We start from the raw sequence: 57671 nt of genomic DNA on the forward strand, positions 1-57671 counted from the left end.
GGTTCGTCTTGGTAAACAAACCATCTACCGGAGACCTCACCCATTCCCAGCCAACGACACACCATGCCCAACAACAAGTTTCACACCGCCGCAACCAGCACCGACCTACTTCTTAAACACGACCTAGGTCGCTGATCCTCGGCTGTTGTCCGATGATCTCGAGCGGAGGTCGAGTGTCTCCCAGCCGCCACCGAGAAACCCGGTCGCGGCCGGGTTGATGGCATTTGTCGTGAGGTCAGCGAAATGTGTGGCGCGACACCCATGGCATGGCGGATTCGAGTTGGGCGGAGATGGCGAGAAGCGTTGCGTCGCAACCCCATCGGGCCGAGAGTCCGATCCCGATCGGAATTCCCTGCGCCGTCCAGCCGAGCGGGAGGCTGATCGAGGGGTAACCCGTGGTTGGCGATGATGGTGTTGCCTGTGTATGTGGTCATCGCGGCGGGATCCTCGTCGTTGCGCAGTGCTCCGATCCACACGGGCGGTGTGGTGACGGTCGATGTCACCACGATGTCGGCGTCGGCGTAGGTCATCGCCCAGTGGCGGGCGCGGGCCCGTACGACGCCGACCTTCGCCGCGAGCGCACAGTCGGTCGGAGTCGATGCTCACGGAACGCACCCTGTCCTTTCGTTACGCGTATCAATACAGTCGGGGAATGGTTGTCGAATCGGGTGGCAATGCAAGGGCGGGCCGCCCCAGGGCGGCGAGCGCCGCGCAGATTCTCGAGGTCGCCGCACAGATCGCCGACGACGACGGACTCGAGGCGGTTTCGTTTCGCGCCATTGCCGATCGGCTCGGCACCTCACCGATGTCGGTGCACAGAACCACCGGCGGCATCGATGCGCTGCGCCGCGAATTGGTCGCGGCGCTGGTGGGCGACGCCATCAAGGCCATCGACTGGCCGACAGGCTGGCGGGAGATGTGCCGGACCTTCGCCTACGCGTTGCGCGATCTGCTGATGCGTCATCCACTCGTGCTGGAAGCGCACCGACAGTCCGCTCTCGAGGCGCCGGGCGCCGATGACATCGCGCACCGGGTGGTCCGGGCACTGCGGGATGCGGGGCTCTGCGCGGAAGAGGCCGCGTACGCGTACGCCACACTGCACGACTTCGTCACCGGCCACGTCTCGATCAGACTCGGACGCGGCGACTTCGAATCGACCACCGCACCCGCCGAGCGCCGCGGCGCCTCGGTGTTCGTTGACCATCACGACTACGACCGCCGTTTCGAGACCGGAATCTCCTTGCTGATGAGCGGAATCGGCGCGACACTCGCCCCGCGGATCCGCTCATGACGACGCGCCCCGAGGGCGGGGCGATCGTCGATGGCGCAGGCGGTCGTATCGGCCGGTGCGACTACGGCGACCCGAACGGACGGATCGTGATCGCCGCCCACGGGACGCCCGGTGCGGACATGGACGCGAAGTATCGGGAGACTCGCGCGCCGGTGACAGTGGCGCATCGCTGAGCCGAGCACTGCTTCCTGCTTGGGCTTGGTGCGTGGCCCGAGTGAAATGTAACTATTTTGCTCTGAAATGTAACTCCCTGTGGTTACATTTCGCGTGTGATCGATGTCAGTGAGCTTGTCTCCGACCTTCGCGCCTCGGGCGGCGACCGTATCGATGTCGAGGTGAAGTCCGCGGCGGGCGGGCTGCCGCAGTCCTTGACCAGCACGTTGAGTGCGCTGGCGAACCTGCCGGGCGGTGGCGCCATCATCCTCGGGCTCGATGAACGAACCGGGTTCCGGCCGGTACCCCTCGGTGATCCGCATTGCCTGAAACAGGGACTCGGAACAAAGGCGCGCGCGTTCACGCCGCCGATCCGGATGGCCGTCGAAGATGCCACGGTCGATGGTGAACCTGTCATCGTCGTTCGCGTCCACGAATGCGACCGTTCGGCGAAGCCGTGTCGGGTGTCCGCGACGGGGACCGCGTACCTGCGCAGCTATGACGGCGACTTCCCGATGTCGGAGTTGGAGGAGCAGGCGTTTCTGACGTCGAGATGCCCACCGCTGTTCGATCGGGCGCCGGTGGTGGGCGCGAACCAGACGGACCTGGATTCCGATCTGGTCCGAGAGTTCCTGCGCTCGGTGCGGGAGCGTGATCCTCGTGGACTCGGGAGATTCGCCGACGACGGAGAGTTGTTGCTGCGTGCGGGCGTCCTCGATTCGGATCATCGCCCCACCGTGGCCGGAATTCTGGCGATGGGTGTCCATCCACAGCAATGGTTTCCGCGGTTCGTGATTCAGATATCGGCGGAGCCGCAGCCGGGTGATCCCGCGGAAATCCGGGCACGCAATCAGGCGACGATCACGGGTCCCATACCCCGGATGCTCGATGAAGCGCTGTCTTGGGCGCGACGCACCTTCGCGACATCGATCGCGACTGCCGCCGACGGCACGGTTCACGACCGAATGGAGTATCCACTGGTCGCATTTCGCGAGTTGATCGGCAACGCGTTGGTCCATCGGGATCTGGATCACTGGTCGACGGGAATGGCCATAGAAGTCCGCCTACGACGGGACCGCTTGGTGATAACCAATCCCGGTGGCCTGTATGGCATTACGGTGGATCGGCTCGGCCGCGACGCGGTGACTTCGGCGCGCAACGCCCGACTGGTCGCGATCTGTCAACACGTTCGTTCGCCGGATACCGGCGCACGGGTCATCGAGGCATTGGCAACCGGTCTACCCATCGTGGCCGAGTCGCTGGAACGAGCAACTCTGCCGCCCGCCCACTATGTCGACGCCGGAATCAGATTCACCGCCGTGCTCTACCATTCTGCGCGCGAGCCGGTCCGAACACCGAAACTCAATGTGACCGAGCAGAAGATCTACGACGCATTGGCTGCCGGGTCGATTACTGTCCAGGAACTCGAATCAAGTCTCGACTTGTCGGCACCGAACATCCGGAAGGCACTGCGGGCATTGCGCGCGTCGAACCTCGTTGTGCAGGAAGGTGGTCGCGGAAAACCGACAACCTACCGTCACGTCCCATCCTGATGGTGAGCGGGTAATCCACCTGGCCACGGGTTGGTATCGCCGAATGGCGCCGAGACAATGGGCGGCTCGGGGAGCCGTGACCTGACGGTCAGCGCGGTCGACGTAGTCCTGCGACGAGGAGTTCGACCAGGTGGCGTGCGTCGTAGCGTGGGTCGTTGTCGGCGCCTATGCAGAGGTTTCCGACGCCGCGCATGAGTTGGTAGGCGTTGAGGTCGGGGCGGATCTCACCGGAGGCGGTGGCGGCGTCGAGGAGTTGGGTGCACACCGGTAGGAGACGGTCCAGGAAATAGTCGTGCAGGGTTTCGAAGCCGGGGTTGTCGGTTTGCAGTGCGGCCGCGAGACCATGCTTGGTGACCAGGAAGTCGACGAAGAGGTCGACCCATCGTCCCAGGGCGATATGCGGTGTGGGGCTGGTCGCCAGCAGGGCCGGGCCTGCCTCGGCGCAGGCGTCGACCTGGTGTCGGTAGACGGCGATGATCAGATCCGCCCGTGTGGGGAAGTGGCGGTAGATGGTGGCCGTTCCGACACCGGCCTTGGCCGCGATGTCGCGTACCGGCGCTTCCACTCCTGATTTCACGAAGATCGCGGCGGCCGCGTCGAGCAGTGTTTCCGCGTTGCGGCGAGCGTCCGCTCGCTTGGGTCGAGTCGCGTGCCCTGTGTCTCGGTCGCTGTTGTTCACCGCGTCCGCCACCTCCGTTGCCGAGATTGATAAGCGGGACAATGTTCCGTATCGTAAATGGGACATGGTTCCGCTTGCTCATGATGTCAGAGCAGGGGTCGATAACCAATCCATGTGCTGCTCTCCCGCTTTATTCGCAATGGAGGAACACGGTCATGCAGTACCGCACCTTGGGCCGCACCGGTGTACAGGTCAGTTCCCTAGCGCTCGGCGCGATGAACTTCGGCAAGATCGGGCGCACCACACAGGACGACGTCACCGCCATCGTCGATGCCGCTCTCGAGGCAGGCATCAACCTCATCGACACCGCCGACGCGTACAGCGGCGGCGAGTCCGAGCAGATGGTCGGCAAGGCCATCGCAGGCCGCCGCGAAGACATAGTGCTGGCCACGAAGGCGAGCCTGCCGATGGGCGAGAACCGTAACCATCAGGGCAGTTCGCGCCGCTGGCTGGTCACCGAACTCGACAACAGTCTGCGCCGCCTCGGTGTCGATCACGTCGATCTCTACCAGATTCACCGATGGGACCCGAACACCAGCGACGAGGAGACCCTGTCGGCATTGACCGACCTGCAGCGCGCGGGAAAGATTCGATACTTCGGCTCCTCGACGTTCCCCGCATACCGCATCGTGCAGGCCCAGTGGGCCGCCCGCGAATACCACCTGAGCCGTTACGTCACCGAGCAGCCCAGCTACTCGATCCTGCAGCGCGGGATCGAAACCCACGTTCTGCCGGTAGCCGAGCAATACGGACTCGGCGTGCTGGTGTGGAGCCCGCTGGCTTCGGGCTGGCTGTCGGGCGCGATCCGCGCGGGCCGAGACATCACCACCAGCCGCTCCACATTCATGCCGCAACGCTTCGACACCGCCATCCCCGCGAACAGGGCCAAGCTGGATGCCGTCGAGCAACTGGCTGAGCTCGCCGACGAAGCGGGCCTGACCATGATCCAGTTGGCGCTCGGATTCGTGACCGCGCATCCGGCCGTGACCAGCGCCCTCATCGGCCCCCGCACACTGAACCACCTGCACTCGCAACTAGCCGCCGCCGACACCGTGCTCTCCGCCGACGTACTCGACGCGATCGACGCGATCGTCACCCCCGGCACCGACCTGGCCCCACAAGAAAAGAACGACACCCCACCCGCACTACTCGACCGGGCACTACGTCGCCGCTGACCACCCCTTGCCGCGGAACGTCAACGCCGCTTTCTCGATGTTCAGGTATTCGGTCGCGTCATGCGGTCCATCACCGTGAGCATCTGGCGGCGGGTGGTGAGCCGGCGCGACAGCGCGACAGTGATGCGGTTGCCGCGGCCCGATACGACGCTCGGTGGCGGGTTTCTGCGGTCGAGCGCGGCGAGTGCTGCCGCGACGACCTGCGCCGGTGATGCGGTGCGGGTACCGCCCGCCGCGGCCCGAGTGCCCGCGACGTCGAAGAACTCGGTCTCGGTGGCTCCAGGGGAGACTGCCAGCACACGCAGGCCGGTGCCGCGCGATTCGGCCCACAGGGCTTCGGTGAAGCTGAGCACGAATGCCTTCGACGCTCCGTAGACCGCCATGCGCGGTGTGGGCTGGTAGGCGGCCATGCTGGCGACATTGACCAGCACGCCGGTCTCCGCCGCGCGCAACTGTGGGAGGAAGGCGTGGCTGATGTCGACGACGGCCGTGATGTCGAGGGCGATCTCCTGACGCAACCGGGTTGGGTCTTCGGCGTGGAACGGGCCGAAGGTGCCGAACCCGGCGTTGTTGATCACTCCGGTGACGTGCAGCCCGCGGGTCGCGACGGCCGCGGCGAGTTCGGGGCCGACATCGGGTTCGGACAGGTCGAACGGCAGCGGGTGCGCGGTGACGCCGTGCGTGGTTTCGAGTTCTGCGGCAAGGGATTTCAGCCGCTCTGCGCGGCGTGCCACCAGGACCAGGTCGGACCCGCGTGCGGCGAGTTGGCGCGCGAACTGGGTGCCGATGCCTGCGCTGGCTCCGGTGATCAGGGTGGTGCGTCCGTGGTAGTCGATTGCGGTCATCGAATCCTCCTGTGCCGAAAGGTCTGCTGTCAGACTATGTCAATCTGTCAGACACTGCCAGATATTGCCTAACTGCCAAATGGGCGGTGTCCGACTATCCTGAGGGCGTGAACAAGCGGATCAAGGAGCCGACCCTGTGGGAGCGCTCGCGGCAGCTGGCGGTGCGGGAGATCCTCGACACGGCGATCCGCCTGTTCGAGGAGCAGGGCTACGAGGCCACTACGATCGCGCAGATCGCCAGGGCCGCAGGTGTTTCCGAGCGCTCGCTGTTCCGGTATTTCGGTGCCAAGGAGGACCTGGTCTGCGGCGACCAGGAGGCGCTCGGCCGGTTGCTGCGGGCCGCTGTCGAATCCCAACCCGGTGATGTCTCGCCACAGAGTGCGCTGGAAGCCGGGTTCGCCGTCATTCTGACCGCCAACCACTCGGCTGCGGAGGCCCTGCGGCTGTCGCGGCTGATCTTCGCGACACCCTCGCTGTATGCCGCATACGTGACGAAAAGGCTCCGCTGGCAGGAAGATCTGGTACCGGTGATCGCGGAGCGGATGGCCGCGTCCGACCCCGCCGACCCGCGCCCCCGCGCCCTCATCGCCACCGTCTTCGCCTGTGTCGACGCGGCCACTCGCGCCTGGGTGGTCGCGGACGGCCGCGCGGACATCGCCGACCTCTACGCTCGTGCGCTGACCGCGATCACGACCTGACTCGGCGGGCGGCCACGGCATCCATTGGGGTCAGTGTCCGGAGATCTCACGCAGGCCGAAGCGTTGCTGGACAAAACTCTCGCCTCCGAACAGGCCAAGCAGGATGCCAATCCGACGACGGGAGTCCCGTGTCGCACCTGGCGAAGCGCGGCATGGAACATGTTGTGCTGCTGCCCTATTCGACGATGAGATACACCCCTCCACAAGCTTCGGCCAGGGGGGAGCCGAACTGCCTCCATCCCAATAAGTGCGCTGTGCTGGCGTGCTAGCTGACAGCAACATCCACGCCGCCAGTGGGTTGGGGGTCCGGGGGCGAAGCCCGCCGGGCGGGCGCTGGGGGTTGCACCTCCACGACAAATGATGAACCGAGCCCAACGAGCGCCCTCCGCGAACAGGACCCGCGCGGCCGGGCCGGGTTGGGGGTCCGGGGGCGAAGCCCGCCGGGCGGGCGCTGGGGGTTGCACCTCCACGACAAATGATGAACCGAGCCCAACGAACGCCCTCCGCGAACAGGACCCGCGCGGCCGAGCCGGGTTGGGGGTCCGGGGGCGAAGCCCGCCGGGCAGGGTGTGGGGGTTGCACCCCCACAAGAAATGACGAAACGAGCCCGGCGAGCGCCCCCCGCGAGCATGGGTCGCCTACGAGTGGAGTGCCCTCGGCAGGAATCGAACCTGCGACCTACCCTTTAGGAGAGGGTTGCTCTATCCCCTGAGCTACGAAGGCTGGTGGGTGCTGGGCACCTACCTTGGGACGTTGTGGAGTCTACCGGGTGTCGGGCGGTTGAGCCGCATTGGTGGGCGGCCGATTGGAATCAGAAGTCGCCGCCGCCGTCGAAACCGCCGGAGTCGAAACCGCCCGAGTCGTAGCTGCCGCCGTCGTATCCGCCGGAGTCGTAGCCGCCCGAGTCGAAACCGCCGGAGTCGTAGGAGCCCTGGTCGTAGCCGGGGTCGGTGGCGGCGGCCAGGCCGTCCTGGTAACCGTCGCCGTAGCCGCTTTCGAAACCTTGGGCGCCGTAGTGGACACCTTCCATGCCGGAGAAGAGGGAGGAGAACAGGAGGGCGGAGCCGAGGCCCCAGGCTCCGCCGATGAGGGCGGGTTTCCACCAGGGTTCGGAGTACCAGCCCGCCGGGACGGGACGGCCTGCGACGCGGCCGCCGGGGTAGTAGTTGGGGGTGCCCGCGGAGGGGTTGGGGGAGGCGGCGATCTGGCGGCCGTCGTAGTCGATGGTGCGGTCTTCGGTGACATTGCCCGCGGTGTTTTGGCCGTCCAGTGCCGGGATCTCGGGACCGGGGTCCATGCCCATGGCGGTGCGGGCGGCGCGAATGTAATAGAGCCCTTCGAGCGCGGTCTGCTTGGCGAGTTTGGCCTGGGCGGGGGTGCGGGCCTGCTCGAGTTGGGAGCCTGCGGCGATATTGCGTTCGGAGGCGTCGGCCAGCGCCTGTTTGGCGGCGTCGTTGCTGCCGGTGAGGCCGTAGATCTGGCCGCCGAGCCGCTCGTTGACCTGGCGGGCGTCGGCCAGCGCGTCGGCCAGCGCGAGTTCCGCGCGTTTCTTGGTCTGGCGTGACTGCACCACGATGAGCGCGGCCACCACCACGACCACCACGATGAGGAGTGTGATCAACACCGTTCGCACCTCTTCCCGGTCGTTCGAACGGTGTCCAGCGTACTGGGATCGGACGAAATGGGTGGTCAGCGTGTTGCGTGCTGCCGCGCCGCGGCCTGCGTCGGCACGTAGTCGCCCGCGGTGAAAGCTCTTGTCTTCCACCGGTAGAGGACCGTCGCACCCGGCCAGTTGTTGGTGATTCGACCGGCCGCGTCGCGGTACCAACTGGTGCAGAAATTCCACGGGGTGTCCTCGAGCCTGCTGCGCAGCCAGTGGTCCCAGCGCTGTTCGGCGTCGGGTCGGGCGGCCAAGGCCCGGCCGGGTCGGTCGGTCAGGTGTTCGACGACCTGTCGGATGTAGCGGGCCTGCGATTCGAGCATGTAGACGATGGATCCGGAGCCGACATTGGTGTTCGGCCCGTACATGAGGAACAGATTGGGAAATTCGGGGACCGAGAGCCCGAGGTAGGCGCGGGCTCCGGAGTCGGCCCAGATATCGGCCAGTTTCCGTCCGCCCCGGCCGTAGATGTTCATGGGTGCGAGGAATTCGGCGCCTTTGAATCCGGTGCCGTAGATGATGACGTCGACGGGGTGTTCGACACCGTCCGCGGTCCGGATGCCGTGCGGGGTGACGGCCGCGATGGGAGTGGTCTCGACGTCGACGTTGGGTTGGGTCAGCGCCGGGAAGTAGTCGTTGGAGAACAGTGCCCGTTTGCAGCCTGCCGCATAGTCGGGTGTCAGCTTGGCGCGCAGCGTCGGATCGGATACCTGTCGGGCGCGATGCCAGTCGGCGAGGGCCACGACGGGTGCCTTGATGGCGGGAATGTCGGTGAGCCCCAACGCCATTACCTCGAAGAAGGCCCATACGGCGAAGCGCTCGGCCAGTCGGCTCGGCGGGAAGTGTTTGAACAGTGTGTGGTGGACGGCCGTGTATTCGGTGTCGGGTTTGGGCAGCACCCAGGCGGCGGTGCGCTGAAACAGCGTCAGGTGGGCCACTTTCGGCTGGATGCGCGGAAGGTATTGGATCGCACTGGCTCCGGTGCCGATGCACGCGACTCGTTTGCCGGTCAGGTCGATTTCGTGGTTCCAGCGGGCGGAGTGGAAGGCCGCGCCGGTGAAGGTCTCGATACCGGGCAGATTCGGCATGGCGGGCCGCGACAGCTGGCCGACGGCCGGAATCAGCAGGTCCGCACCGAGATTCGCGCCGTCGGCGGTGGTGACCCGCCAGCGTCCGGTGTTCTCGTCGAATTCGGCGTCGGTGACCTCGGTGTCGAAGCGTATGAAGCGCGTCAGCTCGTACCGGTCCGCCACTTCGCGCAGGTACGCGTGGATATCGGCCTGTTCGGAGAATCGGCGCGGCCAATCGGATTTCGGTTCGAACGACCACGAGTACAGCGGTGAGGGCACATCGCAGGCCGCGCCGGGGTAGGTGTTGTCGCGCCACACGCCGCCGAGGTCGGCGGCGCGCTCCAGGATGATGAAGTTGTCGAACCCGTTGCGGCGCAATTCCAGCGCCAACCCGAGCCCGGCGAATCCGGCTCCGATGATCAGTAGCGACGGCGAGGTCATCGGCCAAGACTACGGCGAACATACGCAGGTCAGGAGAGGTAACCGGCCACCGGATCAATATTTTCGGCCAGGTTGGTCGGAGTCGGATTCGTCGGGAAGCCCGCCTGCGGGTCGGCGTGCGAGGTGACGCGGCGGCTCATCGCCGTCCACGACCGACGGTGCGCGGATCCGGATCGTCCGAACGATCCGGATCCGCTGAAGTTCAGTCCAGCTTGGTGACCGTCAGCTCACCTTCGGCGTACGCGGAGCGCAGCCGCTTCTTGTCGAATTTGCCGACGCTGGTCTTGGGGACCTCTTCGATGAAGGTCCAGCGTTCGGGCAGTTGCCATTTCGCGAAGCTGCTCGCGAGGTATTCGCGCAGGTCCTCGGGTTTGGCCGTCGCGCCTTCGGCCAGCACGATGGCCACCAGCGGGCGCTCGTCCCATTTCTCGTCGGGCACGCCGATGACGGCGGCCTCGGCCACCGCCGGATGCCCCATGACCGCGTTCTCGAGATCCACCGAGGAGATCCACTCGCCGCCGGACTTGATCACATCCTTGGAGCGATCGACCAGGGTGAGATAGCCATTGGGGCTGATCTTGCCGACATCGCCGGTGCGCAGCCAGCCGTCGTCGAATTTGTCCGGGTCGACCTGCGTGCCGTCGGGGGAGTAGTAGGAGCCGGTGATCCACGGGCCGCGAACTTCCAACTCGCCCAAGCCGACTCCGTCATTGGCGACGACGCTGCCGTCGTCGGCGACCAGCCTGGCCTGCACGCCTGCCGGGAAGCGGCCCTGCGTGAACCGGTAGGCCCACTCGTCATCCTCGGAAAGTCCGGCGGGCGGATGCGAGACGCTGCCGAGCGGGGAGGTTTCGGTCATACCCCAGGCGTGCACGACGCGCACACCGTGCTCCTCCTGGAAGGCGCGCATCATGGCGGGCGGTACGGCGGCACCGCCGACGACCACCATCCGCAGATGGGTGAGATCCTGGGGCTTCGCGGCGAGGGCGGCCAGCACGCCGCCCCAGATGGTGGGCACGGCGGCGGCGAAGGTGGGTTTCTGGTCGGCCATGGCCGCGAGCAGCGGGTCCGGCTGCAGGAAGCGGTCGGGCATCAGCAGATTCGCGCCCGCCATGAGCGCCGCGTAGGGCAGGCCCCAGGCATTGGCGTGGAAGAGGGGGACGATGGTCAGGATGGTGTCGCTGTTGTAGAGGCCCATGCCGTTGGGGCTGGTGACCTGCATGGCGTGCAGCCAGTTGGAGCGGTGCGAGTAGACGACGCCTTTGGGGTCGCCGGTGGTGCCGGAGGTGTAGCACATGGCGGCGGCGGACTTCTCGTCGATGACGGGGAAGTCGAAGTTGTCGGACTCGGCGGCGATCAGGTCGGCGTAGGCATGCACCTGGACGCCTTCCGGCGCGGTGAGCGCGGCGGGGTCGCCATTGACCACGATCACATGGCGCACGGTCGTCATGCGCGGCAGTTGCGGGGCGAGCAGCGGGAGCAGCGATCCGTCGACCAGGATCACCTGGTCCTCGGCGTGGTTGGCGACGTAGACGAGCTGATCCGGGAACAGGCGGATATTGAGCGCGTGCAGGACCGCGCCCATCGCGGGCACGGCGATGTAGGCGACGAGGTGCTCGTTGTTGTTCCACATGAAGGTGGCCACTCGGTCGCCGATGCCGATGTCGAGGCGGCGCAGGGCGTTGGCCAGCCTGCCCGCGTCGGCTCCGACCTCGCGGTAGGTCATGGTGCGCACGCCGTCACCGGTCCAGGTCGAGACGGTGGCATCGCCGACGAACGTGGATGCGTAGCGCAGCAATGTGGCGAGCGATAGCTGCTCGTCCTGCATGGTGCTCAACATCGCCAAACTCCTTTGTTAAACGGTGGCTTTCGCGGAGGAGGCCGCGCCGGGCACGCGGCCCGGCGCGGCGGCCGCTTGTGCTCTGTGCCGCGAGGCGATGCGGGCATCGACCAACTGGGAGTGCGGCGCGGAGGCGAGGAGCGGAATGGACGGCATCGTTCACCACGTGTCGATCGTCGGCGGGATCGGTGTCGGTGTGGTGCGCGTCGCGCATGACAAACCCGCATATGGGCCGGGTCGTAGCATGGTCCGCATCACATCGGCGATGCTACCCAACGGTGGCGGGTAGGGATATTCCTACGGCGAATCCGCCTTAACTTTGCCGGTGTCGCCCGGCCGGCGGGCGGGTGCCATCAGTTGGCTGTCCGATCGGGGCGAATCGGTCGTGTACATGCGAAAACCCGGCGCGGCCGAGGCGGCGCGCGCCGGGTGCGGGACCGACTCAGCAGTTGCGCAATTCCGGGCTCTGATTCAGCAACTGCGCGCGGGTGCCGATGAAGGTGCTGTAGGTATCCCCGCCGACGGCCGCGAGCGGGAAGGCCGCCACCCGGTGGCAGTTCTGGAAGGCCAGCTTCACCCCGAAGTGGCGCTCCAGTCCGCCGCGGATGGCGTCGGAGGCCATGGCCCGCAGCAGTTGTCCGCGGGCCACCTCGTCCGGCGGCGGCACCACATTGTCGGCGAATTCGGCCGTGCCGGATCGCAGGTCGCCTGCTACCCGGCTGACCACCTCGTAGGCGTAGGGCAGCGAGTTGCGGACGCACTCGACGAATTCGGCGTCGTCCACCTCACCGCGCTCGGCGCGTTCCAATAGTGCGGCGGGAACATCGAGGGACATATGCGCGCTCCTCTGATCAGGGTCGGTGACAGATGGTCGATTACTGAAACGAAGCCCCTCAATCTTAAACGATATTCGTTGTCAACAACCCTGAATCGGCCCCGAAAGTGCGGTGCCCAGTGCGGTTTTCGCGGCGGCGGCCAGTGCGGCGACCAGTTCGCCTGCCGGTAGCTCGCAGGTCACCGAATGTGCTTGACCTGCCCATAGATTCACCGCGTCCGGATTGCCCGCCGCGCGTGCGGCGGCCCGCAGCGGCGCTGTCGCGTAATGGATTTCGGGATAGGCGGCGGGCGCGTCGGCGCTGTGGTCGTCCATGAATCGATTCCGCAATCCGCGCGCGCGCCTGCCGGTGAAGGCGCGGGTCAACATGGTCGGGGTCGCCGCGCCGAGCGCGGCGCGGTGCACCGGGTTGGTGCCGGCCTCCGGACAGCGCAGGAAGGCGGTGCCCACCTGGGCGGCCCGCGCGCCGAGTGCGAGCGCGGCGGCGATGGCCGCTCCGGTGCTGAGTCCACCCGCCGCCACCAGCGGCAGATCCGTTGCGGCGCGCAGGAGTTGGAGCAGGGTGAGCAGGGTCGGCGGATCGACCGCATCGTCGGCGCCGCGGTCGACGAAGCTCGCGCGATGCCCGCCCGCCTCCGCGCCCTGGGCGATCAGTGCGTCCGCGCCCGCCGCCGCGGCCCGGCGCGCCTCGTCGACGGAGGTGACCGTCACCCAGAATTCGGTGCCGACCGCGTGCAGTCGCGCCACCTCCTCGGCGGTCGGACAGCCGAAGGCGCAGGTCACCACCGCGACCGGCGCGGCGACCAGCAGATCCAGTTTGGCGGCCCAGTCGTCGGTGTCGAATTTCGGTGTGCCGACTTCGAATTCGCGGCTCAATCGAGCCACGTAGGGGGTGTAGTCGGCCGGGTCGGTCGGGGTGCCGGGTGCGAAGAGATTGACGCCGAACGGGCCGTCGGTCAGCGTGCGGGTGGCCGCGATCCGGGTGGCGGTGGCCTCGGCGGAGAGATATCCGGCGGCGAGCGTGCCGAATCCGCCCGCCGCGGTCACGGCGGCGGTGAGTTCGGGTGTGGAAGGGCCGCCCGCCATCGGGGCGAGAACGATCGGGACGCGCAAATGGTCGAGGAGCATGGGTTCAGTCTCGTCCGAACGGGCCTGTGATCCCGCTCTCACCTGCGTCGTTTTCCTCGAAGGTTGCGGAATGGTCACGGCGGGGTAGAGTTCCCGTCACGACGGATGCCGAATCGTTATATCGACCGACATCGCAGCCTGTTACCCGACGCTAGGACAGAGCTTTGCCGCAGCACCGAGTAGGACCCAGTTCCGTGACCGTCGCGAGCCTTCTCGGCGAGGGCGCGGCGGGTTGCCAGGCCGCAGCGCCGCGCCCGACGCGGCACCGCGCCGAGGTCGCCACCGCGGGCCGGGTGCGCTTGGTCGCCAGTGTCGCGGTCGCCACCGGCGCGCTGGTCGGCACCGCCACTCAAATGGCCGCCGCCGCTCCGACGCTGCCGGGCGCGCAGCATGTCGACAAGGCGGGCGCCATCAAACTCCAGACCAAGGTCGACCAGGTGGTGCAAACCACCCCCGCCGCCGCGCCGGTCGCCCAGGTCGCCGAAGAGGTGTCGCAGGCGCCCGCCCCGGCCCCGGTGGCCGCGCCGTTCGGCTTGCAGAATCTGCCGCCCGAGGTGGCCGGTCCGCTCGCGCAGGCCGAAGAGGTCATCAAGGGGCTGCAGCGTCAGATGGCTCCGCAGCAGGCGGTGCGCCCGGTCGCGGGGGAGATCAGCTCCGGATTCGGTTCGCGCTGGGGCGAATTCCACTACGGCCTGGATTTCGCCGATCAGATCGGCGCCCCGATTCACTCCGTCAGCGGTGGCACGGTCATCGAGGCGGGTCCGGCTTCCGGCTTCGGTCTTTGGGTGCGTATCGCCCAAGATGACGGCACCACAGCGGTTTACGGCCATGTGAACGAGTTCTTCGTCCATCAGGGTCAGCGGGTCAATACCGGCGATGTCATTGCGACGGTGGGTAATCGGGGCAATTCCACGGGTCCGCACTTGCACCTGGAGATCTGGGATGCCGCCGGCGCCAAGATCGACCCCTATCCGTGGCTGGCCGCGAAGGGTGTTCCGATGCAATGGGGTCCGTCGCAGCACTGATCCCCCACGCAACGACCTATCGGTCGTTAGGCTCAGGCAGGTGACCGAGCTGGGCGATATATTCGAGGCTGGATCACCGCACGGGCGTGCCTATGCCGTGCTGGTGCACCATCCGCGATCGAGTTTGACCGAAATCGCGCAGTATCTGGGCGTTTCCACCGAGACGGCTGCGGCGAGTCTCGACGTGCTCGTCGAGCTGCAAGCGGCCGTGCGCATCGGCACCCCCGAGGGCGCGGCGGTATGGGATGCGCATGCACCGGAATCGCTGTCCGAAGCCGAGGCCCGGCGCAGACAGTATGAGATCAACCAAATGCACACGGCGGCAGCACGTCTCAGCGAGACGTTCCGCTCGGTGCGGCGGTCTCCGCGCAGCAGTGGCGCGGTGGTTCCGGTCTTCGAACGCCTCGAGATGCTGGCCGATTTCGAAGAGATGCAGACGGCTGCGCGCAGCACCGTCAAGCTGATCGAACGGGGACCCTATCTGAGCGATCTGGAGCGGGAGCGACAACTGTTCCTGCTCAAGCGATCTCGGCTCGGATCGGGTATCAGGTACCAAACCCTCTACCAGGACACGATTTATCAGGACGCCGAGCGATTGCGGCACGCGTTGGCGACCAATGCCAGTGGGGCGCAGGCGCGTACGTTGCCGGAGCCGCCGTTCAAACTGATCATCAGCGATGACGAGCGGGCCAGTCTGGTGCTGCACGTGGACGAACGTCGTCCCGATCCCATGGGTCTGCGCATCATGGGTTCCTCGGCGTTGGATCTGCTGGTGAAGACCTTCGATGTGCTGTGGTCGCTGGCCGCGCCGATTTCGGTGAATCCCACCGCCGAGGCGCTCGACGAGCGGGATCGGGCCATCCTCACCCTGATGGGTTTGGGGGCCACCGACGACACCATCGCGCGTCGGCTGGGTATGTCGCGGCGCACTGTGGTGCGGCGCACTGCGCGGCTGTTGGAGCGGTTGGGGGCCAGCACCCGTTTTCAGGCGGGGGTGCAGGCGACGCGGCGCGGTTGGCTGTAGTCCGCGGCGAGAACCGAAACCGAAGCGAGGACCGAACGGACTGTTGCTGGGCGGAACCACTATTCGACCTTGTCATAGCCTCTCGGCATGAAAGGTGATGCGGCGCAGCGGGCGCCCGCGTAACATACCGTCGACACTGTTCGATGCACCTGAAGCCGGGTGGCATGCGCGCGGGGGGCCTCCCCTACCGATTAGTAGGAAGGATGTGGATGCGTCGCGCCGCCCACCTACACTGTGTAATTGCTCGGACCGCGCGGCCACTTCGGCACGACAGAACGCCGATGCCCTTTTCGGAGCTTTGGAGGGGGTCTGACGTTGCGTTGGCCGTGCATCCCGGTTCGATGCGAGAGGTGAATGTTTTCGAATGGATACCGCCCGCCGGTCTGCTCGTGGTACCCGTCGTCGCCGGTCGAGCAGTCTCCTGTTCGGCCAGTTGCTCACCGCGGCCGTGGAGGCGATGGCCGAGCGACCCGCCATCCGCTTCAATCCCACCGGCGCGCCGGAGGATCAGCGCGAGCTGAGCTATCAGGAACTGGACGAGGCATCGTCCAGGGTTGCCCGTGAACTGATCGAACGCGGCGTCGGCCCCGGCGATGTGGTGGCCATCGGCATCGCGCGTTCGATCGAGTCGGTGCTGGCGGTGTGGTCGATCGCGAAGACCGGCGCGGCCTATGTGCCGGTGGATCCGAGCTATCCGGCGGACCGGATCGCGCATATGGTGACCGATTCCGGCGCGGTGCTCGGCCTGACCACCTCGGCGCATCGCGCCGCGCTCGGCAGCGCGCTGTACTGGATGGAATTGGACGATCCGGTGCAGGCGGCGCGGATCGAGGCGCACCCGGCCCATCCCATTTCCTACACCGACCGGGTGCGTCCGCTCGACGAGCGCCATCCGGCCTATGTGATCTACACCTCCGGGTCCACCGGGCGCCCGAAGGGTGTCGTGGTCCCGCATTCCGGTCTGGCGGCGCTGGTCGGTTCGGAGCGCGAGCGCTACGACGTGACGGCCGACTCGCGCTTCATGCACATCTGCTCCCCGAACTTCGATGTGTCGGTGCTGGAGTTGATGCTGTGCTTCTCCACCGGTGCGACGCTGGTGGTCGCGCCCGCGAAGGTGTTCGGCGGTTATGAGCTGGCGGAGTTGCTCGGGCGCGAGCGGGTCACCCACATGATCATCACCCCCGGCGCGCTGGAGTCGGTGGATCCGACGGGTTTGACCGAACTCGAGGTGGTCGCGGTGATCGGCGACCGCTTCGGTCCGGAACTGGTCGCCCGTTGGGGCGGCGAGCGGCGCTTCTACAACACCTACGGTCCCACCGAGGCCACGATCGCGGCCACCACGAGTGTGCCGCTGCGGCCGGGCGCCGCGATCGATATCGGTACGGCCATCACGGGTATCGGTGCGTTCGTGTTGGATTCGCGGCTGCGTCCGGTGCCCGCGGGTGTGGTGGGCGAGTTGTATCTCGCGGGTGTCGCGCTGGCGCAGGGCTATTTGAATCGTCCGAGCCTCACCTCGGGTCGATTCGTGGCCAGCCCGTTCGGCGCGGATGCGGGCAACCCGGCGGGCGGGCGGCTCTACCGCACCGGTGACCTGGTGCGCCGCAACGAATCCGACGGCACCATCGAGTATCTGGGCCGCTCCGACTTCCAGGTCAAGATCCGCGGTTTCCGCATCGAGCTGGGCGAGATCGATAACGCGCTGACCAATCACCCGGATATCGACTACGCCGCGACGCTGGGCAAGGCCATGCCTTCGGGTGCGACGGCCCTGGTCTCGTATGTGCTGCCGCGCGCGGGCGCGACGGTGGATACCGGCGAGCTGGCCGATTTCATCGGGGAATCGCTGCCCGCGTACATGATTCCGGCCGTGATCATGGTCCTGGACGAGATTCCGCTGACCCCGGTGGGCAAGCTGGATCGTCCGGCGCTGCCCGAACCCGTCTTCGCCGCCAAGCAGTTCCGCGCGCCGTCCACTCCGGTGGAGGAGATCGTCGCCGACGTGTTCGCGGCGCTGCTGCTGGTCGGTGTCGAGGACGCGCGGGTCGGCGCGGACGACGATTTCTTCGAGCTGGGCGGTAATTCGCTGTTGGCCGCGCAGGCGGCCGCGCGCATCGGTTCGGCGCTGGAGGTCCGGGTGCCGGTGCAGTTGCTCTTCGATGCCACCACGGTGGCATCGCTGGCCGAGCGGGTGGAGCAGCACGCGGGTTCGGCGGCCGGGCAGGCGCTGCGGCCGCAGGTGCGGCCCGAGCGCATCCCGCTGTCCTATGCCCAGCAGCGCATGTGGTTCCTCAACCGCTTCGATCCGGCCAGCGGTGTCAACAACATTCCGGTGGCCGTGCGGCTGTCGGGCAAGCTGGATCTGCCCGCGCTGCGGGCGGCGGTGCGCGATCTGGCCGAGCGCCACGAGGTGCTGCGCACCATCTACCCGGATCTCGATGGCGCGGGCTACCAGCAGGTGCTGCCGATCTCCGAGGGCAGGGCGGTCCCTGAGTTCGTCCTGGAGCAGGTCGAAGAGGCGCGGGTGCCGGAGTTGGTGGCCGACACCGTCCTCGCAGGTTTCGATGTCACGATCGCGCCCCCGGTGCGGGTGCGGCTGCTCGAACTCGGACCCACCGAACATGTGCTGATCTGCGTGGTGCACCACATCGCGGGCGACGGCTTCTCGATGGGTCCGCTCACCCGCGACCTGATGGCCTCCTATATGGAGCGCATTCACGGCAATGCGCCGGAGTGGCCGCCGCTGGCGGTGCAGTACGCCGATTACGCGCTGTGGCAGCGCGAGGTGCTCGGCGCCGAGGACGATGCGGATTCGGTGCTGTCCCAGCAGATCTCGTTCTGGCGTGCGCAATTGGCCGCGCTGCCGGAACAATTGGAGCTGCCCACCGATCGGCCGCGTCCCGCTGCGGCCTCCTATCGAGGTGCGACGCATGATTTCCGCATCGACACCAGGGTGCATGCCGCGCTGAACAAGCTGGCGCACCGGCATAATTCGACGCTGTTCATGGTCGTGCACGCCGCACTGGCGGTGCTGCTGGCCCGGCTGTCGGGCACCCGCGATATCGCCGTCGGCACTCCGGTGGCAGGCCGCGGCGAAGAGGCGTTGGACGATCTGGTCGGCATGTTCGTCAATACCCTGGTGCTGCGCGAGGATATCGATCCCGGCGTGAGCTTCGACGAGCTGCTGCGCCGGGTGCGCAAGACCGATATCGACGCCTTCGGTCATGCCGACGTGCCATTCGAGCGCCTGGTGGAGCTGCTGGATCCGGCGCGTTCGGCGGCCCGGCATCCGCTGTTCCAGGTGATGCTGACCTTCCAGAATCTGGCTCGCGCCGAGATCGAGCTGCCCGGACTGTCGGTGGCGGGTGTGGAGTTGGCCGTGCCGCTGGCCAAGTTCGATCTCCAGTTGGCGCTGGTCGAGGATATCGATGTGCACGGCGCGCCGCAGGGCATCGCCGCCGCCTTCACCTATGCCACCGATCTGTTCGACGAGCCGACGGTGCGCGATTTCGCCGACCGTTTCGGCCGGGTGCTGGCGGCGGTGGCCGCCGATTCCGCCGTGGTCGTCGGCGAGATCGATGTGCTCGCGCCCGGCGAGCGCGACCTGGTGCTGCACGAGTGGAACAGCGCCGGTGCGCAGATTCCGCCCGTCACCCTGGTCGACCTGCTGGCCACGCAGGCGCGTCGGCGGCCCGCCGCGGTAGCGGTGCGGGCCGGGGAGACCGAGTTGAGTTTCGCCGAACTGCACAGCAGGGCGAGCCGGGTGGCGCGGGCGCTGATCTCGCAGGGTGCTGGTCCGGAATCGTTGGTGGCGGTGTCGGTTTCGCGGACGGAGGAGTTGCCGGTCGCGTTGTTGGCGGTGTTGCTCAGTGGTGCGGCGTATTTGCCGATCGATGCGACGTATCCGGTGCGGCGTTTGGAGTTCATGCTCGCCGATGCCGCCCCCATCTGCCTGCTCACCACGGCGGCGGAGCGGGATGCGGTGCCTTCGGGCGATATTCCGGTGGTGCTGCTGGAGGAGACGGACGGATTCTCCGACGCACGGGTCACCGATCGGGAGCGGCTCGCCCCGCTGCGCCCGGACAATCTTGCCTACGTCATCTACACCTCCGGTTCGACGGGCGTGCCCAAGGGCGTCGGCGTCGCGCACCGCAATGTGGTGGAGCTGTTCGGAAATACCCAGCTGCTCTTCGAATTCGACGAGACCGATGTGTGGACGCTGTTCCACTCCTTCGCCTTCGATTTCTCGGTGTGGGAGCTGTGGTGCGCGCTGGCCAACGGCGGCACCGTGGTGGTGGTCGACTATCTGACCTCCCGTTCGCCGGAGCAGTTGCGCGAGTTGCTGATTCGCGAACAGGTCACGGTGCTCAACCAAACGCCGTCGGCGTTCTACCAATTGGCCGAGGCGGATCGCGCCGCCTCGGATCAGGGCAAGTTCGCGCTGCGCTACGTGGTCTTCGGCGGTGAGGCGCTGGATCTGCGGCAGTTGGGTCGCTGGTATGAACGGCACGCCGTGGACGCGCCGTGGCTGGTGAATATGTACGGCATCACCGAGACCACGGTGCATGTGTCGTTCCTGTCGCTGGATCAGCAGATGGTCGACAATGCCGCGAGCGTCATCGGTCGCGCGCTGCCGGGTCTGGAGTCCTATGTCCTCGACGCGCGCCTGAATCCGGCTCCGGTCGGCGTCGCGGGCGAGATTCATGTGGCGGGCGCGCAACTTTCGCGCGGTTATCTGGGCAGGCCGGGGTTGACCGCCACCCGCTTCGTGGCCAATCCGCACGGTGCGCCGGGTGCGCGGATGTACCGCAGCGGCGATATCGGGCGCTGGGCGGGCGTCGGCGGTCGCGCCAATCTGGAGTACGCGGGTCGCGGCGATCAGCAGGTGCAGTTGCGCGGTTTCCGGATCGAGCTCGGCGAGGTCGAGTCGGCCCTGCTGCGTTGCGCGGGTGTGGCGCGGGCCGTGGTCACCGTTCGCGCCGACGAGCAGGCGGGCGACCGTCTCATCGGCTATGTGGTGCCCGAGGCGGGCGCGGTGCTCGACCCGAACGCGCTGCGCGATCAGGTCGGCGAATTCCTGACCGGCTACATGGTGCCCGACGCGATCGTCGCGTTGGCGGCGCTGCCGTTGACGCCGAACGGCAAACTGGACCGAAAGGCCCTGCCCGCACCGGAATTCGCTTCCGGGGTGGCCTATCGCGCGCCGGAGACGTCGGTGCAGCGGGCGGTGGCCGAGGTCTACTCCGGGCTGCTCGGCGGCGCGCGGATCGGTCTCGACGACGATTTCTTCGCCCTCGGCGGCAATTCGCTGCTGGCCACCCGCATCGTGGCGCGCATCAATGAGGCGCTGCAGGCGAATCTGGCGGTGCGCGAGCTGTTCGAGGCCCCCACGGTGGTCGCGTTGTCGGCGCGCGTGGTGCCGGGATCGGGCGGTGCGGCGCGGGCGCCGCTGGAGCGCGCGATCCGGCCCGAGCGGGTGCCGCTGTCGCTGGCCCAGCAGCGCATGTGGGTGCTCAACCAATTCGATCCGGCCTCACCGGCCTACAACATCCCGCTGGCCATCCGGTTGACGGGCGCGCTGGATGTCTCCGCGCTGCGCACGGCCGTCGCCGATGTGGTGGAGCGGCACGAATCGCTGCGCACCCGCTACCCGTCCGACGGTCCCGGCGGGCTGCCGTACCAGGAGATCCTGTCGGTGTCGGAGGCGATGCCCGGCGGGCTCGAGGTCGCCACCGAGGCCGATCCGGTAGTCAGGGTCACCACCATGATGGGTGCCGGATTCGATGTGACCCAGCAGGTTCCGGTGCGCGCACTGCTGCTGGAGGTGTCTCCCGACGAACATCTGCTCGCCATGGTGGTGCACCACATCGGCGGCGACGGCGCCTCCGTCGCCCCGCTCGCGCGCGATCTGATGACGGCGTATCTGGCTCGCGTCGGCGGCAATTCGCCGCGCTGGTCGCCGCTTCAGGTGCAGTACGCCGATTTCGCGCTGTGGCAGCGGGCCGTGATCGGCACCGATGACGAGCCGGATTCGATAGCGGCCAAGCAGCTTTCGTACTGGCGCGAGCAATTGGCCGGACTGTCGGGCGAATTGGAGCTGCCGACGGATCGGCCGCGTCCCGCCGCTCCGTCCATGCGCGGCGCGGTGACCGAGCTGCCGATTCCGGCCGAGGTGCACGAGGCGCTGATCCGCCTGGCCCGCCAACACAACTCGACGCTGTTCATGGTGGTGCACGCGGCGCTGGCGGTGCTGTTGGCGCGGTTGTCGGGTCGCGCCGATATCGCCGTCGGCACACCGATCGCGGGTCGCGGCGAGCGCGCGCTCGACGATCTGGTCGGCATGTTCGTCAATACGCTGGTGCTGCGCACCAGGGTCGAGGGCGCGGCGAGCTTCAGCGAATTGGTGGACAGGGCGCGCGAGGCGGACCTGAATGCCTTCGCCAATGCCGATATTCCGTTCGAGCGGGTGGTGGAGGTCCTCGCGCCGGGTCGCGCCACCGCGCACAATCCGCTGTTCGCGGTGGTGCTGTCCTTCCAGAACAATGAGCAGCCCGAGTTGGAGCTGCCCGGACTCACGGTCGCCGGACTCGACGCGGGCGCGATCGCGGCCAAGTTCGACCTGCAGGTCAATGTGTTGCCGCAGGTGGCGGCCGATGGTTCGGTGGGGGAGTTGCGCACCGCTTTCACCTATGCCACCGATCTTTTCGACGAGGCGACGGTGCAGGCGTTCGGTCGCCGGTTCCTGCGGGTGCTTATGGCGGTGGCCGCCGATCCGCTGGTGCGCGTCGGCGATATCGATATCCTCGACGCCGCCGAGCGCGAGCGGGTGAGCGGCGCCTCGGCGGTGGATACGGAGGCGGCGTCGAATACCGCGGGCACCGCGCTCCCACAGGCTTTGGGTGCGGCCGTGGAGGACGACCCGGACGGTCCGGCGCTCGCCTTCGGCGAGGATGCGCTGACCTATCGCGAACTCGACGCCCGCTCTTCGCAATTGGCGCGGGTGCTGATCGGGCGCGGCTGCGGGCCGGGCGCCGGTGTCGCGGTGCAGTTGGCGCGCGGTGTAGAACAGGCCGTCGCCGTCTGGGCGGTGCTCAAGGCAGGCGCGGCCGTGGTGCCCTCGGTGGGCGGTGCGCCGGTCGGTCTGGAGCTCAAGGTGGGTCTGACGGAGTCGGGTGCGATGCCGGTCGGCGAGTTGGATTGGCTGGCGTTGGACGAGGCGGCGGTGCGCGCGGAGATCGATGCGGAATCCCCGCGTCCGGTCACCTACGCCCATCGCACCCGCGCGCTGCGCGGTGCCGATCCGGCCTTCGTCGGTGCGGTGACGCTCAGCTACGACGGGTTGGCCGCGGCGGCGGACAGGTTCCGCGCCCGCACCGGGCTGACCTTCGAATCGCGCACCTACCGGCTCGGTTCGGCGGATTCGGTCGCCTGCGTCGTCGAATTGGTGGTGGCAGGCGCGAATGGCGCGGCGGCGGTGCTGGTGACAGATCCCACACGCGAGCTGACGGCGGCGCTCGTCGACGAATGGGTCAGTCATCTGGTCATCGACGCGGCGGCTCTGGCCGAGGTGGATCTGGCGGCGCTGGCGGATTTGCAGGCGATCGTGCTCGATGGTCCCGAGGTGGCCTCCGTCGAAACGGGCGTGCCGGTCACCGTGCTCACCGATCTGCTCGGCGGAGAATAATTGGTTGCCTGCCGGGCACGGCGATGTGCCCGGCATGTGATGAGCGCCATACCCAGTTGGTTTGCCGCATCAAGTCCGCCCCTGGAAATGTGGGCGGAAGGTGTGGGTTCTACAGGCAGGATGAGTAAAACTTTCATGGTTCGCTATGGCGGGGGCCGAGGACCGGCCGGGACATATGGTGGCGCGCTGCAGGGGCAGAGTCGATGACCCGCCCGGCTCGCGTCCGGCCCGCGAGGACCAGGCGGCCGAGGCTGACCGCCCTGCCGCAGTTGATGGCCACCGCCGTGGAGGCCAATCCCGGTGGTAGCGCGGTGGTGTACGCCGACGGCGCGGGCACTCTCGGCCGCCTGAGCTATGCCGAATTGGACGAGCGTTCCACGCGCCTGGCCCGTTTGCTCATCGATCGCGGTATCGGCCCGGAAGATCTGGTCGCCGTGGGGATTCCGCGCTGCCTCGAATCCGTGGTCGCGGTCTGGGCGGTGGCCAAGACCGGTGCCGGATTCGTCCCGGTCGACCCGAATTATCCGGCCGACCGGGTCGAGCACATGGTCAAGGATTCCGGCGCGGTCCTGGGCCTGACGGTGGCGCGCGTGTACGAGGATCTGCCGGAGCAGGTGCCGTGGCTGATCATCGATGACGCGGAGTTGACCGCGCGACTCGAGCACTATCCGGCCGAGCCGGTCACCTACGCCGACCGGCTGCGGCAATTGCGGGCCGAACATCCCGCCTATGTCATCTACACCTCGGGTTCGACCGGTCTGCCCAAAGGCGTGGTCGTCACACAAGCCGGTCTCGCCGGTTTCTGCGAGGAGCAGCGCGAGCGCTACCGGCTCGGCACGGCAACGCGCGCACTGCAATTCGCCTCGCCCTCTTTCGACGCCTCGGTGCTGGAGTTGCTGCTCGCGCTCGGTGGCGGCGGCACCCTGGTCGTGGTCGCGCCAACCGTCTACGGCGGTGCGGAACTGGCCGGACTGCTGCGCCGGGAGGGGGTGACGCACGCGTTCATCACGCCCTCCGTGCTGGCCTCCCTGGATCCCACCGGGTTGGAGGAGCTGCGGGTGGTGGTGGCGGGCGGTGAGGCGTGCCCGCCGGAGGTGGTGCGGCGCTGGGCGCTTCCCGGTCGCGAGTTGTTCAACGGCTACGGTCCCACCGAGACCACCATCATGGTCAATATCAGCGATCCGCTGGCGCCCGGCGAGGTGGTGACCATCGGCGCGCCGATTCGGGCCATCACCGAATATGTGCTGGACGAGCGGCTTTCGCCGGTGCCGACCGGCGTGGTCGGTGAACTGTATGTCACGGGTGCGCAGTTGGCTCGCGGCTATCACCGGCAGCCCGCGCTCACCGGGGCGCGGTTCGTCGCGAACCCGTTCGACCCGAGTGGTTCTCGGCTGTATCGCACGGGCGATCTGGTGCGCTGGACGGCGAACAATGAGCTGGAGTACCTGGGGCGCAATGACTTCCAGGTGAAGATTCGCGGTTTCCGGATCGAGCTGGGCGAGATCGACGCGGTGCTGGCCGCCCACGACACGGTCGATTTCTCGGTCACCGTCGGGCATCGGCTCGACAGCGGTGCGACCATCCTCGCCGCCTATGTGCACGGTCCCGGCGCGGTCGATGCCGCCGAACTCACCGCCTTCGCCGAGCGCAGCCTGCCCGCGCACATGGTGCCCACCGTCATCACGGTGCTCGATCGCATTCCGCTCACCCCGGTCGGCAAGCTGGATCGTCGAGCGCTACCCGCGCCGCAGTTGCGGGCCAGGGAGTTTCGCACCCCGCAGGGTGTGCTCGAGGAATTGGTCGCCGATCTGTTCGCCGAATTGCTCGGTGTCGAAACGCCGGTCGGCGCCGATGACGACTTCTTCGAACGCGGCGGCAATTCGCTGATCGCGACCCAGGTCGCGGCCCGGCTCGGTGCCGCCATCGGCGCGCGGGTGCCCGCGCGCACCGTCTTCGAGGCGCCCTCGGTGGCCGGGCTGGCGGCGAGGGTGGAGCCGCTGCGCGGTTCGGGCGGTCGCCTCGAGCTGACGAGTATGCCTCGGCCGGAACATATTCCGCTCTCTCTGGCCCAGCAGCGCATGTGGTTCCTCAACCAGTTCGATCCGGCGTCCGCGGCCAACAACATCCCGGTCGCCCTGCGGATCACCGGAGAGCTGGATGTGGTGGCCCTGCAGGCCGCCGTGGCCGATGTGATCGAACGGCACGAGACGTTGCGCACCGTGTACCCGGCCGTCGACGGCACCGGCTACCAGGTGATCCTGCCTGCGGCGCAGGCGATTCCGGATCTGACCCCGCAGCAGGTGAGCGAATTCGAGCTGCCGCGTTGGCTGGCCGCCTTCGGTTTGGCGGGTTTCGATGTGGCGGCCGAGGTTCCGCTGCGGGTCGCGCTCGGACAGTTGGGGCCGCAGGACTATCTGCTCGCGCTGGTGGTGCATCACATCGCCGCCGACGGCACCTCGGTGGGGCCGCTGGTGCGCGATCTGGTCGTGTCCTATCTGGCGCGCACCGCCGGTATCGCGCCGGAGTGGTCGCCGCTGCCGGTGCAGTACGCGGACTACTCGCTGTGGCAGCGGGCGGTGCTCGGCGATGAGCACGATCCGGATTCCCTCGCCGCGGGCCAGATCGATTACTGGCGTTCGGCTCTGGCCGGTCTGCCGGATCGGATCGAACTGCCCGCCGACCGGCCCAGGCCCGCGGTGGCCTCCGGTCTCGGCGGTGTGCACACCTTCGAGATCGACGGGCGTACGCGCGCCCGTCTCGAAGAGATCGGGCATGCGGCGGGCGCCTCGCTGTTCATGGTGGTGCACGCGGCCTTCGCCGCGCTGCTGGCCCGGTTGGCGGGCACGGCGGACGTGGCGATCGGCACGCCGGTGGCGGGACGCGGCGAAGCCGAACTCGACGATCTGATCGGCATGTTCGTCAACACCCTGGTGTTGCGTGCCGAGGTGAATCCGGCGACTTCGTTCCGCGAGTTGGTCGACTCCGTGAAAGCCATTGACCTGGCCGCGTTCTCGCATGCGGAGCTGCCGTTCGAGCGGCTGGTCGAGGTCCTGGATCCGGTGCGCTCGCAGGCGCATCATCCGCTGTTCCAGGTGGCGCTGTTCTTCCAGAATATGGCGCGACCGGCGCTGGAACTGCCCGGACTGTCGGCCACCGCGGTGGATTTCGACGGTGCGGTCGCGAAATTCGATCTGCAATTGACGATCACGCCGCACGATGATCCTGCCGCGGGCCTGTCGGCCATGTTCAGCTACGCCGCCGACCTGTTCGACCGCGCCACCATGGCGGATTTCGCGGCCCGACTGCGCAGGCTGTTGAAGGCCCTCACCGCCGATCCGGCGCGCCCGATCGGCGATATCGATCTGCTCTCGCCGGTCGAGCGCGATCGAATCCTGTTCGAGTGGAACGACACTCGGCAGCGGGTCGCGCCCGAATTGCTGCTGGATGGTTATCGGCGTGCGGTGGCGGCGCATCCGGAGGCTGTGGCGGTGTCGTTCGAGGGTGTCGAGCTGTCTTATGGTGAGTTCGATGGTCGGGTGAATCGTCTTGCGCGGTTGTTGATTTCGCAGGGTGTGGGTGCGGAGTCGTTGGTGGGTTTGGCTGTTCGTCGGTCGTTGGATCTTGTTGTGGGTATGTATGCGATTGTGACGGCTGGTGGTGCGTATGTGCCGTTGGATCCGGATCATCCGGCCGAACGCATCGCCCACATCCTCGACACCGCGCGGCCCACCGCGCTGGTGACGACCACTCGCGATGCCGTGGCCGCACCGGAAGGCGTGGTGGCGCTGTACATCGACGCCATCGATACCAGTGGCTTCGACAGCACTCCGGTGCAGCCGTACGAACTGTCTCGGCCTGTTTCGCCGCTCAATCCGGCCTATGTCATCTTCACCTCCGGGTCCACCGGCAAGCCCAAGGGCGTCGCGGTATCGCACGGGGCGATCAACAACCAGATCACCTGGATGTTGGCGGAGTACCCGCTCGATTCCGATGATGTGTACCTGCAGAAGACGGCCACCACCTTCGATGTGTCGCTGTGGGGCTTCTTCATGCCGTTGCGCGTGGGGGCGAAACTGGTCGTGGCGACGCCGGATGGTCATCGCGATCCGGCCTATGTCGCGGAGGTGATCGCCGCGCAGGAGGTGACGGTCACCGACTTCGTGCCATCGATGTTGACGGTGTTCGCCGCCCACACCGCGGCGGGTTCGATTCCGTCGCTGCGGGATGTCTTCGTCATCGGCGAGGCGCTGCCGCCCGAGACGGTCACCGCGTTGCACGCGATCTGCGATGCCGACGCGCACAATCTCTACGGCCCGACCGAGGCCGCCGTCTCCATTACCTACTGGCCTGCCGAGGAGGCCACCGAGCGCAGCGTCCCGATCGGTATCGCGCAGTGGAATTCCCATGTCTACGTGCTGGATTCGCGACTGCGGCCGGTGCCGGTCGGCGTCGCGGGCGAGCTGTACCTCGCGGGTGATCAGTTGGCGCGCGGCTATGTGCGCCGCCCGGATCTGACGGCCGATCGCTTCGTCGCCAACCCCTTCGCACCCGGCAAGCGCATGTATCGCACCGGCGATCTGGTCGTCTGGCGGACCCTCGCCGCCGACGAGGACGGTGTCCTGGATTACCTGGGCCGCACCGATTTCCAGGTGAAGTTCCGTGGCCAGCGTATCGAGTTGGGCGAGATCGAGGCGGCCCTGCTGGCCCAGCCCGCGGTGAGCCAAGCGGTGGCGCTGGTGCTCGCCACGGCACTGGGCGATCAGCTCGTCGCCTACGCGGTGCCCCGGCCCGGCGCCGAGATCGAGGCCGAACCGCTGCGCGCGGCCATCGCGGAAACGCTGCCCGCGTACATGATTCCGGCCGCCATTGTCGCGCTGGCCGAATTCCCGCTCAATCCCAGTGGCAAGCTGGACCGCAAGGCGCTGCCCGATCCCACCTTCCAGGCCAAACAATTCCGCGCGGCCACGACCGCGATCGAGGAGATCGTGGCGGGTGTGTTCGGCGAGGTGCTCGGTCTGGCCAGGGTCGGCGCCGACGACGACTTCTTCGCTCTCGGTGGCAATTCGCTGCTCGCCACCCAGTTGGTGGCCCGGCTCGGCGCGGCCATCGGCGGTCGGGTCCCGGTGCGGGCGCTGTTCGAGACGCCGACGGTGACGGCACTCGCGGCCGCGATCGAATCGCAGGCGCACGGAGCGTACGGCATCGAATTCGGCGCCGCGCGCATCGAACTCGGCAGTATCGCTCGGCCGGAGCGATTGCCGCTGTCGCTGGCGCAGCGGCGCATGTGGTTCCTCAACCGTTTCGATCAGGACGGTGTCGGCTCGGCGGCCTACAACCTGCCCTTCGCGCTGCGGCTGTCGGGCGAACTCGACACCGACGCGCTGGCTGCCGCCCTGGACGACGTGCTTGCCAGGCACGAGGTGCTGCGCACCGTCTACCCGGAGACGCCGGACGGCCCGGTGCAGGTGATCCTGCCCGCCCAGCGCGTCGCGCTGGGCGTGGCGCCGCAGCAGCGCACCGAATCCGAGATCGCGGGCGCGGTCTACACTTTGGCGGCCACGCCCTTCGACGTGACCGATGAGGTCCCGCTGCGCGTGGCCCTCTACCGAATCGACGCGCCCACACCGGAATACGTGCTGGCCGTTGTGGTGCATCACATCGCGGCGGACGCGTCCTCGATGGGTCCGCTGGTCCGCGATGTGATGGTGGCCTACGCCGCCCGCACCGCGGGCGCGGCCCCGTCGTGGGAGCCGTTGCGGGTGCAGTACGCGGATTACGCGCTGTGGCAGCGCGCGGTGCTCGGGGACGAGGACAGCGCCGATTCCCTTGCCGCGCAGCAGATCGCCTACTGGCGCGACGAACTCGCCGACCTGCCCGACCTGCTCGAGTTGCCGACCGATCGGCCGCGCCCCGCGGTGGCGACGATGGCGGGTGCGCGGGTGGCGGTGTCGATCGATGCCGAGACCCATGCGGCGCTGCGGGATTTGGCGCGTGCGCACGGTGCGACGCTGTTCATGGCGGTGCACACCGCCTTCGCGGTCACGCTGGCGCGGATCGCCGGGACCGGCGATATCGCCATCGGCACCCCGGTGGCCGGTCGCGGTGAGCGGGAACTCGACGATCTGATCGGCATGTTCGTCAATACCGTGGTGTTCCGCACCCGGTACGACGGCGGCGCGAGTTTCGTCGAACTCCTCACCCGGCAGCGGGAGTCCGATCTTCGGGCGTTCGCGCACGCGGATATTCCGTTCGAGCGTTTGGTGGAGGTATTGAATCCGCGTCGGTCCACGGCGCATCATCCGGTGTTCCAGGTGGGTCTGTCCTTCCAGAACATGGCCCGCGCGGCCCTGGAACTGCCGGGACTCACCGTGGCCGCGGTGGAGGCCGATCTCGCGGTCTCCCAGTTCGATCTGCATCTGATCGTCGGCGACGGCTATGACGAGTCGGGCGCGCCCACGGGAATCGGTGGCTTCTTCACCTATGCCACCGACCTTTTCGACGCCGAGACGGTGCGCGGCTTCGCTGATCGGTTCGCCAGGGTGCTCGCCGCCGTCGTCGCCGATGCGACCGTCCCGGTCGGCGATATCGAGATCCTGGCCGCCGCCGAACGCGACGAGGTGGTGTTCGCCTGGAACGACACCGAACGCAAGGTGCGCACCAGCACCCTGGCCGCCGTGCTGGACGCCGCGGTCGCGTGGGCGCCGCACGGCACCGCGCTCATCGCCGAGAGCGCGGGCGTCCGCGTCGAACTGTCCTACGCCGAACTCGACGCGCGGGTGAATTCGCTGGCCCGCCGGTTGATCTCGCGCGGCGTCGGCCCGGAGGCGCGGGTCGCGCTGGCGATCCGGCGCTCGGTGGACCTGGTCGTCGCCATGTACGCCGTCACCAAGGCGGGCGGTGCGTACGTGCCGGTGGATCCGGATCAGCCCGCCGATCGCACCGGTTACATTCTGGAGACCGCCGCACCGGTGTGCGTGATCACCAACGCGGACGCGGACTTCCACACTCCCCTCGCGCCGATCGTCCGGATCGATGATCCCTCGCTGGTGCCGGATCGTCGCCCGATCGCGGACGCGGAGCGGGTCGGGCCGCTGCGCACCGACAACACCGCCTATGTCATCTTCACCTCGGGTTCGACCGGGCAGCCGAAGGGCGTCGCGGTCAGCCACGCGGCGATCCTGAACCAATTGCTGTGGAAGACGGCGGCTTTCGTCCTGGGGCCGACCGATGTGGTGCTGCTGAAGACGGCGGCCACCTTCGACCTGTCGGTGTGGGAGTTCTGGTCGGCGGTCGCGTGCGGTGGTCGACTGGTCATCGCCGCGCCGGATGGTCATCGCGATCCGGCCTACCTCAACGATCTGATGGCCCGCGAATCGGTGACCACCCTGCACGCGGTGCCGTCGATGCTCGACGCGCTCGTGACCGACGCCGCGGGCTTGGTCGGTGTCGGCGCGCTGCGGCGGGTGCTTGCCATCGGCGAGGCGCTGCCCGGCGCGCTGGCCCAGCGTTTCCGGTCCGCGAAACCCGGTGTGGCGCTGTTCAATCTGTACGGCCCGACCGAGGCCGCCGTATCGATCACCAGCCACCGGGTCGGCGCGGCCGATATCGGGGGCGTACCCATCGGCGCGCCGGAGTGGAACTGCCGCGTCTTCGTGTTGGACGCCAGGCTGCGGCCGGTGCCCGTCGGGGTGTCGGGCGAATTGTATTTGGCCGGTGCGCAATTGGCGCGCGGCTACTTCGGCCGCGCGGAGTTGACCTCGGATCGCTTCGTGGCCAACCCCTTCGAGGTCGGTGCCCGCATGTACCGCACCGGCGACCTGGTCGCCTGGACCTCGGACGGCGAACTCGAGTACCGGGGCCGCACCGACTTCCAGGTCAAGGTGCGCGGTTTCCGCATCGAACTCGGTGAGATCGAGGCCGCGCTGCTGGCCCGGCCGGAGATCGCTCAGGTGGCGGTGCTCGCCAATGGCGACCGGCTTGTCGCCTACCCGGTGCCCGCCGATGCGGAGATCGATGTCGCGGAGCTGAGATCGGCACTGCACCGGGTGCTTCCGTCGTACATGGTGCCCGAGGCCTTCGTCGTTCTGGATGCTTTGCCGCGCAATACCAATGGCAAGCTGGATCGCAAGGCACTGCCGGATCCGCAATTCCAGGCCCTCGCCTACCGGGCGCCCGAAGGCCCGATCGAGCAGATCGTCGCCGATGTCTACGGTGCGGTGCTCGGCCGCGACGAGGTCGGCGCGGATGACGATTTCTTCGCCCTCGGCGGCAATTCCCTGCTGGCCACCCAGGTCGCGGCCCGGCTCGGCGCGGCGCTGGACACCCGCGTCCCGGTGCGCCTGCTGTTCGAGGCGGCAGGCGTGGCCGGGCTCGCGGCGAAACTGGAGCGGTATGCCGGATCGGGCGGTCGCGTGGCGTTGGTGGCGGGGGAGCGACCCGAACCCGTCCCGCTGTCGCTGGCCCAGCAGCGCATGTGGTTCCTCAACCGCTTCGATCCGACCTCGGCGGTGTACAACATCCCGGTCGCGATTCGGTTGACCGGTGCGCTGGACACGGCCGCGCTGGCCGCCGCCGTCACCGATCTCGTTGCCCGCCATGAGATCCTGCGCACCAACTACCCGGAGACGGCCGACGGTCCGATCCAGCGGATCGCGCAGGCGCAGGTCGTGCCGCTGCCCGTGCTGCCGATCGCCGCCGAGGAGGTGCCCGGCGAGGTGCGCCGCCTGGTCGGGGCCGGATTCGATGTCACCGTGGAACTTCCGTTCCGGGTCGCGCTCTACGCGCTCGGCCCGCAGGACCACGTGCTCGTCTTCGTGGCCCACCACATCGCCACCGACGGTTGGTCGCTCGGCCCGCTGACCCGCGATCTGGTCGTCGCCTACGCCGCGCGCAGCGGCGGCGCTGCGCCCGAGTGGACACCGCTGGCGGTGCAGTACGCCGACTACAGCCTGTGGCAGCGCGCGGTGCTCGGCGCGGAATCCGATCCGCACAGCCTGATCTCGCAGCAGGCCGACTACTGGCGCGCCGCGCTGGCCGGTCTGCCGGAGGAATTGGCGTTGCCCGCCGATCGTCCGCGTCCGGCGGTGGCCACCTATCAGGGTGCGAATCTCGAGTTCGAGATTCCGGCCGAGGTGCACGTCGGGTTGAGTCGGCTCGCGCAGCAGCACAATTCGACGCTGTTCATGGTGGTGCACGCCGCGCTGGCCGTGCTGCTGGCCCGGCTGTCGGGCACCGGTGACATCGCGGTCGGCACCCCGGTCGCGGGCCGCGGTGAGACCGAACTCGACGATCTCATCGGCATGTTCGTCAACACCCTGGTGTTGCGCAGCGAGGTCGATCCGGCGGAGGGATTCGCCGATCTGCTCGGCCGGGTGCGCCACACCGATATCGAGGCATTCGGCCATGCCGACCTGCCCTTCGAGCGGCTGGTGGAACTGCTGGATCCGGTGCGCTCGGCGGCCCGGCATCCGCTGTTCCAGGTCATGCTGACCTTCCAGAATCTGGCCACCGCCGAACTGGAACTGCCCGGCCTGACCGTGGCGGGTATCGACCCGCAGGTCCCGCTCGCGAAGTTCGACCTGCAACTGACCCTCGCGGAAAACCCGGCGCAACAAGGTCTCTCGGCGGTATTCGGCTACGCGACCGACCTGTTCGACGCACCGACCGTGCGCGATTTCGCCGACCGCTTCGGTCGGATTCTGGCGGCCGTGGCGGCCGAGCCGACCCTGCCGGTCGGCGATATCGATTTGCTCGCCCCCGGCGAGCGGGAACTGGTGCTGCGGGCCTGGAATTCGCGCGGCACCTGGGTGCCGGGCGCGACCCTGCCGACGCTGATCACCGATCAGGTCTGGCGGCGGCCCAACGCACCCGCCATTCGATACGGCGAGACCACGCTGACCTACCGGGAACTGCTGCACCGCGCCAATCAGGTGGCGCGGGCGCTGATCGCGCAGGGTGCTGGTCCGGAATCGTTGGTGGCGGTGTCGGTTTCGCGGACGGAGGAGTTGCCGGTCGCGTTGTTGGCGGTGTTGCTCAGTGGTGCGGCGTATTTGCCGATCGATGCGACGTATCCGGTGCGGCGTTTGGAGTTCATGCTCGCCGACGCGGCCCCGGTCTGCGTGCTGACCACGGAGCCCGAGCGCGACGCGGTCCCGGTCGGCGCACTGCCGGTGGTCCTGATGTCCGAGGCGGACAATCACTCGGACGCTCCCATCACCGATGTGGATCGCCGCAAACCGTTGCGCCCGGACAACCTGGCCTACGTCATCTACACCTCCGGCTCCACGGGCGTGCCGAAGGGCGTCGGCGTGACCCATCGAAATGTGCTGGAGCTGTTCGCGAACACCCAGTCGCTGTTCGGTTTCGACGAGACCGATGTGTGGACCATGTTCCACTCCTTCGCCTTCGATTTCTCGGTGTGGGAGCTGTGGTGCGGACTCGCGCACGGCGGCACCGTGGTGGTGGTCGACTACCCGACCTCGCGCACGCCGGACGAATTCCGCGAGTTGCTGATTCGCGAGCGGGTCACCGTCCTCAACCAGACGCCGTCGGCGTTCTACCAACTGGTGGAGGCGGATCGGGCGGCCGAGTACGCCGCCCTGGCGCTGCGCTACGTCGTATTCGGCGGCGAGGCACTGGATCTGCGCAAACTCGCGCGCTGGTACGAGCGGCACGACGGTGCGGCGACCCGCCTGGTGAATATGTACGGCATCACCGAGACCACCGTGCACGTCTCGTTCCTGCCGCTCGATGCGGCCGATGCGGCCAACCCGGCCAGCGTGATCGGCCGGGCCATCGCGGGTCTCGACGCGTACGTGCTGGACTCGCGCCTGCATCCGGCCCCGGTCGCGGTGCCCGGCGAGATCCACGTGGTCGGCGCGCAGCTCTCGCGCGGCTACCTCGGCAGGCCGGGACTCACCGCGACCCGCTTCGTGGCCAATCCATTCGGCAAGCCGGGTTCGCGCATGTACCGCACGGGTGACCTGGGTCGGTGGCGCGATACCAAGCTGGAGTACGCGGGTCGCGGCGATCAGCAGGTGCAGTTGCGCGGGTTCCGGATCGAGTTGGGCGAGATCGAGTCGGCGCTGCTGCGCTGCCCCGGTGTCGGTCAGGCGGCCGTGCTGGTGCGTGGGGACGGCGCGGGCCAGCGGCTCATCGGATATGTGGTGGCCGCCGATGGCGCGCAACTGGATTCGGTGGCAGTGCGCGAGCAGGTCGGCCGGTTCCTGACCGGCTACATGGTGCCCGACGCCTTGGTCGCGCTGGACGCGCTGCCGCTGACGCCGAATGGCAAGTTGGACCGCAAGGCGCTGCCCGCACCGGAATTCGGCCCAGGTACGGAGTATCGCGCCCCGGAGACCCCCACCGAGGAGGCCGTGGCCGCCGTCTTCGCCGAACTGCTCGGCGCGGCGCGGGTCGGCCGCGACGACGACTTCTTCGCCATGGGCGGCAATTCGCTGCTGGCCACCCGCGCGGTGGCCGAGTTGCGCGCGGCCGTCGGCGCGACGGTCGCGGTGCCGTGGTTCTTCACCGATGCGACGGTGGCCGGACTGGCCGCGCGCATCGATTCCGCGCCCGATCCCGAGGCGCACACCGCGCTGGGCGTGCTCCTGCCGATCCGCCCCGGCGGCGCGGCGACCCCGCTGTTCTGCGTCCATCCGATGTACGGCCTGGCCTGGGCCTACGCCGGACTGACCGGATACCTGCCCGCCGATCAGCCCATCTACGGTCTCCAGTCGCCCGCGCTCTCGGAAGCCGGATTCGTGCCGGAATCGTTGGCGCAGTTGGCCGGCCGCTATGTCGCCGAGATCAAGGCGGTCCAGCCGAGCGGGCCGTATCGACTGCTCGGCTGGTCGCTCGGCGGTGTGCTGGCCCACGCCGTCGCGGTCGAACTCCAGGCGGCAGGCGAGCGGGTGGAGCTGCTGGCGATGCTCGACAGTTTCCCGGAGGCCGACGAGGCGGGCTTCCGGGAAGCGGTGCGGGGCGCGCTGGCCGAACTCGGCATCGGCCCGGATGTGCTCGCGCTGCAGGATGATATCGACGACCTGTCGCCGGAGGCCCTTTCCGCGCTGCACGCCATGATCCCGCGCGATCTGATCGTCCTCACCCCGGAGCGGCTGCGCCAGATCTACCGGGGCGCGGTCCGCTCGGCGGCGCTCATCGCGGGCTACCGGCCCGGTGTGTTCGATGGTTCGGTCGCGTATTTCAGCGCGGCACTGGGCGATCCGACCCAGCAGGGGCCGACCGGACAGACCGCGGCCGACTGGCGTCCGTATGTCACCGGCGCGATCATCGAGCATTCGGTGCCGGTCACCCACGATCAGATGGTGAGTCCCGATGCGTTGGCGGTGCTGGGTCCGCAACTGTCCGCCCTGATCAGCGGGGGTAGCTGAGATCCGCAGGGCCGAATTCGGCCCCGCAGTGCATAATCGCCACGACATTTGTTGGGGCGTGCCGCTCACACGCCACGCCGTAACGATGGACAGATGACCAGCCGAGGATCCGGGCGAATCGGATCCGAGGCGAAGCGTGCGACAGAGGCAGGGTGATCGGCTCCATGGTGCGGGTGGTCGAGCAGAGGTGCGAGCGGATCAGGGGTGTGGTGCACGCATGACCCGCTCGGCACGGATCCGGCCCGCACGCACCCGCAAGTCGCGCGTCACCACGCTGCCGCAGCTCATGGCCACGGCGGTGGAGGCCAATCCCACCGGGGCCGCGCTGATCCTCGCGGCGGCGACAAGCACCTGCGAGCGGCTGAGCTATGAGGAACTCGACGAACGCTCGACCCGTTTGGCGCGCCTGCTCATCGACCGGGGCATAGGCCCGGAATGCCTGGTCGCGGTGGGTATTTCGCGTTCGATCGACTCGGTGGTCGCGGTGTGGGCGGTGGCCAAGAGCGGCGCGGCCTTCGTTCCCGTGGATCCGGCCGATCCGAAGGCCGCGTACCTGGTAGCCGACTCCGGGGCGCTGCTCGGACTCACCGTGGCCGCCGAACAGGCCGCGCTGCCGGAGGCCATCGACTGGTTGAGGATCGACTCCATCGACACCGCAACGGAATTGGCGCGCTACTCGAGCGAGCCGATCGGCTACGCCGATCGGCTGCACCCGCTGCGCGCCGAACATCCCGCGTATGTGGTCTACCCCGGCGGCACGCACCGCGAAGGTGTGGTCGTCACCCAGGCCGGGCTGGCAGGTCTCTGTGCCGAACTGCACGAGCGTTTCCGGGTGGGCTTCGACTCGCGCACCCTGCATCTCGCCGCGCCGTCCTCCGACGACTCGATCATGGAACTGCTACTGGCACTTGGCGGTGCGGCAGCCATGGTCGTGGTGGCGTCCGATGTCGTCGGTGGCGCCGCACTCGGCGGACTGCTGCGTCGCGAAGGCGTGACGCACGCGTTCATGAACCCTGCCGCGCTGACCTCGGTTGATCCGGCCGGATTGGACGAGTTGCGAGTGGTGGTCGCGGGCGGCGCGATATGTCCGCCGGAGTTGTCGCGGCGCTGGGCGCGACCCGGCAGGGAGTTCTACCACGGCTACGGTCCGACCGAGGCCACCACCATCACCAATATCGGTGCGCCACCGTCGCCCGACGGACCGGCGACCATCGGCGGGCCGATTCGGGGTGTCACCGAATACGTATTGGACGAGCGGCTTTCGCGGGTGCCGACCGGTGCGGACGGTGAGCTGTACATCGCAGGCGCGCAACAGGCGCGCGGCTACCACGACCGCCCCGGTGCGACGGCCGAACGGTTCGTGGCCAATCCGTTCGAACCTGGTTCGCGTCTGTATCGCACCGGCGATCTGGTGCGCCGGGCAGCCGGGAATGAGTTGGAATTCCCGGGGCGCAACGACTTCCAGGAAAGCCCGGCAGCGGACGAAACCCGGCTCGCCACGCCCATCCACCCGCAGGCACCCGATCGGCTCGACTTCGATCTGCTCACCATCGATGAGCGGGCGCGCATCCTGGTCGACTGGAATGACACGGCGCATCCGGTACCCGCCGAATTGCTGCTGGATGGTTATCGGCGTGCGGTGGCGGCGCATCCGGAGGCTGTGGCGGTGTCGTTCGAGGGTGTCGAGCTGTCTTATGGTGAGTTCGATGGTCGGGTGAATCGTCTTGCGCGGTTGTTGATTTCGCAGGGTGTGGGTGCGGAGTCGTTGGTGGGTTTGGCTGTTCGTCGGTCGTTGGATCTTGTTGTGGGTATGTATGCGATTGTGACGGCTGGTGGTGCGTATGTGCCGTTGGATCCGGATCATCCGGCCGAACGCACCGCACGCATACTCGAGACGGCCCAACTGGACTGCGTACTCACCACTGCCGCGGATGCGGCGGCAGTCGCGGGTGCGGCCAAAGTACTCGCGCTCGACACCCTCGATACGGCCGGATACGACGGGTCGCCGGTGGCGGCCCACGAATTGCTGCGGCCGGTGCGGCCGCACCATCCCGCCTATGTCGTGTTCACCTCCGAGCCTGCGGGCGTGGTTGTTTCCCATGTGGCGATCAACAACCGGATCGCCTGGATGTCGGCGGAGTACTCGCTGGATTCTGACGATGTCTACCTGCACCGGGCCGCGACGACTCTCGATGCGGCGCTGTTGGGTCTGCTGTTGCCCCTGCGCGTTGGGGCGAAACTGGTTGTGGCGACGCCGGATGGTCGAAACGATCCGGCGTATCTGGCGGAGGTGATCGCCGCGCGGGAAGTCACGGTCACCGACTTCGCCCCGTCGATGCTCTCGGCCTTCGCCGAACATGCCGAGGCGGGTTCGCTTCCCTCGCTGCGGGATGTGTTCGTCGTCGGCGCGGCACCGGTTCCGGAGACCGTCGCCGCGCTGCTGCGGGTATGCGACGCCGAGGTGCACAGTCTGTATGGTCCGGCCGAGGCGGCGGTTTCGATTGCCTGCCTGCCGGTGGATTACGTGGCCGACCACAGTTCGCCCATTGGTGTGCCGCAGTGGAACTCGCAGGTGTACGTGCTGGATTCGCGGCTGCGGCCGGTACCCGTCGGCGTGCCCGGTGAGTTGTACCTCGCGGGCGATCAACTGGCGCGCGGGTACGCGCACCGTTCGGATCACACGGCGGATCGGTTCGTGGCCAACCCCTTCGGCTTCGGCGAGCGCATATTCCGCACCGGCGACCAGGTGGTCTGGCGTGAGGACAGCGCGGGCGCGGGTGTTCTGAACTACGTGGGCCGCACCGAGGTCGAGGCGGAGTTCTCGGTGCCTGTGGACGTTTCGGGTCGCGCCCAACTCGAGACCCCGACAGCCACCGCACCCGACGCGGTGGTGATCTCGCCCGAGGCAGTCGCGGTTGCGCCTGAGGCAGTCGTGATCTCGCCTGAAGTTGCGGTCGTCGTCCCTGAGGACGCCGCTACCCCTCCGGAGACGGTCGTCATCGTTGCTGACGCGGTTGTCACCGCGCCGCCCGCCGTCATCGAATCGCCGCCCCGAGGCGCCCACGGACCCGCACTGGGTGCGATCGAGCGGCCCGAACGTCTGCCGCTCTCGCAGGCCCAGCAGCGCATGTGGTTCCTCAACCGCTTCGATCAGGATGGAATCGGTTCGGCCGCATACAATCTGCCGTTCGCGCTGCGGCTGACCGGAGAACTCGATCTCGACGCGCTGGCCGATGCGATCGAGGAGGTGGTGGCCAGGCACGAGATCCTGCGCACCGTCTACCCGGAGACCATCGACGGTCCCATCCAGGTCGTACTGTCGGCGGCGCAGGCCGGACTCGCTGTGATTCCTCGCCCGATCGCCGCGGACCAGGTGGCGGCGGCGGTCCTCGAATCGGCGGTCGCGCCCTTCGATGTCACCGTCGAGACGCCGATGCGGGTGCGATTGTTCCAGATCACCGATGCCCCGGACGAATACGTACTGGCCGTGGTGGTGTATCGAATCGCCGCGGACACCTCGTCGTTGAATCTGCTGATGCGCGATGTGCTGGTGGCGTATACGGCGGGGGAGGCGCTGTCGAGAGAACCGCTGCGGGTGCAGTACGCGGACTACGCACTGTGGCAGCGGGCCGTGCTCGGGGACGAGGACGACGCGGTTTCGATCGCCGGGCAGCAGATGCTGTTCTGGCGCACCGAATTGGCCGGTGTGCCGAATCTGCTGGAACTGCCCACCGATCGGCCGCGCCCTGCGGTGGCGACGATGGCGGCCGCGCGGGTCGCGATGTCGATCGATGCCGAAACCCGTGCGGCGTTGATGGATTTGGCCGGTGCGCACGGTGCGACGTTGTCCACGGTGGTTCGCACCGCCTTCGCGGTGGTTCTGGCCAGGTTGTCGGGCGCCGACGATATCGCCATCGGCTCGCCGATCGCGGGTCGCGCAGAGCGGGAACTCGAGGATCTGATCGGGATCTTCGGCAATACGCTGGTTTTGCGCACCCGCTACGCGGGCGGTGCTTCCTTCACCGAACTATTGCGCAGACAGCGGGATTCGGATCTTCGGGCGTTCGCGCACGCGGATATTCCGTTCGAGCGTGTGGTGCAGGTGTTGAATCCGCGTCGGTCGACCGCGCATCATCCGGTGTTCCAGGTGGGATTGTCCTTCCAGAATCCGACCCGAACCGCACTGGAGCTCCCTGGATTGAGCGTCGCGGGCATCGACGTGGATCTCAATGTCTCCCAATTCGATCTGCATCTGATCCTCGGCGCGGACCACGACGAACCCGGCGACCCGACCGGTATCGACGGCTTCCTCACCTATGCCACCGATCTTTTCGACGCCGCCACCGCCAGTGGCTTCGTGGCGCGCCTGTCCACGGTCCTCACCGCTGTGCTCGCCGATCCGGACCAGCCTGTCGGTGCGATCGATATGCTCACCCGCGCCGAGCGCACCGACCTGCTCGCGGTGCGCAATGCGACCGCGCACCCGGTCGATCCAGCGGCCACGCTGTCGACCCTGCTGGATCGAACTGTCGCCACCCACGCCGCCGCTGTCGCGTTGCTGGATGACGCTACGCGGGTCGAGCTGACCTATCGCGAGCTGGACAACCGCGCGAATCTGCTGGCTCGCCACCTGATCGCACTCGGTGTCGGACCGGAATCGCGGGTCGTGCTCGCGCTGCGCCGCTCGGTGCACCTCGTCGTCGCCATGTACGCGGTGACCAAGGCGGGCGGCGTGTATGTGCCGATCGACCCGGATCAACCCGCCGATCGCACCGCCTACATCCTGGACACCGTCGACCCGATTCGCATCATCACCGATGCCGCCACCGGATTCCGGTCGGCCTCGATTCCCGTACTCGACCTGGACGAATTCGATTCGAGCGGCCTCGATTCCGCGCCCGTCACGCAGCAGGACCGGCGTGCGCCGCTGACCGCCGACCACATCGCCTACCTCGTGTTCACCTCCGGCTCGACCGGCCGCCCCAAGGGCGTCGCCGTCTCGCACCGCGCCATTGTCAACCAATTGCTCTGGAAGACCGCGGAGTTCGATCTCGGCCCGCGCGAGGTTTTCCTGCTGAAGACCGTCGCCACCTTCGATCTGTCGGTCTGGGAGTTCTGGTCGGCAGCCATCTGCGGTGGCCGCCTGGTGGTGGCCGCGCCCGACGGCCACCGCGATCCGACCTACCTCGCCGAACTCGTGGCCCGCGCGGGCGTGACCACGCTGCACGCCGTGCCCTCCCTGCTGGACGCGCTCCTCGTCGTCGATATCGCACCCGTCTCACCGCTGCGCCGCATCCTTGCCATCGGTGAGGCGCTGCCCGCCGCCCTGGCCACCGGTCTGCGCGCGGCCTATCCCCGTGCGGCACTGTGGAATCTGTACGGCCCGACCGAGGCGGCGGTCTCCTGCACCGCCCACCGCGTCGGCTCCGCCGATATCGTCGCGGTGCCCATCGGCGCACCCGAATGGAACAGTCGGGTCTACGTGCTCGATGCGCGGCTGATGCCGGTCCCGGTTGGTGTCTCCGGCGAATTGTATTTGTCTGGAACACAGTTGGCGCGCGGCTACTTCGGTCGGCCGGATCTGACCGCCGAGCGTTTCCTCGCCGACCCCTTCCAGTATGGGGCGCGCATGTATCGCACCGGCGATCTGGTGGCGTGGAATGCCGGGGGCGAGTTGGAGTATCGCGGTCGCTCCGACTCCCAGGTGAAGATTCGCGGTTTCCGCATCGAGTTGGGTGAGATCGAGGCGGCGCTGCTGGCGCTGCCCGAGATCGCGCAGGCGGCGGTGCTGGTGCGATCGGATCGGACCGGTGCGCGCCTGGTGGCCTACGCGGTGGCGGCCGCGCCCGCGGCTCCGGAGGCGGCGAACCTGAAATCCGCGCTGGCCGAGGTGCTTCCGTCCCATATGGTGCCGTCGGCCTTCGTGATCCTGGACGCGTTGCCGCGCAACGACAACGGCAAGCTGGATCGAAAGGCCCTGCCGGATCCGGAGTTCGAGACCCCGGCCCACCGGGCACCCACCACGCCGATCGAAGAGGTCGTGGCGGAGGTCTACGGCCGAGTGCTCGGCCGTGAGCGCATCGGCGTGGAGGACGACTTCTTCGCTCTGGGTGGCGATTCGCTGCTCGCGAGTCGGGTCGTCGCCCGACTGGGCGCGCTGTTGGACTCCCGCGTCCCGGTGCGCGCGCTTTTCCAGGCCCCGACGGTGGCCGCCTTGGCGGTCAGGGTGGCCCACGCCGCCGTCGGTCGACTGCCGTTGCGTGCGCGCAGCCGCCCCGAGGAGATTCCGCTGTCGCAGGCCCAGCGGCGCATGTGGCTGCTGAACCAATTCGGCACGGCCGCCGCCGTGCCGAACATTCCGATCGCGATCCGGCTCTCGGGTGAGTTGGACACCGCCGCGCTGCGCGCGGCGATTGCCGATGTGCTGGTCCGGCACGAGGTGCTGCGCACCGTCTATCCGTGGACACTCGAGGGACCGGTGCAGCGCGTCCTGCCGCCGTACGAGGCGGCCATAGACCTGGCGCCGATCCCGATCGGCGAGGAGCGGGTGGCGCACGAGGTCAGCCGGATGGTGACCGAGGGGTTCGACGTGACCGGCGAAATCCCGTTGCGCGCCAGGCTTTTCCAGCTCGGGGGCAGCGAGTACGTGCTCGCCGTCGTGGTGCATCGCATCGGCGCGGACGCTTGGTCGACGGGTCCGCTGACCCGCGATGTCGTGCTCGCCTACCGCGCGCGCGCCGAGAGCGCGGCCCCGGCGTGGACGCCGCTGCCGGTCCAATACGCGGATTACGCGCTGTGGCAGCGCGATCTGCTCGCCGCGGACTCCGATCCCGCGACGCCGGCCGGGCAGCAGCTCGAGTATTGGCGCGGCGAATTGGCTGGACTACCGGACGAACTCGTCCTTCCGGTGGACCGTCCGCGCACCGCCGCACCGAGTTTCGTCGGTGGCCGGGTGGAATTCACCGTCGACGCCGAGGTGCACGGCGCGCTGGAGCGACTGGCTCGCGCGCATCGCGCGACCTTGTTCACGGTGGTGCGCACCGCGCTGGCGGTGCTGCTCGCGCGACTGTCGGGCAGTGCCGATATCGCGGTCGGCACGCCCGTCGCGGGCCGCGGCGAACCCGAACTCGACAATCTGATCGGCGCCTTCGCCAATACCCTGGTGCTGCGCACCGAGGTGGCCGCCGCGCTGTCGTTCGCCGAGTTGCTCGCCGCCAATCGGGAGACCGATCTGCGCGCCTTCGCCAACGCCGATATCCCCTTCGAGCGGCTGGTGGAACTCCGTGCGCCGCAACGGTTCACGGGCAGGCATCCGCTGGTCCAGGTGGCACTGTCGTTCGACAACCCGGTCGCGCCCGTCTTCGAACTGTCCGGCCTGAGCTTCACCCCGCTCGGCGCCGCCCCCGATATCGCCGGATTCGATCTGCTGCTGACCATCGGGGAGCGCCGTGGCGAGGACGGGTCTGCGGCCGGTTTGGTCGCCGAATTCGGCTATGCCCGTGATCTTTTCGATGAGTCCACGGTGGTCGATCTCGGCCGCCGGTTCCGTCGCGTCCTGGCCGCGACGGCGGCCGATCCGAGCGTGCCGGTCGGCGATATCGACCTGGTGGACGACGCCGAGCGCGCCGACCTGCTCACCCGCACCGGCGGACCCGCCGTCGCGCCGCGCACCCTGCCCGAGCTGATGGCGGCGGCCGCCGCGCTGAATCCCGGTGCGCCCGCACTGATCGCCGAGGGCCGGGCCTTCGGCTACGGCGATCTCGACGCCGCCTCCGCGCAATTGGCCCGCGCGCTGATCGACCGCGGCGCGGGACCCGATGTCCTGGTCGCGCTGGCGCTGCGCCGTTCCATCGAATCGGTGCTCGCGCTGTGGGCCGTGGCCAAGACCGGCGCGGCCTTCCTGCCGATCGATCCGACCTACCCCGCCGACCGCATCGCGCATATGATCACCGATTCCGGTGTGGCGCTGGGGATCACCACCGCCGCCGATATCCTGTCGCTGCCGGAGCTGACCGACGGCGGCTGGGTCGCGCTCGACGACCGCGATTTCACCGTGGAGGTGGCCACCCGCTCCGACGCGCCGCTCACCGCGCGCGAACTGCGCGGGCCGCTGCGGCCCGAAAACGCCGCCTACGTCTGCTACACCTCGGGTTCGACAGGCCTGCCCAAGGGTGTGGTGGTGACGCACGCGGGCCTGGCCAACTTCGGCGCCGAACAGGTCGAGCGCTATGGACTCGACGGGCAGACCCGCGCGCTGTCCTTCGCCGCGCCCGCTTTCGACGCGGTGGTGCTGGAACTGCTGCTCGCGCTCGGTGCCGGTGGCGCGCTCGTCCTGACGCCGCCGCTGCTCGGCGGCGGTGCGGAATTGGCGGAGCTGATCCGACGCGAGCGGGTCACGCACGCCTTCCTCACCCCATCGGTGCTGGCCGCGTTGGATTCGGCCGCGCTCGTCGGGTTGCGGGTCGTCGTGTCGGGCGGCGAAGCCCTGCCCGCGGATCTGGCGGCGCGGTGGGCCGAAGTGGGGGAGCGCCGCTTCCACAATGGTTACGGCCCCACCGAGACCACCATCATGACCAATATCAGCCCGCCGCTGCGGGCGGGTGAGCCGCCCGCGCTCGGTGGGCCGATTCGCGGCACCCGGTCGCTGGTGCTGGACGCGCGACTGCGTCCGGTGCCCGAGGGCGTAGCGGGTGAGCTGTACCTGGGTGGTGTGCAACTCGCGCGCGGCTACCTGCAGCGGCGCGGGCTCACCGCCGCGCGCTTCGTCGCCGATCCCTTCGGCGCGCCGGGGGAGCGGCTCTATCGCACCGGCGACGTGGTGCGGTGGCGGCGCGGTTCGGCGGTGCTGGACTACGTGGGCCGCAACGACTTCCAGGTGCAGGTGCGCGGCTTGCGGGTCGAGCTCGGCGAGATCGACGCCGCCCTCACCACGCGGCACAGGGTCGACTTCTCGGTCACCGTCGCCCACGAATCCGACACGGGCGCACCGATGTTGGTCTCCTACGTGCGACCCTCCCCTGGACGTTTCCTCGATACCGCCCTGCTCACCGCCGAATTGGCGCGCACGCTGCCCGAGCAGATGGTGCCCGCCGCCGTGGTGGTGCTCGACGAGATCCCGCTGAGCCCCGTCGGCAAGCTGGACCGGCGGGCGCTGCCGCGCCCGGAGTTCGCCGCGCCGGCCTACCGGGCGCCGGGGACGATCGCCGCGCAGACCATCGCCGCCGCGATGGGCGAGGTGCTCGGGGTGGCGCGCGTCGGACTCGACGACGACTTCTTCGCCCTCGGCGGCGACAGTTTCCGTGCCATTCGCGTGGTGTCGCGCTGCCGCGAGGACGGTGTGGATTTCGCTCCGCACGAGATTTTCACCCGACGCACGGTCGGCGCGCTGGCCGAGATCGCCACCGTGGCGGGCGCCGCCGACGAATCCGGTGAACTGCCCCTGACCGCGACCGCGGCCCGGTTGGTGGCCGAGGGCCAATGGGTGGAGGTGCGCGCGCTCACCCTGGACGTGCCGCCGAACTGCCCCGCCGACGCGGTGTCGGCCACTGTCGACGCGGTGCTGGACCAGCATCCGCTGCTGTGGGCGCGGCTGACCGGAACCGCGCCCGCCCTGCGCATTCCGCCGCTGGCCGAGCGCGACGGCGAACATTTCGGGCGGCTGGATCCCGAGCGCGGCGAGACGGCGCTACCGCTCGACGATGTGGTGCTGGCCGCGGCCGCGGCGCTGGATCCGGTGGCGGGTCGCAATATCCACTTCGTGCTGAGCGGGACCACCCTGGTGGTGGTCGCGAACGGTCTGGTGGTGGACGACATCTCCTGGCGCACCGTCATCGATCAGCTCACCGCCGCGTGGAATCGCGGCAGGCACGCGGCGCCCGCCGTGCCGGAATCCGGTGTGGGCACCCTCGTCGCCGGGTTGCACGATCGGGCCTTCGCTGCCGAGACGCTCGCGGAGATCCCGTGGTGGGAACGGACTCTCGGCCCCACCTCGGGGCGGAGCGCGAATCCCGGTCCGCGCAACCGGGTCTCGCTGGCCATTACCGCGGAGGGCACCGAGGCGGTCGCGGCCGTGGCCGAGGCGTATCACACCACCGTCGACGATGTGCTGCTCACCGCGGTCGCGCTCGCCATGCACACCGGCGCGGACACCGCGGTGGCCCGCACCGTAGGCCCGGTCGTGCGGCTCTCGGCCGATGGTCGCGGGATCGGGCCGGATCGGGCCGACAGCATGGTCGGCGGCTTCACCACCGACTATCCGATGCGACTGCGCCTGGACGGGATCGATGCCGATGACGCGCTCATCGGCGGTCCGGCGGCGGGCGCGGCACTGGCCGCGGTGAAGGAGGCGCGCCGCGCGGTCCCCTCGGGCGGACGCGGCTACGGTCTGCTGCGCCACCTGAATCCGGATGCGGCGCAACGGCTCTCGGCACTCGAATCGGGCCGCCTCGCACTGCGCTACCGCGACCTGCGCCCGGCGCGGGTGCACACCGACGCCCCGGCCGAGGATCTGCTGCTCGACCTCACCGTGGACGCCACCGACGAGGGCCTGCTGGTCCGATTCGACTACGCGGTGGCGGCATTCGGCGCGAACGAGGTGAAAGCCTTCGCCGAGCACTGGATTCGCGCGCTCGGCGGACTCGCCGAACACGGTCTGCGGACCGATACCGGGGGATTCGGCCCGTCGGACTTCCCGCTGGTGTCGCTGCGGCAATCGGAGATAAACCGGTTGGCCCGCGCCTATCCGAACCTGTCCGACATCTGGCCGCTGACCCCGACGCAATCCGGCATCGCGTTCCACGCGATGCTGGCCGACGGGTCGCTCGACATGTACATCACCCAGTTCGTGCTCGATCTGGGCGGCACGGTCGATGCGCGCCGCCTGCGCGCGGCCGCACAGGCCGTCCTGGACCGTCACGACAACCTGCGCGTCGCCTTCGCCGCCGATGACGCGGGCAATCCCGTTCAGGTGGTGCAGGATTCGGTCGAGGCGCCGTGGCGACTGGTCGAGGTGAACGATCTGGACCCGGCCGAGGCGGATCGGGAACTCGCGGCCGTCGAGGCTGCCGATCTGGCCGAGCATTTCGAGATGGGCGCGGCCCCGCTGCTGCGCTTCACCCTGATCCGCTCCGGTGCGGCGACCGACGGCAGCGGCCACTACCACCTGCTGATCACCAGCCACCACATCCTGGTCGACAGCTGGTCCATGCCATTGCTGACCAGGGATCTGCTCACCTGCTACGCCATGGGCGCGGCCGCACGCACGCGGCCGCACGTCCCGTCCTACCGCGCCTACCTGGCCTGGCTTGCCGAGCAGGACCGCGCGGCGGCCCGCACGGCCTGGCGGACCTCGCTGGCGGGTATCGCGGGGCCGACCCCGCTGGCGCCGGTCGATCCGGGTCGCGAGATCGCCTCGGGCATAGGTGAAGTGGCCTTCGAGCTGTCGCCCGCCGACACCACCGCGCTGACCCGTCTGGCCGCGGGACTCGGCGTCACCGCCAATACCGTGGTGCAGGCCGCCTGGGGTCTGCTCGTCGGCCGCAGCATCGACCGCGACGATGTCGTCATCGGCGCGACGGTCTCCGGCCGCCCACCCGAATTGAGCGGCGTCGAGTCGATGATCGGGCTGTTCCGCACCGTGATCCCGGTGCGGGTGCGGCTGGGGGCCACCGACACACTCGGCGGCCTGCTGCGCCAACTTCAGACCGAGCAGGCCGCACTGCTCGACCACCATCACCTCGGCCTGAGCGAGATCCAGCGGACCATCGGCACGGAGGGGCTCTTCGACTCCCTGGTGGTCTTCGAATCCTTCCCGGTGGATCGCGAGGGACTCGAAAAGGCAGGCGCCGTCGACGGAATGAGCGTCATCGGAGTCGACGCGGTCAATGGCACCCACTACCCGCTCACCGTGACGGTGGTGCTCGACAATCAGTTGCGCGTCACCCTCAAATACCTGCGCGACCTGTTCGACGCCGGGGCGGCAAGGCGGCTGGCGCACCGTCTTTCGACGCTGATCGGCCGGTTCGCCGACACTCCGCAGGCCAGGATCGCCGATATCGATATCCTGCTCGACGCCGAACGCACCGCCCTGGCCACCGTCAATGCCGACACCGACATGCCGGAGCTGCGCGACGAGTCCACGCTGCTCACACTTTTCGACGCGCAGGTGGCGCGCACCCCCTACGCGCCCGCCGTGCGTTTCGGCGAGACGGTGCTCGGCTACGCCGACCTCGACGCTCGATCCCGCGTGCTGGCCGCCGAGCTGAGCCGCTGGGGCGTCGGACCGGAAGCCCTTGTCGCCGTGGCCATGCGGCGCGGGATCGATCTGGTCGTGGCGATCTACGCGGTGCTGCGCGCGGGCGGTGGCTATGTGCCGATCGATCCGGACCAACCTGTCGAATACAGCGAGCAGGTCCTCGACAGTGCCGCGCCCATATGCGTATTGACCACCACCGCCGACGGATTCACCACCGCGTCCGGCGTGCAGGTCGTCGCGGTGGACACGCTGTATCTGTCGGTCGAGGTGGTCCCGGCGCTGGAAAGCGGTGTGCGCGCGGACAATATCGCCTACGTCGTCCACACCTCCGGTTCGACCGGCCGACCCGAGGGCGTGGCCACCACGCACCGCCAGTTGGTCAACCAGTTCCGGTGGGCGCAGCAACACTACCCGCACGACGGCACCGACACCGTCCTGCACAAGACGCCCATCACCTTCGATATCGCCGCCTGGGAACTGCTGTGGCCCTTGCAGACCGGCGCGTCGATCGTCCTCGCCGCACCGGACGGCCACCGCGATCCGGCGTATCTGGCCCGTGTTATCGTCGAAAATCGGGTCAGTACGGCACATTTCGTACCGTCCATGCTCGCGGCCTTCCTGGATGGACAGCCCAGGATCTACCCGTCGCTGCGGCGGGTCTTCGCCGCGGGTGAGGCGCTGTCGGCCGCGACGGCGGCCGCCTTCGCGGCCGATCTGCTCGGCACGGAGCTGATCAACTGGTACGGACTCGCCGAGGCCACCGTGGTCACCGCCCACCCGGCGACCGGCGGTGCGGCGGCGTCGGTTCCGATCGGCACACCCGTCGCGAATACCCGCGTCCACGTATTGGATCGTCACCTGCGGCCGGTGCCCCCCGGTGCGCCGGGCGAACTGTATCTGTCCGGTGTGCAATTGGCCCGAGGCTATCTCGACGCGCCCGCGCGCACGGCGGAGCGCTTCGTCGCGCACGACGGCGGCGAGCGGCTCTACCGCACCGGCGACATGGTGCGCTGGACCCGAGGGGTGTGGGCGCTGGAATACCTGGGGCGCGGCGAGTTCCAGGTCGAAATGCGCGGCAGGCGTGTCGAACTCGGCGAGATCGAGGCGGTGCTGGCCGAGGACGACGCGGTGCGACATGTCGCGGTGGCGGCGGTGCGCGTCGCGAACGGTATTCGGCTCGTCGCGTACGTGGTCGCCGCGCAGGGCCATTCGATCGACGACCGAGCGTTGCTGGCGCACGCCCGCGCCGTGCTGCCCGCCCATATGATTCCGGCGGCCGTCGTACTGCTCGACACCTTCCCGCTCACCGCCAACGGCAAATTCGACCGCCGCGCACTCCCCGTGCCGAACCTGTCCGACCAATACCGTCCCCCGACGACCCCGCTGGAACGGACCATCGCCGAGGTGTACGCCGAGGTGCTGCGCTGCGATCAAATCGGCCTGGACGACGATTTCTTCGACCTCGGCGGCAACTCACTGCTCGCGACCCGCGCGGTCACCCGGTTGCGCGCCGCGACCGGAGCCGAGATCCGGGTCCAATGGTTGTTCACCGACCCCGACGTGGCGGCGCTGGCCGCGCGCATCGCCGAGGCGGCGGATCGAACCCACGACTACGACGCGGATTCCAATGCGGCACTGGGTGTGCTGCTGCCGATCCGCACCAGAGTCCCGCACGATACGGCGGCGGCCGAACCGCTGTTCTGCCTGCACCCGATGTACGGATTGTCGTGGTGCTACGCGGGTTTGGCGCGCTACGTGCCCGCCGCCTTCCCAATCTACGGCTTGCAGTCGCCCGCGCTGTCGGAGGAGGGCTACCTGCCCGATTCGCCCGCGCAACTGGTGGCGCGCTACGTCGCCGAGATCCGCGCGGTGCAGCCGAGCGGACCCTATCGACTGCTGGGCTGGTCGTTCGGCGGGGTGCTCGCCCACGCGGTAGCCGCCGCGTTGCAGGCCGACGGCGCGCAGGTGGCGCTGCTGGTCATGCTGGACAGCCATCCGGAGATCGATATCACCGATTTCCGCGCGGTCGTGCGGGAGGCGCTGGGCGAACTGGGTATCGGCGCGGCCGGACTGCTGCCCGCCGACGGCACGGATGTGCACGATCTCACCGACGCGGCGCTGACCGCGCTGCACGCCACCATCCCGGCGGATATGGCGGTGCTCACTCCCGAGCGGGTGCGGCGGATCTATCGCAGCGCGGTTCGCTCCGCCGAACTGGTCGCCGCGCATCGCCCGCCCGTATTCCGCGGCGAATTGCACTATTTCAGCGCCGTCGGTCCCGAGAACGCCGCCGCGAACTGGGTTCGATATGTGGATGGCGAAATAGCAGACCATCCGGTCGGTGTGACACATGATCAAATGACCTCGCCCACAGCGCTGGGCGAAATCGGTCCGCGACTGTCGAAACTGCTGGATCCCGGCGTGTCCTGGCTGGGCCGGCCGTAATCGGATCGCGGCAGTTCAGGCATGATGGACCGAAATCACGGTAACGGCGCCCCCTGTTGTTCCGACTTCATAGCCCGTATGGTCGGGCACGGTGCCGGCCCCCGAAGTGGGGGCGTGAGAATTTCCGAGACAAGACAAAGCGAAGGTGTGAACTCATGCGTCGATTGATCCGGCGTCGCGGCGTACGTGCCGGGGCGATATTCGCGGCGGCCGCGGTCGCGGCGGGCGTCATGTCCGGGATCGGCGCAGGCTCGGCCGCGGCGGCGGATCCGATCATGACGGGCAAGGCCCTGCTGGGCGATCCGACCGCGCCGGATGGTTCCAAGATCGCCAAGGCCGAATACCGCGACGACCGCAACATTCGCCTTTACGTCTACTCGGCCGCCATGGATCAGAAGGTCCAGATCGATGTGCAGCGTCCTGCCGACGCGTCTGTCCCGCGACCCACGCTGTATCTGCTCAATGGCGCGGGCGGCGGTCAGGACGCGGCCTCCTGGCAGGCCAGGACCGACGCACTGCAATTCCTCTCGGACAAGAACGTCAATGTGGTCCAGCCCGTCGGCGGCAAGTGGAGCTACTACACCGACTGGATCAAGGACGACCCGGAACTGGGTCGCAACAAGTGGAAGACCTTCTTCACCGAGGAACTGCCCCCGCTGATCGACGGGGCGCTGGGCGCCAATGGCGTCAATGCCATCGCGGGCCTGTCCACCTCGGGCACCACCGTATTGGCCCTGCCGATCGCCAAGCCCGGCCTGTACAAGGCGGCCGCCGCCTTCTCCGGCTGCGCCCAGACCTCCGACCCGGTCGGTTCCCAGTTCGTCAAGCTGACGGTGGAGACCTGGGGCGGCGGCGACACCGAGAACATGTGGGGTCCGGTGGGTTCGGCCGATTGGGTGGCCAATGACCCGTACGTGCACGCCGACGGTCTGCGCGGCCTCGATCTCTACATCTCCAGCGGCAACGGCCTCCCCGGCCCGCACGACACCTTGGACAACCAGTACGGCCCGCCGGGCGCGTTCGGACTGGCCAACCAGTTGCTCATCGGTGGCGTCATCGAGGCGGGCACCAACTACTGCACCCACAACCTGCAGAACCGCCTGAACCAGCTCGGCATCCCCGCCACCTTCGATTTCCAGCCGAACGGCACCCATTCGTGGGGTTACTGGCGCGACCAGCTGCCCAAGTCCTGGCCCACCCTGGCGCACGGCCTCGGTCTCTGAGTCCACCTTCGGGTTTCCGCCCCGACCGCGTTCCGGCGGTCGGGGCGGACCTGTTTTCGGGGTAGGTCCAACCTAAAAGTTCGGGTGGCCGTAAAATACTGTTTGTGAGTACCCGCTTGATGGTCACGGCCAGATCCGCATCGCAGCGAGCGCGCTCGGCATCGATCCTGCTCGGACCGGCCTTCGTCGCGGCCATCGCCTATGTCGACCCGGGAAATGTGGCCTCCAATGTCAGCGCGGGCGCGCAATTCGGCTACCTGCTGGTGTGGGTCATCGTGCTGGCCAATGTGATGGCCGCGCAGGTGCAGTTCCTGTCCGCCAAACTCGGCCTGGTCACCGGACGCACCCTCCCGCAGGTGGTGCGCGAGCGCGCCGCGCGCCCGGTCCGGCTCGCCTACTGGGCGCAGGCCGAACTGTGCGCCATGGCAACCGATCTGGCCGAAGTCGTCGGCGGGGCCATCGCGCTGAACCTGCTGTTCGGGCTGCCGCTGGTCCTCGGCGGGATCATCACCGGCGCGGTCTCCATGGTGCTGCTCGCGGTGCAGAGTCGCGGCGGACAGAAACCTTTCGAGCGGGTGATCATCGGACTGCTCGCGGTCATCTCGGTGGGCTTCCTGGCCAGTTTGGTGATCTCGCCGCCCTCGGTCTCCGACACGGTCGGCGGGTTGCTGCCGCGCTTCGACGGCGCCCAGAGCGTGCTGCTCGCCGTCTCCATGATCGGCGCGACCGTCATGCCGCATGCCATCTACCTGCATTCCGGACTGGCCCGCGACCGGCACGGCGTGCCGGAACCCGGTCCGGTGCGCGCCCGGCTGCTGCGCATCACCAAATGGGATGTCGGCCTCGCCATGATCATCGCGGGCGCGGTGAACCTGGCCATGCTGCTCATGGCCGCGCACACCTTCGGCGGTCGCGATGACGTGGACACCATCGAGGCCGCGCACGCCGCGGTCCGCGACACTCTCGGTCCCACCGCGGCGCTGCTCCTGGCCGTCGGCCTGCTCGCCTCCGGACTCGCCTCCACCTCGGTCGGTGCGTACGCGGGCGCGATGATCATGGAGGGGTTGCTGCGCAGGCGCATTCCACTGCTGGTCCGCCGCCTGGTCACCCTGGTGCCCGCCATCGTCATCCTCGGCGCGGGTTTCGATCCGACGCGCGCGCTGATCGTCTCGCAGGTGGTGCTGTCCTTCGGCATTCCCTTCGCGCTGATCCCGCTGGTGCGCTTCACCAGCGACCGCACCCTGATGGGCGCGGAGGTCAACCACCGCTGGACCACGGCATCGGCCCGGGTGATCGCCGCCGTCATCACCGGACTCAACGCGCTGCTGATCTACCTGACCTTCGCCGGGAGGGGCTAACGATCGAGTAGCAGCGCCGTCATCAGCCGGTGCACCCGAGCGATCTGTTCGGGTCGCGCGTCGAATCGGGTGAGCCGCCCGACATCGATGACCTGGCCGATGGCGGCATGCACCCGGAAGCGGGCCTCGGTGGGGTCACCCTCGACGAGGTTGGCCCATTCCAGGACGTTCTGGCGCTGGATGGCGCGCAGCCGATGCTGTTCGGCCTGCGGCAGATTGCTGAACTCGGCGAAGTAGACCGGCATGATCTCCGGCATGGCGAAGCTGAGCCTGGCGTAGCGGTCGGCGATGCGGCTCGCGGCGTCGGCCCGGTCGACCGCTTCGGCCAGCGATTCGGCGATGGCCAGGGCGAAGCGGTCGCCGGTGCGGTGGAAGGCGGCGGCCAGCAGATCGGACTTGCTGGCGAAGTAGCGGTACACGCTCGAGGCATTGATGCCGACGGCCGCGCCGATCTCTTCGATACTCGCCTCGTGATACCCCTGGCGACCGAAGATCCGAATGGACTCGGTGAGCAGTTGTTCGCGCTTGGAGGTGATCGGCAGTCCGCGCGGCGCGGCGTCGGCGTCCGGTTCGGCGGGCGCGGGCGGCAGCGGGGCGCGCAGTAGCGACCAGCACATACCGTGCAGCAGCGGCAGCAGCTTGGAGGCGGGCAGTGCGGTGCGATGGGCGGAGATGCCGGCGAGCACGCTCAGGATGGCGGCGGCGTACATGTCCACATCCTCGGGCGGGGCCTCGGGGTGCAGTCGCGAGATCGGTTCGGCCAGTGTGGCATTCAGGTCGTCGTAGATGGTGCGGATCCGAGCCCTGTCCCCGGCCTCCAGATAGCGCCGCTCCCAGCGGTAGAGGCCGACCTCGCGGCGGAATTCGATGGTGTGCTCACCGATGGTGCGGATCAGCATGTCGAGTCGGGCCTGCGGGGCGGCGGTCGGATCGTCGGCGGCACGGGTGACGGCGAGCAGATGTCGTGCCCCCTCCTCCGCGCACGCGACCAGCAGGGCGTACTTATTGGTGAAATGCCGATACAGCGCCGGACCGGAGATGCCGACCTCGGCGGCGATCTCGTCCACGCCGACGGGGTAGTAGCCGCGCTCGCTGAACGCGCGCGCCGCGGCCCGGATGATCTGCACCTTGCGATCCTTGGGTCGCCGCCGCGGCCCGGCCTCCGGTCGCGCGGGAGCGAGGTCGACCTCGCTGCGTTCGGCGACCATGTAGCTCTCCATTCCTCGGCGGCGCGACGGTTGACAGCGCCGGGCAAATCATCCTAAGTTAACCACAATTCGCAAAGTTAACCACGATTCACGGCACGGTGTCCGCCAAACCGCACACCAGGAGCAGTAATGACGAATTCCCATTCCGCGCAGGCCCGCGTGGGCTTCACCGCCGTCCAGGACGGCAAGGTGCTGCGCATCACCATGACCAACCCGCGCCGCAAGAACGCCCTGGACTACGACACCATGGTCGCTCTCGGCGAGACGGTGCTGACGGCGTCCGAGAATCGCGCGGTGCGGGTCATCGTGCTGACCGGTGCAGGCGGCGACTTCTGCACCGGGGCCGACCTGGCGGCGAGCCCGGCCGAGGCCGCGCGCGGCATCACCGCCGACCAGGTCATGGACGCGGCCAACCGGCTGGTGAAAGCCATCGTGTCCGCGCCGATCCCGGTCATCGCCAGGGTGCTCGGCGCGGCGGCGGGCGTCGGCGTCGGAATCGCGCTGGCCGCCGACCTGGTCTACGCCGCCGAGGACGCCTACCTGCTGCTGGCCTTCATCAATATCGGCCTGATGCCCGACGGCGGCGCGGCGGCCATGATCGCGGCGGCCGCCGGTCGCCCGCTCGCGGCCGAACTCGCGCTGCTCGGCGAGCGCCTGCCCGCCCCGGCGGCCAAAGCGGCCGGGCTGTTCACCGCCGTACTGCCCGCCGACGAACTCGACGCCAAAGTCGAGGCCGCCGCGGCCAAACTGGCCAACGGCCCCCGCCGCGCCATCGAACTCACCAAACGCGCACTCAACCAGGCCACCCTGGGCGCGCTCGATGCCGCCCTCGCCGCCGAGAAGACGGGCCAGGCCGAACTGCTCGGCTCCGCCGATTTCGCCGAGGGCGCGACCGCCATGCTCACCAAGCGCAAACCCGTCTTCGCCGACTGAACCCGACCCTGGCGGCGGTATGTGATCCCCGGCACAACCGCAGCAACCGGCTCGGCTATGTTTACCGGCTATGGCTTACCTGGTTACCGGGGCAACTGGGTTCATCGGTCGCTTCCTCATCCCCGAACTGCTGACGCACGGGAAGGACATTCACGTTCTGGTCCGCCCCGGCGCGGAATCCGCCGACCGGTTCGCCTGCTTGGCGCAGGAGTGGGCCGCAGGTGACCGGATCCGCGCCGTTGCGGGCGACCTGGGCAAGCCGGGGCTCGGCATCGACCCGCAATGGCTGGCCCGCCACCGTGGGCGCATCGAGCACCTGTTCCACCTCGCCGCCGGAGCCGACCTCACCGAGCGCGGCGGCGGCACCGGGAATGTCGTCGAGGCCGCCGAGGAACTGGAAGCGGGCCTGCTGCACCACATGTCGAGCGTGGCGGTCGCGGGCGCCACCGACGGACTGTTCAGCGAGGATATGTTCGACTGCGGCCAACGGCTGGCAACACCGTGGCAGCGCAGCAGTTTCGAGGCCGAACGCCTCGTGCGCGCCGCCGCGCTGCCCTGGCGGATCTACCGACCCTCCATTGTCATCGGCCATTCGCGCACCGGCGAGATCGACCGCGTCGAGGGGCCCTACTACTTCTTCCGCCTGCTGCGAATGGGCGCGCAACTGCCGCGCCTGCTGCCGCTGCTGGTGCCCCGGCTCGGCGAAACCAATATGGTGCCGGTCGATTTCGTGGCGCGCGCCATGAATCACCTGGCCCACCTTCCCGGTTCGGCCAATACCACCTACCACCTGGTCGACCCGCGCAGGCACGGCGCGGTCGAGGCGCTCAATCTGTTCGCCGACGAGGCGGGCGCGCCGCGCCTGGTGGAGGTCATGCCCAAGCGCACCCTGGCCATGATGCTGCGGCTGCCCGGCGCGAGTTGGGTGCTGCCGCGCATCGGCGTGCCGCTGGATGTCCTGGAGCACAGCGAGTTCGGCTGCTGGTTCGACTGCCGCCACACCACCGCCGCCCTCGCCGACACCGATATCCGGGTGCCGCCCTTGGCAGGCTACGCACCGCTGATCTGGAAGTACTGGATCGAGAACTGGGTCTGAGGTCTGTCTAGCGACCGTGGCGCAACCGGAAAAAAGTTCTGGCGGTGCGCAAATGTCGGGTATGCCGGTCGAAGGTGGACAGGTTCACCGGGGCCTGGTAGCGCTTGCGCGCGATGGCCAGGGTGCGGCTGAATTCGCGCAGTCCGGGTTCGCCGTGGTGGTGGCCCTGGCCGTACTCGCCGACGCCGCCGAACGGCAGCGCCGGAATACCGAGGTAGGCGGTCGAGGAATTGATAGTGACCACACCGACGCGCAGTTGTTCGGCCACCGCCTCCACGCCGCGCGCATCGCGGGTGAACACCGAGACCGCGTCGCCGTGGCCCACCGCGTTGATGCGCCGCACCGCCTCTCCGATATCGGACACCCTGTTCACTATCAGGACCGGGCCGATGGCCTCGCCCGTCACCGCCAGGCTCTCCTCGGGCACCTCGGCGAGCACGATCGGTTCGATATACGGGTCGCGAATCGAATCCATTCCGCCGACAACGGCTTTACCGCCGCGGGCCAGCGCGTCGCGCACCTGTTTGCGCACCACGTCGACCTGCGACTCCAGGATCATCGGGCCGTAGGACGCCTTGCGATCCGCGCCGGGCCGCAACTTGCGGGCCTGGTCGATGACCAACTCCAGGAAACTGTCGAACACCGAATCCGCCACGTACGCGCGCTGAATGCCGGTGGGGTTCTGGCCCGCGTTGGCCATCGCGCCGAAGACCGCGGCCTCGGCCGCCTCGTCCAGCCTCGCGTCCACGTGGACGACCATGGTGCCCTTGCCATTGCGTTCGACCACCACCGGCGTCATGGTCTGCGCGCACCAGGAGATGACCTCGCGGGCGCCGTCGTCCAAACCCGCGTACGCGATCTTGTCCACCCTGGCCCGACACAGCGAAGCCGAGGTGCCCGAATCGCCGGTGACCACTTGCAGCACCGGTTGATTGGGGGCCAGTCTGGTCCAGCTCTCGGCCAGCCACACGCCGACACCCGTGGTGAGCTCGCTGGGTTTGAACACCACCGCGTTGCCCGCGGCCATCGCGTACGCGATCGACCCCATCGGCGTGAAGACCGGGTTGTTCCACGGGCCGAGCACGCCGACCACACCCAGTGGCAGATGTCCGACACTGGCGCGCTGGTTGCGGGTGAGCCAGGTGGAGCCGAGCCTGCGTCGATCCAGTGCGCGCGCCGCGTTGCGGGCGGCCCAGTCCAGATTCTCCACCGCGAGCATGACCTCGATGGCCGCGTCGGCCTCCGGTTTGCCCGTCTCCTCGCAGACGAGTTCCACCAGTTCGCTCGCGCGCCGGGCGATACTGCGCTTCCACTCCAGCAGCCAGCGTTTGCGCGCGGCGAAACCCAGTTCGGCCCACCACTTTTCGGCAGCGGCGCCGGCGCGCACGATCCGGTTGACCTCGCCGGAGCCCATCACGGCGTAGTTGCCGACGATCTCGCCGGTGCGCGGATCGTAGGAGGTGAGCACGTTGGAATGGCCCTGCCTACCCGCACTCGATGAATGCGACGAATGCGCTGCCACGCTCGGCTGCGCGGGTTCGGCCATGGTCACCTCTCGCGGATGTCGAGCCACGGGCCGTTCGACATCGAGCGGCCGGTCGCGGACGAGTGAGTGCTTGTCCCCCGAATAGCAGACTATGGTCGGTAGGGCAGCCGAACAAGGCA

Annotated in this window: 24 protein-coding genes and 1 tRNA gene; 14 read left to right on the forward strand and 11 right to left on the reverse strand. The window is 68.4% G+C overall.

Annotated elements, in window-relative coordinates; all coding sequences use genetic code 11:
- Nucleotides 1-652 precede the first annotated feature (652 nt).
- The 3 genes from D5S18_RS22650 (at nucleotide 653) to D5S18_RS22655 (ending at nucleotide 2997) form a co-directional block, all read left to right on the forward strand.
- Nucleotides 653-1291, forward strand: a complete 639-nt coding sequence (locus D5S18_RS22650) for a TetR/AcrR family transcriptional regulator (RefSeq protein WP_120043100.1) — start codon at nucleotides 653-655, stop codon at nucleotides 1289-1291.
- Nucleotides 1288-1464: a hypothetical protein gene (locus D5S18_RS34970; RefSeq protein ID WP_158607932.1), complete on the forward strand. Its 177-nt coding sequence runs from the start codon at nucleotides 1288-1290 to the stop codon at nucleotides 1462-1464. The genes D5S18_RS22650 and D5S18_RS34970 overlap by 4 nt, the downstream gene beginning before the upstream one ends.
- Nucleotides 1465-1560: 96 nt before the next feature.
- A complete protein-coding gene (locus D5S18_RS22655) occupies nucleotides 1561-2997 on the forward strand; it encodes an ATP-binding protein (protein ID WP_203236878.1) in 1437 nt (478 codons plus the stop codon).
- A gap of 88 nt (nucleotides 2998-3085) precedes the next feature.
- On the opposite strand, the gene D5S18_RS22660 is transcribed toward D5S18_RS22655, so the two are convergent.
- Nucleotides 3086-3676, reverse strand: coding sequence for a TetR/AcrR family transcriptional regulator (locus tag D5S18_RS22660; protein WP_120043463.1), 591 nt, complete (start codon nucleotides 3674-3676; stop codon nucleotides 3086-3088).
- Between the two features lie 155 nt (nucleotides 3677-3831).
- Between D5S18_RS22660 and D5S18_RS22665 the strand changes: the two genes are divergently transcribed.
- Complete coding sequence (locus tag D5S18_RS22665; protein WP_120043101.1) at nucleotides 3832-4851, forward strand: aldo/keto reductase; 1020 nt, start codon at nucleotides 3832-3834, stop codon at nucleotides 4849-4851.
- Between the two features lie 41 nt (nucleotides 4852-4892).
- Here D5S18_RS22665 and D5S18_RS22670 read toward each other — a convergent pair whose 3' ends face one another.
- Entirely contained in the window at nucleotides 4893-5696 is an 804-nt protein-coding gene (locus D5S18_RS22670; protein WP_120043102.1) for an SDR family NAD(P)-dependent oxidoreductase, read from the reverse strand.
- 107 nt (nucleotides 5697-5803) lie between these two features.
- Between D5S18_RS22670 and D5S18_RS22675 the strand changes: the two genes are divergently transcribed.
- Nucleotides 5804-6394: a TetR/AcrR family transcriptional regulator gene (locus D5S18_RS22675; protein ID WP_203236880.1), complete on the forward strand. Its 591-nt coding sequence runs from the start codon at nucleotides 5804-5806 to the stop codon at nucleotides 6392-6394.
- Between the two features lie 650 nt (nucleotides 6395-7044).
- Here the strand turns inward: D5S18_RS22675 and D5S18_RS22680 are convergent.
- The 7 genes from D5S18_RS22680 to D5S18_RS22705 all read right to left on the reverse strand — a co-directional run bounded on the left by D5S18_RS22680 (nucleotide 7045) and on the right by D5S18_RS22705 (nucleotide 13368).
- Nucleotides 7045-7117: transfer RNA gene (locus tag D5S18_RS22680), tRNA-Arg, on the reverse strand.
- An 88-nt stretch (nucleotides 7118-7205) separates the two neighbouring features.
- Nucleotides 7206-8015 (reverse strand): DUF1542 domain-containing protein, encoded by an 810-nt coding sequence (locus D5S18_RS22685; RefSeq protein ID WP_120043465.1) that lies wholly within the window; start codon nucleotides 8013-8015, stop codon nucleotides 7206-7208.
- A 68-nt stretch (nucleotides 8016-8083) separates the two neighbouring features.
- Complete coding sequence (locus tag D5S18_RS22690; RefSeq protein ID WP_120043103.1) at nucleotides 8084-9565, reverse strand: flavin-containing monooxygenase; 1482 nt, start codon at nucleotides 9563-9565, stop codon at nucleotides 8084-8086.
- Nucleotides 9566-9767: 202 nt separating this feature from the next.
- Complete coding sequence (locus tag D5S18_RS22695) at nucleotides 9768-11405, reverse strand: long-chain fatty acid--CoA ligase (protein ID WP_120043104.1); 1638 nt, start codon at nucleotides 11403-11405, stop codon at nucleotides 9768-9770.
- A 15-nt stretch (nucleotides 11406-11420) separates the two neighbouring features.
- A complete protein-coding gene (locus D5S18_RS34975) occupies nucleotides 11421-11561 on the reverse strand; it encodes a hypothetical protein (RefSeq protein WP_158607933.1) in 141 nt (46 codons plus the stop codon).
- A 286-nt stretch (nucleotides 11562-11847) separates the two neighbouring features.
- A complete protein-coding gene (locus D5S18_RS22700; protein ID WP_120043105.1) occupies nucleotides 11848-12240 on the reverse strand; it encodes an SCO5389 family protein in 393 nt (130 codons plus the stop codon).
- A gap of 81 nt (nucleotides 12241-12321) precedes the next feature.
- Nucleotides 12322-13368, reverse strand: coding sequence for a nitronate monooxygenase (locus D5S18_RS22705; RefSeq protein WP_120043106.1), 1047 nt, complete (start codon nucleotides 13366-13368; stop codon nucleotides 12322-12324).
- Nucleotides 13369-13562: 194 nt separating this feature from the next.
- Here D5S18_RS22705 and D5S18_RS22710 point away from each other — a divergent pair, with 194 nt between their 5' ends.
- The 7 genes from D5S18_RS22710 (at nucleotide 13563) to D5S18_RS22740 (ending at nucleotide 52769) form a co-directional block, all read left to right on the forward strand.
- Nucleotides 13563-14393 carry a M23 family metallopeptidase gene (locus tag D5S18_RS22710; RefSeq protein WP_239003946.1) on the forward strand — a complete coding sequence of 277 codons (831 nt, stop codon included), beginning with the start codon at nucleotides 13563-13565 and terminating at the stop codon, nucleotides 14391-14393.
- A gap of 40 nt (nucleotides 14394-14433) precedes the next feature.
- Nucleotides 14434-15417 (forward strand): helix-turn-helix domain-containing protein, encoded by a 984-nt coding sequence (locus D5S18_RS22715; protein WP_120043107.1) that lies wholly within the window; start codon nucleotides 14434-14436, stop codon nucleotides 15415-15417.
- A 364-nt stretch (nucleotides 15418-15781) separates the two neighbouring features.
- Nucleotides 15782-23098, forward strand: coding sequence for a non-ribosomal peptide synthetase (locus D5S18_RS22720; protein ID WP_120043108.1), 7317 nt, complete (start codon nucleotides 15782-15784; stop codon nucleotides 23096-23098).
- 284 nt (nucleotides 23099-23382) lie between these two features.
- Nucleotides 23383-35490, forward strand: coding sequence for a non-ribosomal peptide synthetase (locus tag D5S18_RS22725; protein ID WP_439651168.1), 12108 nt, complete (start codon nucleotides 23383-23385; stop codon nucleotides 35488-35490).
- A gap of 217 nt (nucleotides 35491-35707) precedes the next feature.
- Entirely contained in the window at nucleotides 35708-50188 is a 14481-nt protein-coding gene (locus D5S18_RS36155) for a non-ribosomal peptide synthetase (RefSeq protein ID WP_120043110.1), read from the forward strand.
- Between the two features lie 230 nt (nucleotides 50189-50418).
- The gene (locus D5S18_RS22735) at nucleotides 50419-51411 is read left to right on the forward strand and encodes an alpha/beta hydrolase (protein ID WP_203236891.1); all 993 of its coding nucleotides are present in this window, start codon (nucleotides 50419-50421) and stop codon (nucleotides 51409-51411) included.
- Between the two features lie 119 nt (nucleotides 51412-51530).
- A complete protein-coding gene (locus D5S18_RS22740; RefSeq protein ID WP_120043111.1) occupies nucleotides 51531-52769 on the forward strand; it encodes an Nramp family divalent metal transporter in 1239 nt (412 codons plus the stop codon).
- Here D5S18_RS22740 and D5S18_RS22745 read toward each other — a convergent pair.
- Nucleotides 52766-53977, reverse strand: coding sequence for a TetR/AcrR family transcriptional regulator (locus D5S18_RS22745; RefSeq protein WP_120043468.1), 1212 nt, complete (start codon nucleotides 53975-53977; stop codon nucleotides 52766-52768). The genes D5S18_RS22740 and D5S18_RS22745 overlap by 4 nt on opposite strands.
- Before the next feature lie 129 nt (nucleotides 53978-54106).
- Between D5S18_RS22745 and D5S18_RS22750 the strand changes: the two genes are divergently transcribed.
- Together D5S18_RS22750 and D5S18_RS22755 are read left to right on the forward strand one after the other, a co-directional pair.
- The gene (locus tag D5S18_RS22750; RefSeq protein WP_120043112.1) at nucleotides 54107-54910 is read left to right on the forward strand and encodes an enoyl-CoA hydratase-related protein; all 804 of its coding nucleotides are present in this window, start codon (nucleotides 54107-54109) and stop codon (nucleotides 54908-54910) included.
- 70 nt (nucleotides 54911-54980) lie between these two features.
- Nucleotides 54981-56006: an SDR family oxidoreductase gene (locus D5S18_RS22755; protein ID WP_120043113.1), complete on the forward strand. Its 1026-nt coding sequence runs from the start codon at nucleotides 54981-54983 to the stop codon at nucleotides 56004-56006.
- Nucleotides 56007-56013: 7 nt separating this feature from the next.
- Here the strand turns inward: D5S18_RS22755 and D5S18_RS22760 are convergent, their stop codons facing one another.
- On the reverse strand, nucleotides 56014-57552 hold the full coding sequence (locus D5S18_RS22760; RefSeq protein WP_120043114.1) for an aldehyde dehydrogenase family protein: 1539 nt from the start codon (nucleotides 57550-57552) through the stop codon (nucleotides 56014-56016).
- Between the last annotated feature and the right edge of the window lie 119 nt (nucleotides 57553-57671).

This window comes from Nocardia panacis, from assembly GCF_003598715.1.
Taxonomy (GTDB): domain Bacteria; phylum Actinomycetota; class Actinomycetes; order Mycobacteriales; family Mycobacteriaceae; genus Nocardia; species Nocardia panacis.

Coding starts and splice junctions, on each gene's coding strand:
- D5S18_RS22650 (WP_120043100.1), top strand. CDS start 653: ATGGTTGTCGAATCGGGTGGCAATGCAAGGGCGGGCCGCCCCAGGGCG.
- D5S18_RS34970 (WP_158607932.1), top strand. CDS start 1,288: ATGACGACGCGCCCCGAGGGCGGGGCGATCGTCGATGGCGCAGGCGGT.
- D5S18_RS22665 (WP_120043101.1), top strand. CDS start 3,832: ATGCAGTACCGCACCTTGGGCCGCACCGGTGTACAGGTCAGTTCCCTA.
- D5S18_RS22670 (WP_120043102.1), bottom strand. CDS start 5,696: ATGACCGCAATCGACTACCACGGACGCACCACCCTGATCACCGGAGCC.
- D5S18_RS22690 (WP_120043103.1), bottom strand. CDS start 9,565: ATGACCTCGCCGTCGCTACTGATCATCGGAGCCGGATTCGCCGGGCTC.
- D5S18_RS22695 (WP_120043104.1), bottom strand. CDS start 11,405: ATGTTGAGCACCATGCAGGACGAGCAGCTATCGCTCGCCACATTGCTG.
- D5S18_RS34975 (WP_158607933.1), bottom strand. CDS start 11,561: ATGCCGTCCATTCCGCTCCTCGCCTCCGCGCCGCACTCCCAGTTGGTC.
- D5S18_RS22700 (WP_120043105.1), bottom strand. CDS start 12,240: ATGTCCCTCGATGTTCCCGCCGCACTATTGGAACGCGCCGAGCGCGGT.
- D5S18_RS22705 (WP_120043106.1), bottom strand. CDS start 13,368: ATGCTCCTCGACCATTTGCGCGTCCCGATCGTTCTCGCCCCGATGGCG.
- D5S18_RS22720 (WP_120043108.1), top strand. CDS start 15,782: ATGGATACCGCCCGCCGGTCTGCTCGTGGTACCCGTCGTCGCCGGTCG.
- D5S18_RS36155 (WP_120043110.1), top strand. CDS start 35,708: ATGACCCGCTCGGCACGGATCCGGCCCGCACGCACCCGCAAGTCGCGC.
- D5S18_RS22735 (WP_203236891.1), top strand. CDS start 50,419: ATGTCCGGGATCGGCGCAGGCTCGGCCGCGGCGGCGGATCCGATCATG.
- D5S18_RS22740 (WP_120043111.1), top strand. CDS start 51,531: ATGGTCACGGCCAGATCCGCATCGCAGCGAGCGCGCTCGGCATCGATC.
- D5S18_RS22745 (WP_120043468.1), bottom strand. CDS start 53,977: ATGGTCGCCGAACGCAGCGAGGTCGACCTCGCTCCCGCGCGACCGGAG.
- D5S18_RS22750 (WP_120043112.1), top strand. CDS start 54,107: ATGACGAATTCCCATTCCGCGCAGGCCCGCGTGGGCTTCACCGCCGTC.
- D5S18_RS22755 (WP_120043113.1), top strand. CDS start 54,981: ATGGCTTACCTGGTTACCGGGGCAACTGGGTTCATCGGTCGCTTCCTC.
- D5S18_RS22760 (WP_120043114.1), bottom strand. CDS start 57,552: ATGGCCGAACCCGCGCAGCCGAGCGTGGCAGCGCATTCGTCGCATTCA.